The organism is Streptomyces sp. NPDC054834 (assembly GCF_053611185.1).
Window position 1 is genome coordinate 1 of the sequence record NZ_JBSGZV010000049.1, and the last position, 55,359, is coordinate 55,359.

Below are 55,359 nucleotides of genomic sequence, written 5' to 3' on the forward strand. Positions count from 1 at the left end.
CAGGTGAAGCCGTTGCCGGCGGCGACGATCGGCACAACAGGTGCGCCGGTCAGGAAGATCAGGGAGCGGGGACGGGGCCGCCGGGCCGGAACCGCTCCACGCCGACGATGTGCCGCACCTTGACAGGGGTGGCCTCGGGCGGCGGAGAGGGATGCACCGGAACTGCGCATGGCTTCGAGACGGGGGAACCGGCATTGCGCCGTGGGTACAAGTGGGTGGACCGGCCCGGACGTTCGCAGCCGATACGCGGCCTCGGCGAGGGAGGTGGCGAGTCGAGGTCTTCAGGATGCGTACGCGGACGAGACGGCGTCTGCCGGCTTCGGGAGCGTTGGCGGCAGGCCTCTCGTCCGTGGCCGCCGCACCCGCAACAGCAGCGGCTCACCCTGCTGCACACCGCGACTACTCCCATCTGACCATCCAGCAGACCGCCCATGATCGCCACCGCGTCGTCAGCAGTACGGCCACGCCGCGGCAGCACGAAGACCCCAGGCCCGGACGCCGGCACCGGCGAGTTGTACGCGTGGCTGGACGACGTAGACCGCGGTGCCACCATCACCACCCTCACCCGCTGGGTTGGCGGTGCACCTGAATGTCCAGGTCCGGCCACATCATGGCCAGGCGCTTCAACTGGCCCTCCAGCGGCATTCCCATCGAACGCAGTGGGTCGTCCGGTCTGAAGTGGACGAGCGTCCCGGTGCTGCCGTCGGCCTCGGCGGGCTCAAGGTCAGTAACCGGGATGCCGCGCTCATAGCGTTGGGTCCAGGCTCCATTGAGGCGACGGTTGGTGTGGACGAGCCATTCGCTCAGCGCTGCTACCACGGACATACCCCGCCGCGGATGGCCGTCCGGAAGCAGTTCCGCGTCCGGAGAGTCGAAGAAGCGAAGATCCTTGGTCGCCATGACGGGCTTCTTGACGATCTGGCCGTGCTCGTCCGTACGGGTATCAGTGCCCCGCCCGTCATCCGCCACGGACAAGGAGCCATCCGGATGGAGAGTGACGAGGCAGCGTCCACCGCCCCTGCTGGATGCTTCGTCAGCGGCGTACGCAAGCACCTCAAGGAGCAGATGCCACGGGCCACCTGGCGCGAACTCCTCCGGAGCATGCCGGATGGATGCCAGGTGGTCCAGATCGACGACGCTGGACCAATCGTGCGTGGTGTTGACCCAGGAACTCCTGGAGACCTTCATCAGGCAAGTATCCGGTCAGCTCGTGCACGGCCGCTGTCGGGGTGCTGAGGCGTTGAGCCAGTCGTCGACGGTGACGACGTCCGCCCACTGCGGCAACAGCTTCTCGATGAGCATCCGGTGGACCTCGGGGTCGGTGTCGAGGCAGGCGTCCGCCAGGACGGTGAGGCGGAAGTCCAAGTCCCCGGCCTGGCACAGCGTGTACAGCACTACACCGCTGGTGGCGATGCCGGCGAGAACGAGGCTGTCGATACCGCGAGCCCTGAGCACCACGTCGAGGTCGCTGCCCGAGAACGCGCTCCCCCGCCTCTTGGTGATCACGACCTCGCCCTCGCGGGGCGCGATCTCGGGGTGGATCTCGGTGCCGGGGTCTCCCTCGATGAAGAGGCCGGCCCGCACGGCCGCGGTGAGCACCCTGTTGCGCGTGCTGACTTCTGGATGGCCCGGGCGTAACCCGATGACCACGTAGATCACAGGGATGTTCACCGCCCGGGCGCCGTTGATCGCCCTGCGCAGGCGCGGCAGATAGCCGGAGCCGTCGTCGGCGATGTCCACGATGTCCCGTTGTACGTCCATCACGAGGAGGGCACTGGTGGCCATGTCCGTCGTCCCTTCTTCACTGGCCGGCTACAGCCGGCGGAACACAGAGCTCAGCGTTTCGATCTCCTGGGCGGAGAGCTTGTCGGTGAAGTGCCGGCGTACCGCGGCGTCCAGGCCAGGACCCACGGTGGTGACGGCCTGGCGTCCGGTGTCGGTGAGGGTGACGGTGACACCGCCGACGCGTTCACGGATGACGAGTCCGCGCTTGCCCATGCGGGTGAGCTGGTGGGAGATACGCGTGCGGTCCCAGCCGAGCGACGCGGCGAGCTCACTCTGCCGCAGGGCGCCCCCCGCCTTGTCGAGGTTGACGAGGATCGTCAGGTCCGGCTCGGACAGCCCCGCCGCCTCGGCGGTGTCCGCGATCACGCGGGCCCGGACGATCTCGTGGGCGCGCTTGAAGGCGGACCAGAAGTCGACGGGCTCCGGCGCGGCGTCGCCCATGGGCTCGTCCGGCTCGGCAGCGCCGCCCCTTGATGTTGACATATCAACGCGCCTCTTCCTAGTGTTGAAATATCAACGCTAACAGTACTGACAGGTGGCTGCGCCTCAGGGCGGCCACCTGTCGGCCGCGCCCACCTCTCCCGCCCCACAGAAGGATCCATGCAGACCCGACTCCTAGGAACCGGCGGCCCGCGGGTCGCCCCTCTCGCGCTGGGCTGCGCCGGGATGTCCGACCACACCACCCCCGCCGACGAAGCGGACGCCATCGCCACCATCCACGCGGCCCTCGACGCCGGCGTCACCCTCCTCGACACCGCTGACTTCTACGGCATGGGCCACAACGAGGACCTCATCCGCCGCGCCCTGCGCAACGGCGAGCGTGACAAGGCGCTCCTGAGCGTCAAGTTCGGCGGTCTGCGCGGCCCCGACGGTACCTTCGTCGGCATCGAGAGCCGTCCGGCTCACGTCAAGAACGCGCTCGCCTACTCGCTGCGCCGCCTCGGTACCGACCACGTCGACATCTACCGCCCCTCCCGTCTCGCCCCCGACACCCCGATCGAGGACACGATCGGCGCCGTCGCCGAGCTGGTCCAGGCCGGGTACGTGCGCCACGTCGGGCTCTCCGAGGTGGGGCCGCAGACCATCCGCCGCGCCCACGCCGTGCATCCGATCTGTGATGTACAGATCGAATATTCCCTGTTCAGCCGGGGTCCCGAGGCCAACGGCATCCTGGACACCTGCCGCGAGCTGGGGATCGGCGTCACCGCCTACGGGATCCTCGCACACGGCCTGCTCACCGGCACGTACCGACAACCCGCCGAAGGTGACCCGCGCGCCCACTGGCTGCCCCGCTTCCACCCCGACAACCTCGCCACGAACCTCACCCTCGCCGACCGGCTGCGGCCGCTCGCCGACGCGCGCGGCATCAGCGTCGCGCAACTCGCCACCGCCTGGGTCATCGCCCAGAGCCGCGAGCGCGGCACCATCGTGGCCATCCTGGGCGCCCGCCGACCGCACCGCGTCGAAGAGGCCCTGGCCGCAGCCGACCTCGGCCTGACCGACACGGACCTCCGCACGATCGAGGAGACCATCCCGGCCGACGCGGTGGCCGGAACCCGGTACGCCGCACCCCTCATGGCCCTGCTGGACAGCGAGCCATCCGTACAAGGAAAGTCTTCGAATCATGAACACATCTGAGTCACTGCTTGCCGAGCCGGCCCGGTCCGGGAAGCCGATCGGAGTAGGGATCATCGGACTCGGGGCGCACGGGAGCTGGGCCGAGCGCTCTCACCTGCCGGCCCTGCGCGCCGTACCGGGTTATGAGCTGAGGGCCCTGAGCGCGAGCTCGCAGCAGTCGGCGAAGCGCTCCGGCCAACTGCACGGTGTGTCCCGCACCTTCGGGACGGCGGCCGAACTGGCCGCCTGCGACGAGGTGGAGCTCGTGGTCGTGGCGGTGAAGGTGCCGCACCACCGGGAACTGGTGCGGACGGCGCTGAGGGCCGGCAAGAGCGTGCTGTGCGAGTGGCCCCTGGGCAACGGGCTCGCGGAAGCCGAGGACATGGCCCGGGAAGCACACAGCCGCGCCGTGCCGACCGTCGTCGGACTGCAGGCGCGGTCGCACCCGGCCCTCGCCTACGCACGCCATCTCGTGGGCGACGGCTACGTCGGGGAGGTGCTGTCCACGACGGTCGTCGGCTCCGGTGGCGCCTGGGGCGCCACCGTCGGCCCGCGCGATCACTACGTGCTCGACGCCGCCAACGGCGCGACACTGCTGACCATTCCCTTCAGCCACACCCTCGACGGCCTCGCGTCCGTCCTGGGAGAGCCCGAAGAACTGCGGATCCAACTGGCGTCGCGGCGTACGTCGGCCCTGGACACCGAGAGCGGACAACCCGTGCCCATGACCGCCGCGGACCAGGTGACGGCCTCGGGACGGCTGCCGGGCGGCGCGGTAGCCACCTTCCACTACCGCGGGGGCATGTGTCGCGGCACCAACTTCCGCTGGGAGATCAACGGTACCGAGGGCGACCTCGTCCTCACCGCCCCGACCGGCCATCTCCAGCTCAGCCCGGTCACCCTCGAAGGCGGCCGCGGAACGTCCACCGGACTCGCTCCCCTGACGGTGCCGGAATCGTACGTTCGCGTCCCCGCGCTGGACCACCGAGCCGACGCGCCCGCCTACGCAGTTGCTCACGCCTACCAGCAGTTCCTGGACGACCTGCGCCAGAGCACGTCAACGGTACCCGACTTCGCGCACGGCGCCGCCCGGCACCGCAGCATCGAATCCGCCATTACGACTGCTTGACCGCGTGTCAGCCGCAGGACAGCAGGCCCGCCTGCTGCTTGGCGGTCAGGATGCGATGGACACTCTGGTCCACCTGCGTACGGAAGGCCGCGCTCTGCGCCATCCGGGTCTGTACGGCTTTGGCCATGGCCGGGACCAGGTTCGGTTCGACGGTCAGGACCAGGTCTCCGCCGGCCGACAGGAAGTTCACGGCCCGGCCGGCCGGGGGCACGGCCTTCACCGCCACCGCGTTCCCGAGGTCGTCCGAGATCACCACGCCCTTGAAGCCGAGGGTCTTGCGGAGCAGGCCCTGGATCACGGTTGAGGAGAAAACGGCCTGATGCTTCGGGTCGATCTTGCTGTACGTGGCCAGAGAGACCATCACGAAGGGCGCGCCCGCCTTGATCCCCGAGCTGAACGGGCTGATGCTCGAACTCTTGCTGGTCGTCACGGAGTCCACCACGTTCGCCGTGGTGTCGGTGTTGCCGCGGACGTAGCCGAGTCCCGGGAAGTGCTTGAGCGTGGCCAGTACGTCGGACTGGGCGAAACCCGCCGCGAACGCGTTGCTGTGGGGGGTCACCGTCGCGGCCGTATGGCCGAACTCGCGGTCGAACCGGCCGATCGGCCCGTTGTTCCTGCCCAGACTGGCCGGGACGACATCGGCGACGGGCGCGAGGTTCAGATTCACACCGGCCGCCTTGAGCTGATTCGCCCACACGGAGGCCTCGGTACGCAGCTTCGAGGTCGACCAGCTTCCCTGCACCAGCGCACTCGGCATGGTCGAGAACCCGGGACCGGACAGCACTTGTACCTTGCCGCCCTCCTGGTCGGTGGACACCAGCAGGCCCACGCGACGCCCCGACACGGTGTCGGCCTTCGCCTGAAGACCGTCGACCAGGGTCTTGGTCGCCTTCGTACCCGACGTGCTCCGTCCCGCGAGGAAGACCGACCCGACGTGGTACTGGCGCAGAACCTGGATGCGCGCCTGGTCCGGCTTCGAGGCGGCGACGGCGCCCATGAAGAGCTGACCCACTCGTTGCGGGCCTGTCATTGCTCCGAAGACCTTGTCGACGCAGGTCGCGGTCGCGCTCCCGTTCGCCGAAGCGGGTGCTTGAGGTACGACCGCAGCGTGCGAGGTGCAGGCGCCGCCCAGGCTTGCGGCCGCCAGCGAAAGCGTCAGCAGCGGGACGGGCCAGACTGCCCGCTTCCCCCTCGGGCCATGGGATGGTGCCTGCCGCGACGTCATGCGGAGCCCCTTCCGGTACGCCGACCACGGACCGGGCGCCCCTTGCCCGGCGGTCGACGGCGGTCACACAGCCAGTACCACCAAACGTACATCCATCTGACGGCGTTCGCCTCCGCAGTCGCGGACCTGTCGTGCGCGACACCGATGACCTCGACGCCGCCATGTGCGACGCCGCCCGCAAAGCCCACTTCACCGCCCGACTCCGGGCCCCCGCGCTCCGTGCGAGATCGCGCGAGCGCATGAGGACGGCAGCACGCACGCAGGAAGCCGAGAGCGAGCAAGAACTGACGCCGCGTCGAGAAGGTGACGCGACCCCGGTGTGCCGGGCAGGCCCTGCGTTCCTTGCCGCGGACCGTCCGCCTCACCACGCCGGCCCCGACTGACTAAGGTTGCCCAGTGACGAGTAGCAACGCGACGCGCTCCCCCGTCCTGGACGGCACCCGTCCGACAACGGCGCCCGAAGACTGGCAGGAACGCCTTCGCCGATTCGGATACGCCGCACGCCCGGGGACCGACATCCGCGAGCGTCTTGTTCCGCCCTTTCCGAAGCCGCCGGCCCGTCTGTGGGAGCGCACAGGTCTCGATCCGGCACGGGCTCACCGCGTCGCGAAGGCGATGGAATGGGTGGGGCCGGTGCTCGTCGCCGTCCTGGCCGGAGCAATCCGCTTCTGGCACCTTGGCCGGCCGCGGGGCGTCGTCTTCGACGAGACCTACTACGCCAAGGACGCCTGGTCCCTGCTGCATCTCGGCTACGAGGGCACCTGGCCGGACCGCAAGATCGCCGACCCGCAGATACTCGCCCACCCTCAGGTGATCCCGCTCTCCGACGCCGGGGCCTTCGTCGCGCACCCGCCGACGGGCAAGTGGGTGATCGCCCTCGGTGAGTGGATGTTCGGCCTGACCCCGTTCGGCTGGCGCCTCATGACGGCAGTGCTGGGCACCCTTTCGGTGCTGATGCTGTGCCGAACAGGACGCCGCCTGTTCCGTTCGACACTGCTGGGCTGCCTGGCCGGCGCGCTGATGGCGGTGGACGGTCTGCACGTGGTGATGAGCCGTACCGCGCTGCTGGACCTCGTCGTCATGTTCTTCGTCCTGGCGGCGTTCGGATGCCTGCTGATCGACCGGGACCACGCACGAGCCAGGCTCGCGGCGGCCTTGCCGGTCGGCGTGGACGGCCGTGCGCGCCCGGACACGCGCACCGGTGACCGTGCCGGGACGGGGGTGCGTCCCTGGCGGCTCGCGGCCGGCCTCTTCCTGGGACTGGCGGCTTCCACCAAATGGAACGGCCTGTATGTCCTGGCCTTCTTCGTGCTCCTGACGGTGCTGTGGGATGTCGGCGCCCGCCGCGTCGCCGGGGCGAGTCGCCCGTACCGGGCGGTGCTGCGCAAGGACCTCGGCTGGTCGTTCCTGTCCCTGGTTCCGGTCGCCGGGATGACCTATCTGGCGACATGGACCGGCTGGTTCCTGTCCGACGACGGCTACGGACGCCACTGGGCCGACGGCCGCGGCGGCACCTGGTCATGGATTCCCGCCCCGCTCCGCAGCCTGTGGCACTACGAGTACGGGGTCTACCAGTTCAACGTGGGGCTGCACTCCCCGCACAAGTACCAGTCGAACCCCTGGAGTTGGCTGGTCCTGGGCCGCCCGGTGCTGTTCCACTACCAGTCACCGGAACCCGGTCAGGACGGCTGCCACACCGCAACCAACTGCTCGCAGACGGTCCTTGCCCTCGGCACACCGATCCTTTGGTGGTCGGCATGCTGCGCCCTCGTGTACCTGCTCTACCGATGGGCGCTGCGCCGTGACTGGCGCGCCGGCGCCATCCTGTGCGCGGTGGGCGCCGGTTATCTGCCCTGGTTCCTCTACCAGGACCGCACGATCTTCGCCTTCTACGCGGTCGTCTTCCTGCCGTACCTGTGCCTGGCTGTGACGATGATGCTGGGAGCCTTGTCGGGTCCGCCGGGCGCGTCCGGCAAACGCCGCACTGGGGGTGCGGCGGCCGCAGGCGTTCTTGTTCTGCTCATCGTCTGGAACTTCGTCTATTTCTTTCCGATCTACACCGGGCAGACGGTCCCGTACGCCGACTGGCACACCAGAATGTGGCTCGACACCTGGATCTGAGACCGGAGCAGCCACCTGGCGCACCTGGTCAGTGGGCTCTGTCGCCCGGGGCTGGGTTGCTGCCAGGCTGGCCAGGAGCTTGAGCCGCTCCTCGTAGGTGGTGCCCGGTTCGGCAGTCGTGGAACGCCAGGTTCGAATCCACCTGGTGGGCGACGTGCGCCGCCACTTGCGTGCGCAGTCTCCGTTCCGCACCGGCACACGACGAGCTCATTGGGTCCGCTCGTGTCCGGTGAGCATGTCGACCAAGCTGTGGGGTGCGTTGTCGCCGAAGAGGCGCTCGTGGAGGCGGGCACCTTCGGCCGCCTCTGCGGCGCTGCGGGGGAACAGCGCCTGCTCGTATTCGGTGAGCGCGGCCTCGACGTCGTCGGGTTGCTTGGCAAGGGCCTTGCCGAGTTCGGCGCCGTCGTACATGGCCAGGTTGGCGCCTTCGCCGTTCGGGGCCGAGAGGTGGGCGGCGTCGCCGAGCAGGGTCACCCCCGGCACCCGATCCCACTGGTGCCCGGTCGGCAGGGCGTTGAGCGGGCGCAGGACCGGCGCGGTGTCACTGTCGGTGATCAGCGCGGTGAGCTCCGGCGCCCAGCCGTCGAACTCCTGCGCGATCCGCGCGGTCGCCGCGGCGGAATCGGTGAAGTCGATGTCGGCGAACCAGTCCTGCGGCTTGGAGAGCGCCACGTAGGTGTGGAGGGTCCCGCCGCTCTCCCGGTGAGCCTGGATCCCCTTCCCCGGTGCGAGCGCGAAGAGCGACCCGCCACCGACCGCTTTCGCGCCGACAGGGTGCCGGGTGTCGCCGTCGAACAGATAGGTCTCGACGTACGACCTGCCGATGTACTCGGGTACCGCGTCGGAGAGCAGCGGCCGCACCCGTGACCAGGCGCCGTCCGCGCCGACCAGCAAGTCCGTGACGACGGTGGTGCCCTCGGTGAAGGTCACCTCGTGGCGGCCCTCGCCGAGGGCACGGGCAATGCTGACCTTGTGCCCCCACCGGACGGTGCCGGCCGGGAGCGAGTCGAGCAGGATCCGTCGCAGCTCGCCGCGCTGCACCTCGGGGCGTCCACCCGTGCCGTCGTCGGGTTCGTCGAACAGGACGGACCCGTCCCGGTCCAGGACCCGCGTCGCCTGGCGGCCCTCCAGGATGAGGTCACGGAACTCGTCGATCAGGCCTGCCGCCCGGAGCGCCGGCTGCCCGTTGTGGTCGTGGATGTCGAGCATCCCGCCCTGCGGGCGTGCCGTCGGGGAGGGCTCCGCCTCGTAGACCGTGGCCGGGATTCCGTGGACGTACAGGACGCGGGCGAGCGTGAGGCCGCCGAGTGCGGCGCCGATGATCGTGACCGGGGTGGTCATGGTGCTTCCCTCCTGATCGCGGACCGCTGGGCGGACGCCCGGCAGGACACGCATGGAACGTCGTTCCAGCGACCCCAGGTTGGAACGACGTTCCATGCATTGTCAAGCTGGAACATCATTCCAATGTGTCTAGAATGGAAGCATGGCACCCAGGACGCGCCGTCCGGAACGACGGCAGGAACCGCTCACCCGGGAGCGCATCGTCGGCGCTGCCGTCGAACTCCTCGACACGGTGGGCGAGGACGGTCTCACTTTCCGCGCACTCGCCGAACGCCTCGCGACCGGCCCAGGGGCGATCTACTGGCACATCGCGGGCAAGACCGAACTGCTGGCTGCCGCCACCGAGGCTGTCGTCGCCACGACCATCGCCGGCGACGACACCGACGCGACGCCGCAGGAAGTGATCCGCGCCCTCGCGCTCGGCGTGTTCGACGCGATCGACGCCCACCCATGGGTCGGCACGCAGCTCGCCCACGCGCCCGGGCAGTCGCCGATGCTGCGGGTCTTCGAACGCATCGGACGCCAGGTCCAGGCGCTCCGAGTGCCCCGAGCGGCCCAGTTCACCGCAGCGTCCGCGCTGCTGAACTACATCCTCGGAGTGGCGGGCCAGAACGCTGCCAACGCCCGGACGCTCCAGCCGGACACGGACCGGGCCGAGTTCCTCGACGCGGTGGCGACCGCATGGGAAGAGCTCGACCCCGACCAGTACGCGTTCACCCGAAACGTCGCCGGACAACTGCGCCGGCACGACGACCGAGCGGAGTTCCTCGCCGGCATCGACCTCATCCTCACCGGAATCACCACTCGCCGGTAGCCGACCGTCCGCCCCGCATCGTCACAGCCGGCGCCCCAGTGCGACCCTGCTCGCATGAGCCTCGACGACAACGATTACTGGCAGCGCTGGATAGCGAGGTTGCTGGCCATCCTTGCCGCTGATCCTGCTGATCAGCTGGCCTGGGCCGGCGAGCACCAGGTGAGGACTGCCGCCGTCGCCGACGACGTCGAATTCATCGTGCAACTGGCCGAAGGCATGGCGGAGCGGGGAACTCTCGAACCGGAAGCCCTCCAGGACCTCAAGACCATAGACCGGTTCATCGGCGAGATGGACGTCCGCGGTCGCGCCGGACTGTGGGCCGACGCACTGACTGCCGATGTGACCTGGAGCGAGGTACGAACACCGGCCCGCCGGATCCTCGTCGCCCGGCTGGGCGAGTGGCGTCTGCCACTGCCCCGCCGCGTGCCGCCTCAGCACATCCATGACTGAGTACGTTCGTCCATATCCCACAACGCCATAGCCCGCGGGCTTGAGTTGGGACCACGAGGTCAGCGTTCTGTACACCCCGGCCAGGCCCGAGGAGGCTCACTCTTCAGCCGACTTGGGCTGTTGTGGGTTTGGTGCGCCGCCAGCTGAGGATCCACGCCGCGGTCAGCAACGCGCCCAGCCCCGCCAGGGCCATCGCGCCGCCGGTACCGCTCACAGCGGCGAATGCGCCGACGCACACCGGGCCGAGGCCCTGAAGAGTCATGTTGCCGGAGCCCAGCAGGCCGAATGCCTGGCCCTGGCCCCGTTCGGGAAGGGCGGCCAGGAACTCACGTTGCAGACCGAGGCCGTTGGCGAAGCCGCAGCCGGCGAGCAGCAGCAGTACGACGGAGAGCGGGCGGCCCGGATCGCCGGCGAAGCCGACCAGCGGCAAGCCCATCAGCACGATCAGCGGAACCACCATTCGTTCCCGAGTGGCCGGCCGCAGCCACCGTCCCACCACGAGGTCGCCCAGCAGCATGCCGACGGGCAGGCAGGCCATCAGTACCGCGTAGGAACCGGAGGGAAAGTCATGACTGCCCGCGTAGGCGACGATCACCCCCTCCGCTCCGGCGACGAACGCACTCGGAAGCCACTGCGCGAACAGCAGTCGTCGGACCGAGCGGTGGCCCAGCAGTGCGCCCGTGCCACGCAGGCTGCTCCGCATCGCGCCGCCACCCGCAGGGTCCCCCTCCGTCGGCTTTGCCGCGAGCCCTGGCAACCGCAGCCGGACCGCCGCCGCGCAGAGCAGGTGCAGCGCGGCCCCCACCGCCAGTGCCGCGTGTGGGCCCACCGCCGCGACGGCGGCGCCGCCGAGCGTCAGGCCGAAGAGCTGCGCACCTCCGGATGCCATGTTGTTGAGCGAGCGTCCCAGCACGTACGCGTCGCCCTTCAGCCAGCGGGCGACGAGCTGTCCGGAGGCTCCGCTGAACACCGGCGTCACCAGGGCGACCACGGAGACGATGACGAGGCCCGCCACGATCGGCATCCGCACCAGGGCGAGCAGGGCCGCCGCCACGCCCTCCAGCAGGTAGCCGCCGGCGATCAGCGCCCGGGGCGGGAGCCGGCCGGCCAGCGAGCCGAGCAGCAACGAGCCGAAGAGCTGCGGCAGGAATCCTGCACCGAAGGCCAGCGCGCTGAGCAGCGCGGAGCCGGTGCCGGCGAAGACCAGCGCCGAGAAGGTGGTGATGCGGAGCGAGTCGGCGGTCACGCCGAGCATCCGGGTCAGGAAGAGCAGCCGGAAACGCGGCTCGGCGAGCACCTGGCGGTAGGTCGTGCGCGGCGTCGAGGCCGTGTGCGCAGGAGATGCGGTGGTCATGGGCAGCAGCGTCGTGGAGGACTCCACCGTGAAGCGAAAGATTCGCCGGAGGACGTAAGGTCACGTCTGACGCGGTCTACGCTGGAGAGGTGCTCCGCTTCACCGCCACCGCAGAGGACCTGCTGCGCAGCCGGTTCGCGCTCTCGCCGGCCTTCGAACTCTGCGGACTGCTGCGCCGTCTGAGCGGCCGGGACGCGGCGCTGCCCACCGACTGGGCGGTGCGACTCGCCCCGGGCTTCACGCGGCTGCGCGGCGAGACGTCGCTGGACGCGGTACTGGCTCTGCAGACCAGCAGGGCGGGTGTCAACTTCGTCGCCCCGCCGCCGCGCGGTCTCACCCAGAGCTGGGCCGATGATCTCGCGGCGATCCGGGCCACGCCGATCGCCGTGGCGCGGGCGGAGATCGACGCTGTGCTGCGCGAGCAACCGGTTCGTGATCCACGGGTCCGTGAGCTGCTGGAGTCAGACCGGGTGGTGGAGGCGGTCGCCGACACACTGGACCGCGCCTGGAACGAGTTGCTCGCCCCGGACTGGTCGCAGCTTCGGGCGGTCTGCGAACGCGACATCGTGCACCGGGTGGGCGTGATCGGCGAGCGCGGCTGGAAGGAGGCGGTCGAAGGCCTCGATGGAGCTCTGGTCTGGCAGGGACAGCACCTGTCGGTGCATGTGCGCGCCGCGCACGAGGACGTGAGTCTCGCAGGGGAGGGGCTGCTGCTGGTGCCCTCGGTGCTGGTCTGGCCCGCCGTGGCGGCCTTCCACGAGGAGCCCTGGCCGAAGGCCCTGATCTACCGGGCGCGCGGCACCTCCGCCCTGTGGGAGCGGGCGACATCCGATCCGGACGCACTGACGTCGCTCGCGGCACTGCTCGGACGGTCCCGGGCGCGCCTGCTGGCGGAGTTGGGCGTGCCGGCCAGCACCAGCCAGCTCGCCCGCAGCCTCGCGATGGCTCCCGGCGCGGTCGGCGACCACCTCACTGTGCTTCGCACGGCCGGTCTGCTGGTACGCGCCCGATCCGGCCGCTCGGTGCTGTACCGGCGCACCGCGCTCGGGGACGCGCTGGTCGCCGGCGCGGCACCGGTTGGGCCGGGCACTGGAACACCGAGCTGAGTCCGGGACGGCACACCTTCCCCCTGCTCAAGGCCCCCGCCAGCCGCCTTGTCCGTCGCGCACGTGTCAGGCGGTGAGTCGGCGGACCGCGTTCACCAGGCCGTCGACGTCCTCTGACGTGGTCGTGAAAGAGGTGACGAAGCGGACGACTCCCGGCTCCCAGCGGTCGTGGTAGAAGGCGTAGCCCTCGGAGAGGAGTCCGTCGACGACGCGCTGGGGCAGGCGGCAGAAGACGATGTTGGCCTCGACCGCGCCGGGGAAGCCGATGTCCGGCAGGGCCTTGAGTCCCTCTTGGAGCCGGGCGGCCATGGTGTTGGCAGTGGGTCGCGTTGTGCAGCCACAGGTCGTCGGCGAGGTAGGCGTCGAACTGGGCGGCGTGGAAGCGCATCTTGGAGGCGAGCTGGCGGCGCGCTTGGCGCGGAAGGAGAGTTCGGGGGTGAGGGAACGGTCGAAGACGACGATGGCGTCGGCGGTCATGGTGCCGTTCTTGGTGGCCCCGAAGGACAGCAGGTCGACGCCGGCCTGCCAGGTCATCTCGGCGGGGGTGCAGCCCAGCGCGGCGACGGCGCCGGCGAAGCGCGCACCGTCCATGTGAAGGCGCAGGCCCGCCTCCTTGACGACGGGTCCGAGGGTGTGGAGTTCGTCGAGGGTGTAGACCGCACCGGTCTCGCTCTTCGCGTCGTCGCCGGGGAGCGGGACGAGCTTGGCGCCCGCGGTGTAGAACTCGGGCGCGCCGCACTCGTCGTTGTTGATGTGGCTGTCGCGGTGGCACAGGACGCTGCCCCAGGGCGGTGTCAGGGCGGCCAGGCTCAGGGCGTTGGCCGCGGAGCCGGTGGAGACGAGCAGCACGTCGACGTCGTGGTCGAATATCTCGCTCAGGCGGCGCCGGACGTCGGCGGTGCTGCTGTCGGCGCCGTAGGGTGCGGCCGGCCCGGACGCGGCACGGCTGACGGCGTCGATGATCCGCGGGGCGGCCCCGGCGACGTTGTCGCTGGCGAAGGCGTGGGCGTAAGGCGTGGCGGCGGTGATGCTCATGATGTGTGGGCCTGGGCTTTCGGTGACTTTCAGAGCGGCCCGTCGTCCAGGCCCGTACCTGCTGTCAGCCCGTCGGGTGGGAGCCGGGGGTGTGGCCGAAGGTGCGGCGGAAGACGTCGATGAACGTGCTGGCGGACGACCAGCCGCATCGATGCGCCACCGTGGTCACCGGCGTCCTGTCGGCCAGTAGGACCAAGGCGTGGTGGAGACGCAGTTGTGTGCGCCACTGCGGGAAGGTCATACCGAGATCCCTGCGAAACAACCGGGACAGGGTACGGTCGCTCGCCCCGACCTCACGGCCGAGTTCGGCCAGCGTGCGGTCGTCACCCGGATCGGCTCGCAGGATGTCGCACAGGGCGCGCAGCAGAGGCACGGTGGGGGCGGGCAGGTGCAGTGGCTGCTGGGGGGAGGCCCTCAGCTGGTCCAACAGCACCGCGCGCAAACGGGCTCGTTCCGGGCTGCCGTCGTCCTCGGTGCGCGTGTGGGCGACGATCAGCTCACGCAGCAGCGGGCCGACCGCCAGCACGGTCGGCGCGTCGAGGCCGAGCGGGTTCTCGGTGGCGGGCAGCCCCAACAGGTGCAGTTCGAGTTCGCCGTGGGCCCGGTGTGCGTGCACGGTGCCGGCAGGCACCCAAATGGCACGAGTACCCGGGGCGACCCAGGATCCCTCGCTGGTCGTGACGCCCAGCACCCCCCGGCCGGCGTAGACGATCTGGTGGTCGTCATGCCGGTGGGCGTCGATCGCGCCACCGGAGGCCAGCCACTGGGTGCGGGTCGGGGCGACCGGCACATGGCGGAATTCCATCATCGGTTGGCAGTTTACCGGAAGCACGACACGGTGCCGGGCTCGGAGCATGGCCAGGTGCGAAGGAACACAACGATCACTCTGCTCTCCGTCGGCCACGCCTGCGTCGACATCTACCAAGGCGCCGTGGCGGCCCTGGTGCCGTTCTTCGTCGCCGAACGCGGATACACCTACGCCGTTGCCTCAGGCATCGTGCTGGCCGCCTCCGTGCTGTCATCGGTGGCACAGCCGGTGTTCGGCGCGCTCACCGACCGCTGGGCGATGCCCTGGCTGCTGCCGGTCAGCACACTGCTGGGCGGTGCCGGCATCGCGCTGAGCGGACTGAGCGGCTCCTATCCGCTCACCCTCGTGTTCGTCGCGGTATCGGGGCTCGGCGTGGCCGCCTACCACCCCGAATCCGCCCGTGTCGCCCGCATCGCCGGTCGGGGCGGACACAGCGCCATGGGCGTGTTCTCCATGGGCGGCAATATCGGCTTCGCGCTGGCCCCGCTCATGGTGGCCGCCGTCGTGGCCACCGGAGGACTGCGCTGGACACCACTGCTGATACTGCCTTCCCTCACCGGTGCCGTGATGTGCCTGCCCGTGCTGCGCGCCCTGCGGCAGAGGCAGGCCGCCGGAGCCGGTACGCCGGTGCCGGCCGGCAGCGACGACACCGCCTCCTTCGTGAAGCTGTCGCTGGCCGTGGTGTTCCGGTCGATCGCGTACATCGGTCTGAGCACCTTCATCTCGCTGTACGCCCAGCAGCGCACGGGCGGCAGCACGGCCTCGGGCACCGCGGCATTGTTCGTGCTCTACCTCGGCGGTGGGATCGGCTCGGTGCTGGGCGGGTTGCTGGCGGGCCGCTGGGACCGGGTGACGGTGTCCAGTTGGTCGTACGTGATCGCGGCCGCGGCCATCGCTGGCGTGGTGTGGGTGCCGGGCCCCGCCATCTACCTGTTCGTGGTGCTGACTTCCGCCAGCCTGTACGTGCCCTTCTCCCTACAGGTCACGCTCGGCCAGGACTACCTGCCCTCGCGGACAGGCACCGCCAGCGGGATCACGCTCGGCCTGACCGTCAGCATCGGAGGCCTGGCCAGTGCCGCCATCGGCAGCCTCGCCGACGCCACGTCCCTGCACACCGCCCTGGCGCCTCTCGTTCTGATGCCGGTGCTGAGCTGGCTGCTGTTCCGCACCCTGCCCGAACCCAGCGTGCCGCAGCCTGAGGCTGCCGCGTCTGCGACGTCTGCGAAGGGAGACCGCCCCTGACCCGGTCGGCGTCGTCAAGCCCTTCGGGAACCACGGCTCGTCCCGGCGGAGCTGCGCGGTCTCGAGCCGGAGGTCTCCCGTGATCGTGAGGTCCACGGCCCTGACGCTCGACGTGACAAGCGCGGGCTTGCTGACGTTCTCCGGATGTCGGCTCACGTACAAGCGCGGCCGGATTCGCGCCGGCGCAGTGCGCGAGCAGGCTCATCCGGTCCAGTGCGAGGCGGAATCCGTCGGGCCTCCGGGCAGGCAAGTACGGGCTTCCGCGACCGGGTCCAAGCCGTCATCATATGGCGTACGCAGTGGCCTGGTCGTCCCACGCGGAGGCCGCTGACCACCGGATGTCGGGCTGGCCCGCGTCGTAGGTTGGGTATGTGACGACTACTGCATCTACTGCATCGCAAGAGGCATTCCTACAGGCTTTCCACGCTGAGCGCCCGGCGGTGACCGCTGAAGCGTTCGGCCGTGGTCGCGCTCCGGACGGCCGGTCCAGCTACGAGCTCCTGTCCGACCGGGTGGCCGGCCGCAGGCGTGTGCTGGACCTCGGCTGCGGTGACGGCCTCCTGCTTGAGGTTCTGGCCCGAGGAGGCGGAAGACAGCTCGCGGGTCTGGACCTGTCTCCGCAGTCTCTTGCGCTGGCACGACGTCGACCGGCGCTCTCCGGGGCCCGGCTGGAAGAAGGGCGTGCTCAGGAACTCCCCTTCGCCGACGACAGCTTCGACGCCTGCGTATCCCACATGGCGCTGATGCTGATGGGTGAGATCGAGCAGGTCGCGGCAGAAATCGCCCGAGTCCTGTCTCCCGGAGGGGTTCTGGCATGCGTGGTGGGAGGCGGGGCCGTCGGCGGCGAGGCATACGACCGGTTCCTCGGGCTGTTGCGGAACACGATCGAGGAGGTGCCCGCCTCGCGGCGCATCCCGGCGTTGGGCGACAGAAGGACACGCAGTCGCGACGGGCTCGATGAAGTACTCGCCCCAGCGGGCTTCGCCGCGGTGGACTGGGAGACCGTTCCTATCGACTTGAGCGGTCCGGTGGAACAGGTATGGGCTGGCGTCGCCGGCCTTTATGATCTCGGCCCGCTCGACGGGCCGGCTGTGGAGCGCCTGCGTGATGCCTTCTTTGCCGAGGTGCGCGATATGACGACGTCGGAGGGGACCGTCCCCTGCGCTTTCAGAATCCACATCGCAACAGCACGGCTCCTCCCGTAGGCACGAACTGGCGGCCGTGGCGGGGCAGTCACTGGTGTTGTTCGCGGCGGCCGTGATTTTGCTGGCCTCATGACCGTGCTCGTGACCCGCCGCCACGTCGACTACGTGCGCGTCACGACCACGGCGTGTTCCGCCGGACGGTGACACCGCGCTCCAGGCGCCCCGCCGCAAACTCGCGGCTCCGTTCGTGCCGTTGCACCCTCAACCGCCCATGACGGCCGTCCCGACCAAGGGCACGCACCGCGCCGGCCCTGGTCCACAAACGCCTGACCGCCGATTGAGAGGAACACCGCATGCGTGCATACGGTTTTGCCTACGGTCCTCCGACCGTCGTCCCGTCGGCGGAGGCCGCCGAGGTCCACCGACGCTTCGAGGCCGGAGGCACCCGCGGCAAGACGGTGCTCGAGATCGGCGGACCAGGCGCCGCGTGACGCGTCGCCCCTGCCTCGCGGTACCGCCGCACCTCGGCGTCCGGCCTTCGTCGGCTACCCCGTGAGTGACGATGTTTGGTCTGCACCATTGACATGCACGCGTCCCGGACCTTCAATGCGGCACACCCGCATACGTCCCGACGGTCACGCACGAGGAAGGTCCCTCGCATGATCACCCCCCGCCCGGACATCGCCTGGCCCCGCACCCTGTTAAGGATCCTCGCCCTGGTCGCCGTGGTGCTCGGCGTCCAGGCCGGACCCGCACACGGCGCCCACGCCGCCACCCCCGTCAACGTGATCGCCTTCTACGACGGCACGTACGACGCGGCACACATCAGCTTCGACCACGAGGCCAACACCTGGTTCCCGCAGGCCGGCGCGCAGAACGGCTTCACCTACACCGCGACCACGGACTGGAGCCGGCTCAACTCCACGACGCTCGCCAACTACCAGGTGGTCATGTTCCTCGACGACTACCCCCACACCGCGTCTCAGCAGGCCGCCTTCCAGACCTACATGGCAAACGGCGGCGGCTTCATCGGCTTCCACGTCTCGGCGTACAACGACAACACCAGCGACTGGCCCTGGTACCACAACACGTTCCTCGGCACCGGCACCTTCCGGAGCAATTCCTGGGGCCCGACCTCGGAAACCCTGGAGATCGACGACGCCGGCCACCCGGCGACCGCGAATCTGCCGGCCACCATCACGTCCTCGGTCAGCGAGTGGTACAGCTGGCAGAACGACCTGCGGCAGAACCCGGACATCGACATCCTCGCCTCGATGGCCCCGTCCACGTTCCCGATCGGCACCGACCCCAACCAGACCTGGTACAGCGGCTATTACCCGATCGTCTGGTCCAACCGCGACTACAAGATGGTCTACAACAACTTCGGCCACAACGCGATGGACTACTCGACCAACACCACCCTCTCCTCGACGTTCGCGAGCGCCCAGCAGAACCAGCTCCTGCTCCAGGAGATCAAGTGGGCGGCCGGGCAGTCCGGTCCGGTCACCCCGCCCGCGAACACCACTGGCCCCATCCACGGATACGGCGGCAAGTGCGTGGACGTCGCGGGTGCCGCCTCCGCCAACGGCACCGCGGTGCAGCTCTACGACTGCAACGGCAGCGATGCGCAGAACTGGACGGTCGGCAGCGCCGGTACGCTCACCGCGCTCGGCAAGTGCATGGACGTGGCCTCGGCCGGCACCGCCAACGGCACCAAGGTGCAGCTGTACGACTGCAACGGCACCGGATCACAGGTCTGGCAGCCAGGCGCGAACGGGTCCCTGATCAACCCGCAGTCGGGCAAGTGCCTCGACGCCACCGGCTCCAGCTCGGCCAACGGCACCCGATTGCAGATCTGGTCGTGCACGGCAGCCGCCAACCAGAGCTGGACGCTGCCGTCCTGAGGGCAGTCGTTGACGTTGCCGCCGTCCCGCCCCTACGGCAACATCCGGCTGAAGACGGCTCACGTTCGCCCTTGAACCCACCTGAGCGCTAAACCGGGCCCTACCCTGGAACGGAGGAGGTTCCACGTCGGACCCGGTGACGGCGTTGGCCATGACGGGCGCGACGACCCTCGTGGCCGCCATGGCCACCAGCGCGTGGCGGACGGCCCGCGTCCGAACCGCGGCCCTGTTCCACCGCCGCGGCGATTCCCAGCAGGACGTGGAAGCCCAACTGGGCGTACGGAACCTGACGGCGGCTCAGCCTGAAGGGCGCATGGCCGCCCAGGAGGCCGTCACGATCCGACGCCGATTGACGAAGGCCGACTCGGCGCGTTGTGAACCGGGTCTGGCGGCATTGTTGTCCACCCTCGGTTTCGACCTCACGAGGGCGGAACGCTACGCAGACGCTTTGCCGGTCACCCAGAATGCCGTGCCCGCCGCTGAGGAGGCTGTCACGACCGCCGACCACTGGCCGCGGCCGACCCCGCTGCTCAGCAGGACCACAGCCGTGAACCACCCGCGAACGAGGAAGAACCGCCGACCGCCCTTGGCTGATCCCGGCACGCCGGACGTCCTCGGCTGCCCACATTTTTGTTGCGTCCGATGGAAGGGGCGTGTGCAACAACCAGCCGCTCCCAAAACTCAGTTGGGCGGCCAGCCATTCAGGTGCCGTTCCACGAGCGAAAGAGGAAACGAATGCGACCCGGTTTTCTGACGAGGACGCTCGTCGGCGCCACTGCCGCCGTCGGGATCGCCGCCGGGAGCCTGGCGGGCGCGGCCACCAGTTTCGCGGCGTCCGCGCCGGCCTCGGAGCCGACGGTGAGTTCCAGGGCCGTCGTCCCGCCGGCGGTGGTCAACCTCGGCCTGAGCACCAAGCAGGCCAAGGGACTTCAGTGCTGGCTGTGGGACAACGACTGGGGCTACACCGGCCCGATCGACGGGCTGCTGGGAACTGAGAGTTGGAAGGCGCTACAGCGCTACCTGAACTACTTCGATCTCTACCACGGGCATATCGACGGGATCGTCGGAAACGCCACGGTGGAGGGGCTGCAAATCCTGCTGCGCGGCTATGGCTACACCGGTCCGATCGACGGAATCGCCGGATCGGGGACCGAAGCCGCGTTCGGGCGGTTCGCTGACGACATGTGGGAAGAGTGCGTCTCTTCCCATGTCTGAGCGCATGTGGCACCCGCATCAGCTGCCGTGACACGGCGGAGCGTACGGGAGTTCCGGTATGTAGCCCGGCCATTGCGCCGGGGTGAGCAGGCCGGTTGTGCTTGAGCAGATACGGCGAATCGCCTGGTCGAGTCCGAGAGGGGTGAACTCGATCGTGCCGTCCGGACCCGCTGTCGCCAGCAGCCGTCCGTCCGGGCGGTACGCGGCCGTCGCGATCGCATCGGTGTGTCCGGCGGTGAGCCCCTTGCCCCACGGGGCCGGACGAGCCGGGTCGGCCACATCCCACATCAGGACACTCCGGTCAACGCCGGCGGTGGCCAGCGTGCGGCCGTCCGCGCTGAAACCCACCCAGGTCACCGGGCCGGTGTGCCCGGTCAGCGAGGTGCCGAGCGGTGTGGTGTGCGCCGGTGCGGAGATGTTCCACAGGCGCACGTCGTGACCCATGCCGGCGGTGGCCAGTAACCGCCCGTCGGGGCTGAACGCGCCCCACAGGGTGCCACCGGTGTCGCCCGTGCGGACGTCCGGGAGGGCCCGGGGGCGGACCGGATCGGCGATGTCCCACAGCCGGACCTTGTCGTCCTCGCTGGCGCTGGCCAGGGTGCGGCCGTCCGGGCTGACGCCCGCCCAGTGGACGAAGCTGATGTGGCCGGTCAGCGGTGAACCGAGGGCGGCGGGGCGTGCGGGATCGGTGATGTTCCACAGCCGCAGGCTGTGCTCCGGGCCGCCGGTGACCAGTACGCGCCCGCCGGGCGTGAAAGCCAGCACGTCGCCCTGGTCGGCGCCGCCGGTGCGGACCAGGCCGGCCCGCCGGGGACGGCGGGGGTCGGAGACGTCCCACAGCCCCACCGTGCCGTCACTGTCGGCGCTCGCCAGCAGTCGGCCCTTCGGCTGGAACACCACCCGGGAGGCGGAGTGCTCGGCCGGCAGCTCGCTCAACTGCCTGCCCCGCCCCGGATCGCGCACGTCCCACAGCCGTACCGTCCCGCCGGCCGCGCCGGCCAGGCTCCGGCCGTCCGGGCTGAACGCGATACTCGTGACGGCACCGAAGTGGCCGGCCAGAACGGTGCGCGGCAGGTGCCACAGCCGTACGGTGTGGTCGTCGCTCGCACTGGCCAGCGACCGCCCGTCGGGGCTGAACGCCAGCCAGTTGACGAATCCGGCGTGGCCGATCAGCGGCTGCCCGAGGGGAGCCGGACGCAGCGGGTCGGAGACGTCCCACAGCCGGATGGTGTGGTCCGCGCCGCCGGTTGCGAGTGTGCGGCCGTCCGGTGAGAACGCCACCGCGAGCAGGGTGTCGCTGTGCCCGGTCAAGGGCTCGCCCAGTGCCTTGGCGTGGGCCGGGTGGGAGACGTCCCACAGCCGTACCTTGTGGTCGTCGCCCACGCTGGCCATGACCCGGCTGTCCCGGCGGAACGCGACCGCGTAGACGACGTCCGGGCAGTTCAGCGGCTTCCGCCACAGCTTCGGATGCGTCCGGTCGGTGACATTCCACAGCCGGATCTTGTGATCGTGGCCGGGGGCCGCCACCGTCCGGCCGTCCGGGCTGAAAGCGGCCGAGGCGACGGAGTCGCTCGCCCCGGTGAGTGGGTGGCCCAGTGCCTTGGCACGCGCGGGGTCATGTACGTCCCACAGCTGTACGGTGCGGTCGTGGCTCGCGGTGGCCAGCGTACGCCCGTCACCGCTGAACGACACGGAGAAGACGTAGTCGCTGTGCCCGGTCAGTGGCTTGCCCAGGGCCTTGGCGTGGGCCGGGTCGCGGACGTCCCACAGCCGAGCCGTGTGGTCCCGGCTCGCGCTGGCCAGCGTGTGGCCGTCCGGCGAGAACTGGAGCCAGTACACCCAGCTGGTGTGCCCGGTGAGCGGTCTGCCCAGCGGGACGGGGTGCGCGGGGTCGGCCAGGCTCCACAGCCTGATGGTGTCGTCACCGGCCCCGGTCGCGAGGGTGCGGCCGTCCGGTGAGAACGCCACCGCGTACACCGCCTGGGTGGGTCCGGACAGTACGGAGGACAGCGCGATGTTCTGCGTGTCGAGGAGACCCGCGGCGGCCTCCGGATCCGACCGCAGCCGGTGCGCCGCCACATACATCCGCGCCGCCAGCGACGGATCGGTCGCGTCGAGCTGGCCGGCCCGCGCCACCACCTGCTCGGCGACCGCCCGGTCGCGGCCGGCCCGGGCCAGCGAGCGCTGCTGGAAGGCGATGACGGCGGCCGTCGACGCGACCAGCAACAGGCCGGACACCGCGGCCAGCAGCGTCCGGAATCGCCGGGCAGTGCGGGCCGCCGACCGCCGTTCCTGCTCGCGGGCGGCGATACTGGCGTCGAGGAACGCACACTCCACCGGGGTGAGGTCCGCCCGGTACCCGGCGAAGCACTCCTCGGCGGTGGCCAGGCGGGTACCCCGGTACAAGGCCCCCGGGTCCCGGTCGAGTTCCTGCCAGACGCGGGCGGCCTCGGTGATCTGACGGTGGACACGCAGCCGGTCACGGGCGCCGTCGATCCAGGCCTGGAGCCGGGGCCAGGCGGTGATCAGTGCCTCGTGGGCGAGGTGCACCGTGTCGCCGTCCAGCGTGATCAGCCGTGCCCGGGCCAGCAATTCCAGTGCCGCGGCGCTGTCGGCTGCCTGGTCGGTGGCGCTCCCCGCCCGCAGTTCGGTGCGGTCGGCGGGGCGACTGGTGTCCTGGGCTCCCTCACCGGGCGTGATCAGCCGCAGCAGGATACGCCGGGCGGCCTCGGCCTGCTCCGGGGCAAGCTGTGCGTACAGTTCCTCGGCGGTGCGGGTCAGGGCGCCGTGGACACCGCCTGCCGCCTGGTAGGCGGTCAGCGTGAGAGTGCGGCCCCTGCGGCGACGCCAGGTCTCCAGCAGGGCATGGGACATCAACGGCAGTCCGCCGGGTTCTTCGGCGACATCCTCGACGACCTTCGCGGTCAAGGTGCGCTCGACGATCAAGCCCGCGGCCACGGCGGGCTTGACGATCGCCTCGCGCAGTTCGGCCGGCCCCATGGGGCCGAGGAGCAGGGTTGCGTCGCGGAGGGCCGCGGCGAGCGGACGATGCTCGGCGCAGCGCCCGAAGAAGTCCGCCCGCACCGCGAGCACCACCCGCAGCCTGCTGTCCGGTACCGCCGCGGTCACCAGCAGATCGAGGAAGGCCGCGCGCTCGGCCGGGTCCACACAAAGGGTGAAAAGCTCCTCGAACTGGTCGACCACCACCACCGTGTCACCCGGTTCCCGGCTCGGCACCGTCGCATCGGCGTGCGTGGCCAACGGGTGCCGTCCCGGGGTGAGGATCCGGATGGCCGCGGGCCGGCACCCCGGTGAACCATCGCTCCTCAACACGGGGATGAGGCCCGCGCGCAGCAGGGAGGACTTGCCGCTTCCGGACGCGCCCACCACAGCGACCACCCGGCGGGTGCGCACGCATTCGGCCAGTTGAGCCACGAGCTGGTCGCGCCCGAAGAACAGGTCCCGATCACCGGGTTCGAAGCGGGCCAGCCCCCGATAGGGGGCCGCCGAACCGTCATCCGGCTCCGGCTCGGCGGCCACTTCCTGAGCCACCGACCGCCAGCGCCGCTCCCACTCCCCGACGTCTGCCCCGCATGCCCGCACATAGCCCCGTACAACCGCCAGGGACGGCAACTGCTCACCCGCGGCCGCTCTCGACAACGTTGCCACCGAGTAACCCGCGCGCTGCGCCATGGCCCGGTAGGTCAGGCCTCCCGTGTCCCGGCGCAACTTCCGTAACTCGAACGCGAAGCGCTGCACCGGCCCGGCCGCCGGATCCAGCGGGCCTTCCCGACGCCCCATCCCAGTCCCCCATGGTCAGCACGAGCAACAAAGGACAACCTTCGCACCGTCCCATGGGGGTCGCATCTCTGAACAGCACGATCCAGCCGATCGGCTCCCAAGTCCGGCCGCCGGGACGTTTGTTTCACCGCACGGTCCGAGGGTGCGCAACAACGAGCCGGTCCAGAACCCTGTGACGTGGTCGGCGGCGGGCACCACTTCGGCGGTGAGCGCTGCCGCGCGGCGTGGCCGGGTCGTGGCCGCGGCCGGCGGCGACGGGGGTGCCGCCGGAGCGTGAACGGCCCACCACCGTTACGGGCGGACGATGGAAAGGACATTCACGGATGGCGCATGACCTGAGAACTCCCCAGCAATCCCGGGGGACTTCGCCCCGAGCCGTACGCGGCCTGCGGGCAGCGGCCCTGGGCGCGCTGGCAGCGGTGACCGCAACCGCCGCTCTGCTCGCCACTCCGGGCTCGGCATCGGCGGCGGCCCTCGGTACGGATGCCGCCGTGCGAGGACTCGACGTCAGCGCCTACCAGGAGAGCGTGGACTGGCCCTCGGTGGCCGCCGACGGTGCCTCCTTCGCCTACGTCAAGGCGACCGAGGGCACCTCCTACATCAGTTCTCGCTTCTCCCAGCAGTACGAGGGAGCAGCGCAAGTCGGCCTGATACGCGGCGCGTACCACTTCGCCAGGCCGGACAAGTCCTCCGGCGGCGCCCAGGCCGACTACTTCATCGACCACGGAGGTGCCTGGCAGCCCGACGGCAAGACCTTGCCCGGCGTCCTGGACGTCGAGCCCTCCCCGGACGTGCCCACCTGCTACGGGGTCGACCCCGGTGCGATGGTCCGCTGGATCGCCTCGTTCGACGACGAGTACCGCAGCCGCACCGGCCGCCACGCGGTGATCAACACCAACGCGTCCTGGTGGTCGCAGTGCACCGGCAACTCCTCGGCCTTCGCCGCCACCAACCTGCTCTGGATCGGCAGTTACACCGGCACCCCGCACCCGCTGCCCAACGGCTGGTCCACCTACGCCATCTGGCAGACCTCCGACTCCGGAACCTTTCCCGGTGACCAGGACCTGTTCAACGGCACGCAACAGGACCTGCGGAACTTCGCGACGAACGGCACCTACACGCCGTCACCGCCGCCACCGGCCGGCGCCTGGCCTGTCGTCCAGCAGGGCTACGTCGGCCGCCAGGTGACCACCGTCCAGTATCTGCTCAACGCCCACGGCGCGTCGCTGTCGGTCGACGGCTCCTTCGGCACGGCCACCCATGACGCCGTGGTGGCCTTCCAGACCCGGAACCAGCTGACCGCCGACGGCATCGTCGGCCCCAAGACCTGGCAAGCGCTCATCACCACCGTGAAGAAGGGCGACCGCAACGCGGCCGTCAATGCGGTACAGGCCGAACTGAACGCCCACGGCGCGTCGCTGTCGGTCGACGGCTCCTTCGGCACGGCGACCCGCGACGCCGTCGTCGCCTTCCAGACCCGCAACCAGCTCACGCCTGACGGCATCGTCGGACCCAACACCTGGCTACAGCTCGTGAACTGATCTCCCGTCACGACAGAGTCCGTGCGGCCGGTTCCTCACCCATCCCGAAAGGTCCGTCTTGGAGAGCACTTTTTGGAGCAGACGGCGTGTTCTCGGCGCCCTCGCAGCTTCCGCAACCGTCGCAGCCACAAACCTCGTCCTCATCCCCTCGGCCGCAAGAGCCGACACCGCGCCGGGCGATGTGGACGACGGCGACCCCTTCGACCTGCCCGACACCGACCGGGCGAAGATCGTCAAAGCGTGGCTGCTGGGCGGCAAAGCCGTCCGCGCAGCCGCGGAAACGGCACTGACCGGCACCGACGCCGACGTTCAGACCTTTCTGACCGTCGACCTGTCCAAGGTCACGGCCGATGACAACCGCGTCGCCCTCGTCACCTCCCTCGCCGGAGGCGGTAAAGGCACCCGGCGCGAGGCCGGCGCGGCGCTCGACAGCGGCGACGCCGCCGTCGCCGACTACCTCAACGGCGGTTTCAAGGCCGCCATCCTCGAGGACATGCAGGTGGCCACCACGACCGTGATGGCCGCGGGCGCCAAAGCGGTACGCCGGGACGGCAGCGCCGCGCTGGACGCGGGAACCCAGGAAGCCCTGGAGCAGTTCCTCACCGACGGTCAGTACACCGCCCGTTTCGAGGACATGCGTGTCGAGGTCTCCACCCTCATGGTGCAGGCGGGCCCGGAGGTGCGGAAGTACGCCTCCCGGGCTCTGTCCGGCACCGACGACGACGTCGAATGGTTCCTCGACACCGGCCAGCACATCGCCCGCGCCCGCGACCAGGAGGCCTCGACGATCGAGGAGCTCGTCGCGGTCGTCGAACGCGAGGGCAAGAAGGCCGACGCGAACACGAAGGAAGCCGAGGAGGCCGCCGCCCGCGCCGTCGAGGCCGCCGACAAGGCCAAGGAAGCGGCGGAGAAGGCCGCTGCCGAGGCGCAGGCGGCCCAGGACGACGTGGTCAAGTCCGGTAGGGCGGCCCGCAAGGCGGCCGAGGCGGCGAAGGGCGCGGCCGACTCGGCCCGGGTCGCCATCCGCGCCTCGCACGCCGCCGTCCAGGCCTCCCGCCGCGCCGCCTACGCCGCGACCGCCGCGAGCCAGGCAGCGGCCGGCGCCGGATCCGCCGCCGCCAGGGCGTACGGCGCCGCCATCGCCGCCTCGAAGGACGCGACCAAGGCGTCCGCCGCGAAGGACGCCGCCGTGGCCGCCCGTAACGCCGCGGCCAAGGCCCGTAGCGCGGCCTCCGCCGCCGACTACGCCGCCACCGCCTCGGCCCAGGCCGCGAGCGCCGGGTCCGCCGCCGCCTCGGCGGCCCGGAACGCCGCCGCGGCCGCGAACGCTTCCGCCTCCGCCGCCTCCGCCGCGGGCAGGGCCCAGGCCGAGGCCGCGGAGGCCAGGCGGCAGGCGCAGATCGCGAGCAGCAACGCCCAGCTCGCCACCAACGCCGCCGGAACCGCGCAGGCGTTGGCGAACAACGCGGCGGCGGCCGCCCGTACCGCACGCGATGCCGCGAACAGCGCGGCCGACCACGCGGACAAGGCCGCGGACGCCGCCGAATGGGCGGCCAAGTACGCAGGCCAGGCCCTGGAATACGCCAAGAAGTCCACCGAGTTCGCCAACGAGGCCACCAAGGCGGCGAACACCGCCACCGACGCCGTCGCCCAGGCGGTCGATGTGGAGAAGAAGGCGCGGGACGCCGAGTCGCAGCGCCTGGACGAGGACATGAAGCAGGCGGTGGAAGAGGCCGCCCTGCTGGCCCGGATCGAGGATCAGGAGCGGGCGGAGCTCGCCGAGAAACGTACCCAGGCCGAGCAGGAGGAGCAGGCCACCAAGGACATCGTCTCCCAGGCCGAGTCGGCGTTGGCCTCAGGAGACCTGGACCGTGCCGCCACGCTCGGGCGCACGGCGGCCGTCGCCCTGATGAACTCCCACGGCACCTGGTCGCGGGAGGCCGCACGGTTCGCCCTGTCGGGCGCGGACGCCGACATCCACGCATGGATCGACAGCGACCGGCAACTCGCGCAGAAGCAGGACGACCGGGAGACCGCCCTCTACCTGGCCCAGATCACCACCCCGGACGTGGCCGACGCCGCGACCACGGCGCTGGCGAGCCAGGACCCGGACGCCGCCACGAAGTTCCTGACCGACGGTGCCATCGAGGCGGCCGCGACGGACAACCGCGTCGCAGTCTCCCGCGTCCTGGCCAACGACCCCGGCAGCGCCGTCAAGAAGGCGGCGAACGACGCGCTGGACAGCGGCACCGCCGAAGCCCTGTACGCATTCCTCAGCGTGACGTACGAGGCGGCGCAGCGGGAGGACGACGCGGTCGCCACCGCGGCCCTCATCAGCACCGGCGGCCCGTACACCAAGGCCCACGCCCAGGCCGCGATGGAAGGCCCGGCCTGGATGCGCCGCAACTTCGTCGCCTCGGTGCAGTACAAGACCGCGCGACTCGACTACGACTTCGCTGCCCACGTCGCCGCCATGCAGGGCGCGATCGCCGCCGCCGCCAAGATCGCGCACAAGGCGCAGGAAGACGCCGCCAATGCGCAGCAGGCCGCGGCGAAGGCCCGCAACGCGGCCGACGAGGCCCAGCAGTGGGCGGACAAGGCCAAGGAATCGGCTGCGAAGGCCGCCGGCTACGCCAAGCAGGCGGACGCCAACGCGGACGCCGCCGAACAGTCGGCCAAGGACGCGCAGGCCTCGGCCGACCGGGCACAGCAGGCGGCCAGTGTCGCGCGCCGGGCCTCGCGGTCGGCGAACTATTCCGCCAACCGTGCCGTGGACGCGGCCCACCGGGCGATGGTCTCGGCCACCTCGGCACAGGTTTCCGCCACCTCGGCCCGTACCTCGGCCGTCCAGGCAGGCAAGGACGCCCGTACGGCGGCGGCCGCCGCGAGCCAGGCCCATCAGATCGCGGTGAACAAGCGGCAGGCCGAACTCGCGGAGGCGGCCAGGCAGGCGGCCGAGGCAGCGCGCAAGGCCAAGGAGGCCGGGAAGAATCCGGCTGATTCGCCGGACAACGACGACCCCGATGTTCCTCAGTGGCAGCTGGACGCACGGTGGTTTGCGTACCAGTTCAACAAGTTGAGTATCGCAACCGGGCTCACCGCTGCCGGGATCGGTATCGTCGGACTGGGCGTCGGCATCTTCGCTCCACCCGCCGTGCCGTTCATTGAAGACGTCGCGTCCGGCTTCGGGGACGCCTCCCTCGCGTTCACCGCGCTCAACGTCATCTTCACGGGAGTCGGCTACGGAGTGAACAGCGGTCAGTTCCGCTCTTCCGTGGCAAGTGGCTTTCTGTCCTTGATCACCTATGGCCAGTCGAAGTGGATCGGTGAACTCGGCGCCGGTGAAGTCGCCACTAAGATCACGCAATTCGGTCATGATCTCGTTTCGCCGATCATCGGCATGCTGGGGCTCTGAAGCCCTGACGCCGCGGTAAGGGGCCTTGTATGAATCTCACACGGCGGATCACCGCCATCGGTGCGGCCACGCTGGCGTGTGCCGCCGCAGTCCTCGCCGCCGGCCCTGCCTCCCGTGCCGATGACTCCGGCATCCCGGTGGCGGCGGCCGACAGCCAGCCCGGCTACGCGGTCGAGGACTTCGGCTACCCGGACGCCGACAAGATCAAGGCAGAGAAGGGGATCGTCCTCAAGCGCGGCGACGGCCACATCATCCTCGCCGACTGTTCGTCCGCCACCGGGCTGATGGAGGTGTGGTCACGGAAGAACGGCAAGACCTGCTTCCGCACCACCGGCACCTCCGGCTGGCTCACCCTGGAGATCCCCATGGTCTTCGCGGTCAAGGGCTCGGCCGACCACGCCGCCGACGTCACTCTGACCGCACCGGATGCCACACCGCAGGAGGTCGCGGTCGCCAAGGGCGAGTGGACGCCGGTCGGCGAGTCCGCCGACCCGCAGGCCCGCGATTTCGCTCTCGTGGAGATCCGTACGAGCAAGTGAACGGGCGCATCTTTCCCCCGGCCGACCCCGCACCAAGGACAGTCATGACTGGAAAGCGTTCATGTGTCGCGTGGACCGCAGGCCTTCTCGCAGCCGCCACGGCTGCGAGCGGCCTGGTCACCAACTCGCCCGCCGCCGCTCTTCCCGGCGCCGACGTCCAGGACACCGCCCTCGCGTTCACCGCGAAGATCAACGTCGCTGAGCAGCAGGCCTGTTCGGGCGTGCTGGTGGATCCTCAGTGGGTGCTCACCGCCGCCAGTTGCTTCGCCGACGGCGGCAAGCCCGCCCCGCCAGGAAAGCCCGCGCTCAAGACCACCGTCACGGTGGGTCGTACCGACCTGTCCCAGACGGGTGGGAAAGTCGTGGACGCGGTCGGACTCGTGCCGCACGCCGACCGGGACGTGGTGATGGTCAAGCTGGCGCGCCGTGTCCTCGGCATCACCCCGGCCGAGCTCGCCGCCAACGGCCTGGTCTCGGGCGAGCAGCTCACGGTTCTGGGCTTCGGCCGCACCACGACCGAATGGGCCCCCGACACGTTGCACTCGGCCCCCTTCACCGTCGCCTCGGTGGCCGGAAGCGACGTCAGTCTCACCGGCTCCGGTCAAGCGGTGATCTGCCAGGGCGACGCCGGGGGCCCCGCGCTCCGCGTCACCAACGGCACACCCGAACTCGTCGCCGTCAACAGCCGTTCCTGGCAGGGGGGCTGTCTCGGCGTGGACCCCAACGAGACGCGCACCGGCGCGGTCGACGTGCGTGTCGACGACCTCGCGGACTGGATCCACCAGACGGCCTTCCGTGTCCAGGACGACGTCACCGCCGACGGCATCGCCGACCTCGCGGGCATCTGGGACGACGGAACCCTGCACCTCTACCCGGGCGATGCGGCCAAGGGGCTGAGCGGCCAGAACATCGCCCAGCTCGGCGGCACAAGTTGGAAGACGATGAAGCAGCTCGCCAAGGGCGACTTCACCGACGACGGCATCACCGACCTCATGGCCGTCTGGAGCGATGGCACCCTCCACCTCTACAAAGGCGACGGCAAGGGCAAGTTCGCCGAGGGCATCACCGTGGCCGAGGGCGGCAGCACCTGGGGCACGGTGAAGCAGCTCACCTCCGGCGACTACGACGGTGACGGGATCGCGGACCTGATGGCGATCTGGTCCGACGGCACCCTGCATCTCTACACGGGCAAGGGCGACGGGCAGACAGCGCCGAACTCCAAGGTGAACACGGGCGGCAGCACCTGGGGCACGGTGAAGCAGCTCACCTCCGGCGACTTCAACGGCGACGGGATCGCGGACCTGATGGCGATCTGGTCCGACGGCACCCTGCATGCCTATACGGGTGACGGCACCGGCCAGGTCGGTGCTCAGGTCCCGGTGCCGGTCGGCAGCAACACCTGGGGTACGGTCCGGCAGCTGACGGCCGGCGACTACACCGGGGACGGCATCGCCGATCTGACGGCCATCTGGAGCGACGGCACCCTCCACCTCTACAAGGGCGACGGCAAGGGTGGCATCGGCGCTGCCACCACCGTGGCCTACGGTGGCAGCACCTGGAAGACCATGCTGCACCTCGCCTGACCCTCATCAGTACTTGTCCCGGGCACAGTTCGTCGGTTCAGCGATCCGTCCAGATCGGCCTGTAACAGGTCCGGCCCGGAGACCCCGTACTGGATGCCAGCACGATGATGCCGGCGGCATGGGACCGTCGTCGGCCGGGCGCAGCAGGAAGGAGACCACGTCCGCCGTCTCCTCCCGCCGCTCCACCACGGTCAACTGCCGCCAGGGGCTGCGGGGGTCGACCTGCGCCTGCTGGTGGAGACGGGCCTCCTGGGCGATGAACGCGCCGGCCATCAGCCAGTACACCTCGTCCCAGGCCGCGGCCACCTCGAGGGTGACCGCCTCCCCCAGCACGTCGGCGATGGCACGGAACAGGTTCGCCGCCGGCCTGGTTGCCTCGGTTGAACAGCCCGTCCAGTAGTTCGGGCTGTTCGGCGAACATGGTGCCGTAGAAGCGTGCCGTGATCTCGTCCAGGGCGCCGCCCACTGCGGGCAGGGCGGCACGGACGACGGCGGCCGACTCTGGCGAAAGCATGGGTCTCCCTTTGCCGGTGCGGGCGTGCAGCGACAGGAGGTGCCGGTCGGCCGCCTGGCGGATCCGGCCGACTCATCGATCATCGCGGTGGCCTCGTTGGGTCCGACAGGGCCGAACATCGCGAAGGACGGGGACTATCGGCCCAGCCTTGGGGCTGCCTGGCCTCGCCTCGCACGGCTCGCCCACCCGTCCGGCCCAGATCCCCGGTGCCCGGCTTCCGGTTGCGACGAGGCGAGGAGTGTCATTTCCTCCTCCGAGAGCCGCAGCGCGCCGGCCGCAATGTTCTGCGCAAGGTGGCCAGGATGGCCGGTCCCCGGTATGCCCAGCACATGTGGTCCCTGGTGCAGGGTCCAGGCCAGACGGACCTGTGCGGCGGAAACCCCGTGTGCGCGGGCGACGGCGCGCACTTCCTCGCTGTCCGGGGCGGCCGGCCCTGCCTCGCGCCCGGAACCGGCGATCGCGAAGAACGGAACGAAGGCGATGCCGAGTTCGCCGCAGCGGCGAAGCAGAGCCCGATCCTCGCTCGATGCGCCGATTCCGTACGGGTTCTGCACGCAGACGACAGGGGCGATGGCGAGGGCCTCGGTCAATTGCCCGGACGTCACGTTGGAGATGCCCAGGTGCCGGATCAGTCCCGCGTCGCGCAGTTCGGCCAACGCGCCGAAGTGCTCGCCGACCGAGCCCGTCCGCCGACTCGGTGGCACGCGCAGGTTCACCACGTCCAGGTGGTCCCGGCCGAGTTGCCGCAGGTTCTCCTCCACCTGGCCACGCAGCTGGGCGGGTGTGGCCCACCACCATGCGCCCGAGGAGTCGCGTCCCGGCCAGACCTTGGTCGTGATGACCAGATCCTCCGGGTACGGTGCCAGTGCTCGGTTGATCAGCTCGTTCGCGGAACGCGTCGCCGAGAAGTAGAACGCGGCGGTGTCGATGTGGTTCACGCCGAGCTCAACGGCCCTCCGCAGCAGGCCGATCGACTGCTCGCGGGCACGCGGTGCGCCGCGGTCGAAGGGCGCGGTACCGGTCAGACGCATCGCGCCGAACCCGAGACGGTTGACGATCAGATCACCGAGTCGCCACGTACCGGCGGCTGCGGCAGTGTTCGTTCGTCGGCTCATGAGAAGGGTCTCCTCCTGCGGGGTGAGGTGGGGAAGCGGTGGTTGGGTACGCGACGAGTCCAGGTCCCTCGGCGGGCAGTCAGCTTCGAAGCGGGTCCACCAGTGCCGGGGCGCGCTGGCCCGGGCATGAAAAAAACCTCCCCGGCGGACCGCAGTCCGCACCGAGAAGGCTCGCGTGTGTCGTCAACTTAGCAGGCTGGGCGAGGTGTTTGCCAGCAGGTGCCCAGCCCTGGAAACGGCCATGGCACTGCCTCGCACCAGTCACGAGCACCCCACGATCCTCCTGATCCATGGAGGGCTATGGCAGGGCGACATGGACGCCGACCGCTTCTGGGCGGTGACAGGGATTGTGGCGGGCATCGAACGCGCAGGGTTCAAGGTGCTGGCCCCGAACCGTCTGCCTCAGCCATGGAGCTGGGATGCCGAGGTCGAGCACCTGGCCCCTTGCCTGCCCGAGCGCCCGGTTTCCGTCGTGGCCGGATCGAACCTGGACGGGCAGACCGTGCGCGGCGTCTCGGACAGCGAGTTGTCGGCACTGACCATGCCGATCGGAGTGCTTCCCGCGGTTCCGGAGAACCCATCCCATCAAAGGCACACCGTCGATACGCTCCGTCAGCTCCTCCCCCACAGCGAGGAGCTCGAGGGTTGTCCGGAGCCACCCCTGCCGGCGTTCGCTGCCCACCTGGACCGCTTCCCCCGCGATTGACACAGGGGTGAAGCGGACGATGGTGTGGTGCCCGCCCGCCCGATCACCGTCCTGGCAAGATGGCGGCATGGAACGTGTGCTTGGAATCGGTGGATATTTCATGCGGGCGGCCGACCCGGCGGCCCTGAGCGCGTGGTATCGCGATTGCCTGGGCCTGGACGCCGACGAGAACGGCCTGTGGCGTCAGGAAGCCGGGGTGACGGTGTTCGCGACGTTCGAGTCCGAGACCGACTACTTCGGGGCCCGTGCCCAGCAGACCATGCTCAACTTCCGGGTCCGCGACCTGGATGCGATGCTCGCGCAACTGCGCGCCAAGGGAGCGGACGTGGCCGAAGAAACGCAGGACATGGACGGTGTCGGCCGATTCGGCTGGGTCACCGACCCCGAGGGCAATCGGGTCGAGCTGTGGCAGCCCGCCTGACCGCGTCTTCACGCAGGCGGTGACGTGCCAGGGGACCGAGCTATGTGCCGTTCAAGGTTTTCGCCTCCGAAGCCTCCCACCAGCTGAAAACCCCGCTGACCGCACTGCGCCTGCGCCTCGAGAACTTCGAGCCCTACCTCGATCCCGCGCCCGCCCCAGCCTGGACGACGCCTTCGGGGAGGTCGGACGCCTCGGCCGCATGATCCAGGGCCTGCTCGCCCCGGCCCGCCTGGAGAACACCGCCACCACCCCCGAGCCCGTCGACCTCGACGCCGTCCTCACCGACCGCGTGGCGATGTGGGAGCCCCTGGCGGCCGAGCAGTACGTCGCACTCGACATCACCGGTCCACCCGCCGCCCAGGTGTGGCCGATGCCGGGTACGAGCCCCAGGCGACCTGGGTGGCCGAAGGTTGCCTACAGGACCTCGCACACAAAGGCCTCATCTCACTGCGTTCCTTTGCCGGACGCAGCCTGGGAGGCGGTGGCGGCAGTGGGGTGGTCGGCGAGGGCAGCGGTCAGGAGGGCGGTGGTGTGGCCAGCCTCCGGGAGCAGAGTTGCGGTGATCTCGTCGTTGGTGTGGCCGGCCAGGGTCAGTTCTTGGATGCGTCGGAACAGCAGGCGGTCGGCTCCGGCGATCAGGGCGGCGGCGGCCTGGGGTGCGATGGCGGCGGCGGAGGCGGGGGTGTCGATCGCCAGTGCCATGGCGAGTGCTTCCTCGCGCTGGTCGTGCAGTTCGCGCAGTCGGGCCGTGAGGGTGGGGCTGTCGGCGACCATGCGGGCGAACGTGAGGCCGGTGAAGCCGATGACCGGGTTGTGCTCCAGCAGGGCGGTGCGGCGAGCTCGTGACAGTGCGGCGAGTGGCGTCTCGTCGGGCCGGCGATCGGTGACAGCCAGGGCGAGGCCCTGGGTGAATGCCTCGTGATGGTCGAGGGCCAGGTCTTCCTTGCGGGGGAAGTAGTTGGTGACGGTCTTCTTGGCGACGCGGGCTGCGGCGGCGATCTCGGCGATGGTGGTCTGCTCGAAGCCCAGCTCGATGAAGAGCTTGGTGGCGCAGTCGGAGATCAGCTGTCTGGTCTCCTGCTTCTTGGACTCGCGGAGCCCCGGCTCGGTACCCATGCCCAGAATCTTACCCCCGACGTAAAAATCTCCTTGCCCCTCCTTGACTCTCAGGCTAAAATTACGTCGGTAGTAATTTTAGCCTCATGGAACGGAACATCGCTTGAACGTCACCGCCTCCACCCTGTCCCTCACCGTCGCCGACGTGGACGCCTCCCGCGACTTCCTCTGCACTCACCTCGGGTACCAGCAGGCCATGGCCGCCGACGGCTTCGTCTCCCTGACCCGCGACGACGCCGCCACCGATATCGTGCTGCTCCGCCAGGGCATCGAGGTGCTTCCGCCCGAGCAGCGTGACCGCCAGGCAACCGGCCTCATCCTCGCCCTCACCGTCACCGACATCGAGGCACAGGAGCGGCACCTGCGAGAAGCAGGCGCACCCATCACCATGCCGCTGCGTGAAGAACCCTGGGGCGAGCGGCTGTTCCAGCTGACCGACCCGAACGGCATCGTCGTCCAGCTCGTGGAGTGGACTGCCCCCGACACCGAAAACCCCGCCACACAGGGTGCGTAGGCGGGCGTACGCTGCCGACACCATGGAACAGCTGCCTGTGAGCGTCGAGTTCCGGCTCAGCCGCGAGGAGTACGGCCGGGGCTTCTCCTCCTGAGACGACACCGACGCTCGGCGAACGCTGACGCGCAGGCTGCCTGCGGGTGAGGGACGACGTCCCGCCGCTTCCGCAACTCTGAGCGGTCATCGCGGTACCGCCTTTAGCCTGTGCGAAAGGCGGTACCCACCGCCAGGGGGAGCCGAGATGCCAACGCTGGAGACACCCGTACGCCTGCGGCTGACCATGCCCACCGTCTTGTGCGCCGCTGTCAGCGCCGTTGTGTTGGCGTTCCTCAACTTCCTTACCGGCGTCTACACCTGGTTGGCCTTCGCGCGGCCCAAGATGTTTCCGTTCGACAACATCGTCTTTGGCTACATCGCCTGCCTCCTGGCCGCCATCACCGCTCTGCTGACGCTGATTCCGGTTGCCAAGCGATGGTTGGGCATCTGGCTCCTCAGCCCGCCCGCAGCGCTCTTCCTCGTAGCGCTTGGACGGCTCGTGTACATCTTCGCCAATCGGAAGTAGTACGACCTCGGACAGCAAGCCGCACGAGCCCGCGACGACGAAGCCGTGCGTCCCCTGATGCACGAGCAACTGGGTTTTGACCCTGGTCGGGACATCACTCCGGCCGACTGACTGAGCACCACCGCTCAGCGGCTCGCCGAGGCCACCGCCGGCGTATCGCACTCCACGGTGCAACGCCGGATCACCGAACTGCGCGACAGCGGCGTGCTCCACTTCGACATCGACACCGACCGCGCACGGCTCGGGCTGCCGATCCGCACCCAGCTGTGGCTGACGGTGCCGCCCGTGGACCTCGCCACCACCGGCCGGGCGCCGGCCCGGCATGCCGAGGTGGCCTTCGCCGCCGCCATCACCGGCACCCGCGATCTCTGCGCCTCCGTGTCCACTTCCGGCACAGAGCATCGAGGGCTCCTGTCCTGCACACCGTCAAGGCCCCGCAGGCACACGCACCCACCAAGGTGGGATCGGTGCGGGGTCAGGAGGCCGGCGTGACCAAGTAATCGCCGTGCTCCAGGTCCTCGAGCAGTGTGGGGTGGGTGGGCGACCAGCCGAGCAGTTCCTGCGTGTAAGCGCTGGAGACGGGCGCGTCGAAGCCGTAGACGGTGGCCATGAACGGGCTCGGGAAGTGGGCGGCAGCCTCGTCCGGGGTCAGCGAGACCGCCGGCAGATCGAGGCCTCTGGCGATCGTCTCCGCGATGCTCTTCAGGGTGACGCCGCTTTCGGCGACTCCGTGCAGCACACTGCCCGCAGGAGCCTTCTCCAGCGCCAGGCGGAAGAGGACCGCCGCGTCGAGCCGATGTACCGCGGGCCACCGGTTGCCGCCGTCGCCGATGCAGGCCGACATGCCGGTCTTTCGTGCGGTGGCGACGAGCATGCCGATGAAGCCGTAGTCCCCGGGGCCGTGGACGGTGGGAGCGAGCCGGACCACGCTCGCGCGTACTCCCTGGGCGGCGAAGTCCAGGCAAGCCCGCTCGCCCGGGATGCGGAAGCCGGCGATCCCGGCCGTGTCGGGCTCGTCCTGCTCGGTGCCCTCCCGGCCGGCGGGCATCACCAGCGTGCCCGAGGTGCTGACGAACGGCTTGCCCGAGTGTTCCAACGCTTGGCCGAGCGCCTCGATCGCGGTCCGGTCGCGCCTCATCATGTCGTCGGGGTCGGCGAAGTCGCCGCCGAAGGCCATGTGCAGGACGCCATCGGCGACTTCGGCCCCGCTGCGCAGACTGTCGAGGTCTTCCAGGGAGCCGCGGTGTGGTGTGGCACCCAGCGACTCCAGCCGAGCGGCGGCGGCATCCGAGCGCGCCAGACCGGTCACGCTGTGGCCGGCCGCGACCAGCTCGGCGACGACGGCGGGGCCGGTCAGGCCGGAACCACCAGTGACAAAGACATGCATGAAGGACTCCCGTTCAACGTCAGTGACTGGCACTACGTAGCGCCAGTCACTGACGTTACGGTAGCGCCAGTCGCTGGCGCAACGGGGCCTCGGTCGCCGGCCCATGCGGTAGCCTCGGGGGGTGCCACGGAGCGGAGCAGAAGCGCGCCGCCGCCTTCAGCAGGCGGCCCTGGAGCTGTACCGGGAACGCGGGTTCGACCAGACCACCACGGCTGAGATCGCCGCCCGGGCCGGCGTCAACGAGCGCACGTTCTTCCGGCACTTCCCGGACAAGCGCGAGGTGCTCTTCGACGGCGAAGCCGACCTGCGCGCCGCGCTGATCCAGGCGGTGACGGAAGCGCCCGATGATCTACAGCCAGTCGAGATACTGCTCTGGGCCTTCCGGAAGGTCGAAGGGATCCTTGAGGACAATCGCCCGTTCGCCGAACCACGACTGGAAGTCATCGCCGCGACACCGGCGCTCCGCGAACGCGACTTGGCCAAGGCCGCGTCGCTCACCGACGCCGTAGCGGAGGCGCTGCGGCAGCGCGATGTCGCCGACCGGCTGGCCGGCCTGGCCGCGCGGACCGGCTGGGCCGCCTTTCACCAAGCGGCCCAAGCCTGGATCGACGACCCCGCGCAGAGCTTGGACGCGCATCTCCTCCAAGCCTTCGACGATCTGCGCGCCCTCTACGCAACCGACCTAGTGACGAAGGCGCCGGTGCTTCACGAGCCGTAGTACAGCCGGAGGAACTCCTCCATCGCCGCGTCGACGCCGGCGCGGTCGCCGGTGGCGAGCAGGTCGAGCAGGAGACCGCGGACGGTGGCGAGCCCCAGCCTCGCGCGCTTCCGGGCCGCGGCGGGGTCCGCCCCCGCGGCGATCTCGGCGGCGACGAGCGGTTCCAGCCAGTCCGTCACAAGCCCTTCGAGGATCGGGACGGCCTCGGGGCGGCCCCGGAGCGCTTGCCCGCAGATCTCGAAGAAGAGCCGCTCCTGACCGGCCAGCCGAGGGTCCGTCAGCTGCTGCCACAGGAGCCGCGCGGCAGCCGCGGGCGAGAGACCGGGATCCGTGCGGAGCCGGGACAGCAGATCGCGCTGGCGTCGCTCCGACGTCCGGACGATCTCGACGAGCAACTGTTCCTTGGAGCCGAAGTAGTGGATCAGCATGCGGTGACTGACACCGATCGCGGCGCCCAGGCGGCGCAGGCTCAAGTCCGCGATGCCGTGGGCCGCGACATGGTCGACGGCCGCGTCCACCAGTTGTGCGCGCCGGTCCCCGTCCGTGACGTGCGCGGCCTCGGGCTCGGTCTCGGGTTGCGAGTCGTCCGTATTCACCACGTCGTGAGTGTACCAATTGGTACATGCCCTGTGTACCGTGTGGTACATGAGGTCTGTCACCGTGTCCATCGATGTTCCATACACGCCCGAGCAGGTCTTCGACTTCCTCGATGTCATGGCTCACCACGAGCGGTTCACGAACCACTATCTGACCGACTGGCGCTACAGCGGCCCCGGCAGCGGCATAGGATCGTGCGCCACGGTCACCGCCGCACTGGGTGGCACGAAGACCGACGTCACCATCGAGGTCGTCGAGGCCGACGCGCCGCGGCGCATCGTCGAACGGAACGTCAGCGCGGCCGGCCGGCGTCTGGCCCACGGCACCTACACCATCGAACCATTGCCAACCGGCGGGAGCCACCTCTCGTTCACGTACGCCTGGGTGCGCGCCCCTCTCGCCGACCGCCTGCTGGCGCCCGTCGTCCGGGTCACCCTGCGGCGCGCCAACCGGACCGTCATGCGACGCCTGGCCGCAGAGTTGGCCCGCCACGTGTCCGCCGCCGGAACCTGAGCGTACGCACCGGCCGGGGATGACCCACGGGTGCCGCACCCCGGACCTCCTGACCCGTCACCGCGGGGACGAAAGCGGGGTCGGCGCGGCGGATCTTGCCGCGCCCCACACCCAGCAGACGGGCCACGAGGCGGGTGTCCACCCGATGGGCGCCGCTGGTCAGGGCGAGCAGGGGCTCGCCGTCGACGGAGAAGACCAGGCTGTTGGCGACCGCCCCCACCGCACAGCCGAGTTGGGCTGCCGTCTCCGCGGCAGTCGGCGCCCGAGCCGGCAGCTCGACCACTTCTTCGGCGCTGCCGTTCTCGCGCAGGACGGCGCGCACCGGTCGTACTCTCTCATGCAAGAAGGACCCCTGTCCGCAAGGGTGTTTGAGGCGACCCCGTGCCGACCGGACGGCCGTCGCCGGTCAGTGACCCAGGGCTCGCCATTCGGGAGCGAGCACCGCCCAGAGCTGCTTGTCGTAGCGCACACCCTCGTACGGCCATGCCTCGCGTCGCAGGCCCTCCAGCGTCATGCCGAGCCGTTCGGCCACCGCCGAGCTGCGTTCGTTGTCGGCCCGGCAATGCCATTCGGCCCGGTGCAGCCCCCGGGACGTGAACGCCCAGTCCAACAACGCGCCGCACGCCTGCGTGACCAGACCGTGGCCCTCGGCGGCCGGCTCCAGCCAGCAGCCGATCTCGCACGAGCCGAAAGCGGCTTGGAAATCGGTGAACATCACACCGCCGACCAATCCTCCGCCCCGCCAGATGCCGTACAGGCGGGCCCCGTCGCCGGCCTGGCGTTCGGCATACCGCTGGAGCGTGGCCCGCGCCCCGTCCACATCGTCGGTGACGAACGTGGGCCCGACCCACGGACGAATGTGTTCGCGAGCCCGATCCATATGACCGGCGAACTCCTCGGCGTGCCAGACCTCCAGCGGACCGAGGTGAGCACCGTCGCGCAGCGGCAGCGAGAACATGAGAGCCTCCCCATTCACATAACAAGCGTTACGGCAATGTACCGTGGCGCCATGCCACGCACCAAGGGAGATCACGAGGCCCGCCGACGCGACGTCTCCGAAGCGGTCTGGCAGGTCATGGCCACACGCGGCTTCGCCGGCCTGACACTGCGCGCCGTCGCCGCCGAACTCGGCGCGACCACCGGCCTGCTCACGCACTACTTCCCGACCAAACGCGCCTTGCTGGAGCACGCCCTTGACCTGCTCGAACAGCGCACCGTCTCCAGGCCCCGCCGGGATATGGGCATAGGCCTGGCCGCTCTGAGGGACGCGCTGCTGGACATCCTTCCGCTGACCCCCGTGGCCACCGACAGCAACCGGATCTGGGTCTCCTCCTGGGACGCCGCGCTCTCCGACCCCGCCCTGAGCGCCGACTACGCCCGCAAGTACGCCCAAGGCCGCGACAGGCTGAGCGAGCGGGTGGCCGCGGCCCAGGAGCTCGGCGAACTGCCCCCTGGCGATCCCGCACACATCGCGGTCGGCGCTCAGTCCTTCATTCTCGGCCTGGTGGTCCAGGCCTTGTTCGACCCGGCGGCGTTCCCGCCGGAGCGCCAAGTCGAGCTCCTGGACGACTACCTCGCCGCCTTGACCGCCCGCACTGATCCGGCGACGGCCGCTCGACCCGATCCCGACGGCGCGCTCTGAGCGACCATGTTCCGGGCGCCCGAGGCGTGCGTACGGGCCGTCCGTTCCCCGGGCGCGCTGCCGACGGCCGAGGCGCCGTACGTCGAGTCCCGCCGCGATGTGCGCCGCACCGGGAGACGCACCCGCAGGGCCGCTGCTGCTGAAGCCGGCCCGCGCGGATGTCGCGTCCGGGACAGCGCCCGCTTCGGCCGGGCCGCTTGAGGTGGCCGGCAGCTCATCGAAAGCTGGGCACAGGACCTGGCCAGCGGCGACCGGCCCCTGTCACCATGCGGCGATGAGTAGGACAGGCCGGACGACCGGGATCCAAGACGCGGTCAGCCTGCACGCTTGTCGATGAGTGCGGCCAAGCCGTCCAGGATGCGCTGGAGGCCGAACTCCCATGCCTCATCCTGCCCGTCGGACTGGGCTGCCGAGGCGAGGGCCCCGGTGAGCGCGGGGAATCGCTCGCCGTGTGTCCGCATCAGATCGCCAAGGATGGTGCCGAACTGGGCCTCGGGGTTGCCTGCGGGGCCTGCTGCGCGGACTTGCTGGGTGATTCCACGTACGTGACCGACCAGCAGGACAGCCGCGTCCATCCGCTCGGTACCGCTCAGCCCCGTACCATCCAGGGCCTCGATGGCGTGCTCCAGCCAGGACAGCTCTCCAGGCCCCGGGATCCGTGGCCCGATGGTGGCGTCCAGCGCCCAGGGGTGCTGGCCGAAGACGGTGAGCAGTTGGCGGGCCCATTCCTCCAGCTGCTCCCGCCAGCCACCGCGCCGCGCCTTGGCCGCCGGGTATGGGCCGATCGCGGCGTCCACCATCAGAGCGACCAGCTCCGCCTTGCCCGGCACGTACCGGTACAGCGCCATCTTGGTCACGCCCAGTTGGGCGGCGACCCGCTGCATGGACACCTCGGCCAACCCCTCCGAATCGGCGATCTCGATCCCGGCCCGCGCGATGCGGTCCAGGTCGAGTTTCGGTCGGGGACCCCGCGCGGGCTTGGGGTGCGGACCCCACAGCAGCCGCACCACCTCGGCGTGCTCGCCACCCATATCTGCCACCCCTTCTCCCCTGGCCTTGCCGAACTAACTGTGTCTAAGGTACACAGTAATCATTAGTGTCCAATGGACACAGTTTCAGAGCGGAGGAACCCGTGAACAGGAACGTCCTCATCTCCGGCGCGAGTATCGCCGGCCCGACGCTGGCCTACTGGCTGGGACGCCACGGCTTCAAGCCCACCGTCGTCGAACTGGCCCCGGCCCTGCGTCCAGGCGGTCAGGCCGTCGACTTCCGTGGTGAAACGCACCTGACCGTGCTGGAGCGCATGGGCCTGATTCCCGAACTACGCCTTGTCCAGACCGGCGGCAGCCCGGTGCGTTTCGTCGACGAACTCGGTCGAACACTGCTGCATCTGCCGGCCGAGTTCGCCGGCGGTGAGATAGAGGTGCTCCGCGGAGACCTGGCTCAAGTGCTGTACGAACACAGCCTCCCCTACACCGAGTACATCTTCGGCGACTCGATCACCAGCCTCACCGAGACCTCCTCCGGCGTGCGGGTCGACTTCCAACGAGGAGCCTCGCGCGACTTCGACCTGGTTATCGGCGCGGACGGGTTGCACTCCAACGTCCGTCGCGTCGCATTCGGCCCGGAGCAGGACTATGTGAGCCACCTCGGCTACTACGCCGCCACCTGGCAGCTCCCCAACGGACTGGGACTGGGAAAGGGATCGATCGGCTACAACGCCCCGGGACGGTTCGCCTCCGTCGGCACCGATCACCGGGACCCGGCCCGGGCAGGGGCATTTTTTATCTTCTCTTCCCCTGAACTGTCGTACGACCGCCGCGATCCCGAACAGCAGAAGCGTCTGATCGACAACGCGTTCTCCGGCCTCGGCTGGGAGGTGCCCCGCCTGCTCGGCACGCTGCACCAGGCCCCCGACCTGTACTTCGACTCGATCAGCCGGGCGGATGTGGATACCTGGTCCACAGGGCGCGTATGCCTCGTCGGAGACGCCGCCTGCGGGGCCACCATCGGCGGCATGGGCACGGGAACCGCAGTGGTCGCCGCCTACGTGCTGGCCGGTGAGCTCGCGCGAGCCGGGGGCGATCACCGGGTGGCCTTCACTCGGTACGAAAGCAGGCTCCGGAAGTACGCCAGGGGTTGTCAGGCGGGCGGCGACCGCACCGGGAAGTTCCTCGCGCCCGGCACCGCCGCCGGAATACGGTTCCGCAACGCCCTGTTGTCCCGTCCCTTCTTCCTGAACGGAATGCTCAGACTGGGGGAGAAAGTGAGCAGCACCGTGGCCCTGCCCGACTATCCAGCCGACCCCAGCCGCGTCAGCCGGTGACTCGGCCACCTTGGCGATGCCCTGGGACGTGGCGCGTTGAGGCGGGCCAACAGTTCGCGGTTGGCCGCCCGGGAGGCGTCGAGGTCCTGGTCGCGTGCTTCTAGCCGGTCGGTCAGGTCCACCACCTCGGTGAGTCGGTCGAGCTCGCCGCGCATCCGGTCGACAAGGCGGCGGATGCGGCTGGAACAGCGAGCGCCACGACCTCCTCGTCCGAGTCCCGATCAACTGCCTTCTCAGGCTCGTGAAGCCGGTACATCACCCGAAGCCGGTACCTCACGGTGGCGTCCTCGCCCTGCACCTCGACAGGCAGGTCCCGTGAGTCGGCCAGCTCGTAGATCACACCCAGGACTCATCGCGGCGCCTCTCCGCCGACCACCGCGAACGACAGAAGTCCCGCACCGCTGCAAGCACGCCGTTGATCCACCGCGCGCCCCGCGCGGGTGTTCCCGTTCGCGTACGCCATCGTCGTCGACTCCGCCCGGTCCAACCCGAACGAACCGCGCGTTCCTCAAGTACGACGCCCTGGTCCTGCTGGGCATGCTCGGCTCCCAGCCGTCAGCGGCCCACACGGCCCAGTCCGGCCGCCGCCGGCCGCCGTCGGCCACCGCCCAGGAAAATCACGGCCTGGGCCCGGCGCTCACCAGGCCGGACCGGTATGCGATCACCACCAGCTGAGCACGGTCCCGGGCATCCAGTTTGGACATGGCTCGCTGGATGTGGCTGCGCACCGTCAGGGGGCTGCGTACGAGCATCTCGGCGATCTCGGCGTTGGACTTCCCGTGGGCGGCCAAGGCCATGACCTCGCGTTCGCGCTGGGTGAGGGCGGCGAGGCCGTCCACGGGAACAGGCGCGCTGTCCGGGTCGGGAGCGGCGAGGAATCGGGTGATGAGCGCGCGGGTGGCCGTGGGTGACAGCAGTGCCTCGCCGGCGGCCACCGTGTGGATCCCCGCGAGGAGCGCTTCGGCGCTGACGTCCTTGCCGAGGAAGCCGCTCGCGCCGGCCCGCAACGCCCGGGCGACGTACTCGTCGTTCTCGAAGGTCGTCAGGACGAGCACCCGGACGTCCGACAGAGCGGGCTCCGCGCAGATCGCGGCGGTCGCGGCCAGACCGTCGGTGTCCGGCATGCGGATGTCCATCAGGACGACGTCCGGGTGATGGGCGCGGGTGAGGTCGATCGCCTCACGGCCGTCGGCGGCCTCGTCGACGACGGTCATGTCCGGGGTCGAGTCGATGAGGATGCGGAAGGTGGCCCGGAGCAGGGCCTGGTCGTCGGCGAGGAGGACGCGAATCGTCATGGCGTGGGGTCTTCTGGTGAGTCGGTGCGGTCCAGGGGCAGTACGCAGGTGACGTCGAAACCGCCGTCCGGGCGGGGCCCCGCGGTGAGGGTGCCGTCGAGCGAGTGAGCGCGTTCCCGCATGCCGATGAGGCCGAAGCCGTTGGCAGACGCGGGGGCCCCTGCGACGGCGGGGCCGTCGTTGTTGACCCTGAGCGTCAGACGGTCCGGAGCGTGGGTCAGGCGCACCTGCGCGGTCCGCGTGCTTCGTGACGTTGGTGAGCGCTTCCTGAAGGATGCGGAAGGCGGTCAGGTCTGTGCACGGGAGAAGCCTGTGCGGGGTGCCCTCCACCGTGACATCGACATGGAGGCCGGCCGAGGCCAGGGCATCCGTCAACTCCCGCAGCCGGTCGAGACCGGGGGCCGGTCCCAGGGGGGAGTCCGGATCGGCGTCCTGGCGCAGGAGCCCGACCGTGGCCTTCAGTTCCCGCAGGGCGGAGGCGGTGGTGGACGCCAGGTTGTCCAGCATCTGAACCGTCCGCTCCGGGTGCGTCCGTGCGAGGTGTGCGGCGGTGCCGGCCTGTGCGTTGGCGAGCGCCAGATGGTGCGCGACGACGTCGTGCAGTTCCCGGGCGATGCGCATGCGTTCCTGGGCCACCCGGTAACGGGCCTCCTCCTCACGCGTCCGCTCGGCGTACTCGGCTCGGGCGTGGACCTCCGCGATGTACGCCCGGCGCATCTGCACATAACTGCCGAGAGCAGCGGGCAGGAGGGCCCAGGCCGCGGGGTTCACCGTGGAGAGGACGAGATGTCCGCCCCAACTCACCAACAGGCCCGTGGCCATGAGGGAGAGGGCGGCACCGACGGACCAGTTGCGCACGCTCCGCCGCTCGGCTCGGGTGCCCATGGAGTAGAGGGCCGCGATCAGCGGGGCCATGACCAGCGCGCGATCGCCTCACGGCGCTGATGCCGCAGGAGTTCGCCTCCATGCTGGCCGCCATGGACCGTGCCATCGCCGAGGGGGCGGAGGACCGCGTCACCGACACCGTGCGGCTCCTCACCGGCCGGCCCCCGCGCACCTTCCGCGCCCATCTCGAAAGGGAGACCTGACCGCGTCCTGGCCACGGTCACCGGGTCAGGCGCCCTGCCAGCCGTCGTGGTGCAGGACCTGCTCCAGCGGCAGCCGCGGCCCCGGCCCGAATGTGCCGCGCAGCGGGTATGCCGTCGGCAGCAGTGCGCCCTGGCGGACGGTGGGCGGCAGGCCCAGCAGGTCGGCGACCTCCTGCTCACGGTCCAGGTGGACCGCCGTCCAGGCGGTGACCAGACCGCGGCTGCGGGCGGCGAGCGCGTAGCTCCAGGCGGCCGGCAGCAGGGACGCCCACAGACCCGCCTGGTTCCCCGTCGGCAGCCGCCCGTCGCCCAGTTCGAGGCACGGGATGACCAGGACGGGCACCCGGTGCAGCCGGTCGGCCAGCGCGCGGGCGGCGGTGAGCACGGAGCGCGTCGCCTCGGGCAGATCCGCAAGCCGGTCCAGCGCGGCGGCGTTGCGGTCGTGGAACGCGCGGCGGTACACCTCGGCGACGTCCGCGCGGATGCGCGGGTCGGTGAGCAGGATCCAGCGCCAGTTCTGCCGGTTGTTGCCGTTGGGGGCCTGGAGGGCGATGCGCAGGCAGTCCTTGACGAGTTCCGGGTCCACCGCCCGGTCCAGGTCCAGGCCCCGCCGCACGCACCGCGTGGTCGTCAGCAAATCGTCGGAGGCCAGGGAGAGTTCATCGGTCACGACAGCAGCACCGCCCTGAGGACCAGCGAGAGGTACGTGGCCACGACGAAGCCCGTCGCGGCGGGCAACGGCCAGGCGCCGCGGCCGGTGGACAGGAACCGTCGGGTGCCCCAGGCGGGCAGAGCCACCGCCAGGCAGGGCAGCAGTCCGAGCGGACCGTCCGGCGCGAACAGCAGCACCTGACAACCGACCGCCCCGGCCGCGCAGCCCGCGGTGACCGCCGCACTGCGGCGCGGACCGAGACCGGCCGAGTACAGGCGGGCGCCGGGCGGCGCCGCCCAGGAGGTCTTGCGGGCGAACTCGAAGTGCAGGAAGACGCAGGCGCACAGAGCGAGCAGCGCCGCGCCGCGCCAGTCGGCGGTGACGCTCCCGGCGGCGACGAGGGACCCGTACACGTAGGCGCCGAGCAGCACCTGCACCGGATAGGTGACGGCCAGGTTGAGCAGTTGCCGGTCGCGTACCGCGGGCGACAGCCGTTCCAGTGCGGTGAGCAGCAGCCCGTAACCGAGGGCCGCGAGGAGCAGCAGGGCGGCCGTGGCGGAGCAGGCGGTGTTGAGAGCCGTCACCGCCATGGTGATCGCCGCCATCGCGCCGCGCAGTTCGGCCACGGTGATCGCACCGGTGACGAGCGGCCGGTCCGGGTGGTGCACACGGTCGTACGCGAGGTCCTTCCGCTCGTCGAGCATCCGCAGGAACAGCAGCGCGAGTACGACGCTCACGACCCGCACCCAGGTCGCGCCGGACGGCTGCCAGGCCGTGCCGGTCGCGGCCACCGCCGAGCTCTCCAGAGCGAGGACCCAGAGCAGTCCGTAGGTGACGTAGATGTGCGGCCGGAACCTCAGCAGCACGAAGCTGCACAGTCTGGCGGGTGCGGCCCGGCTCATACGGCTCCGTGCGCCGCCGGGACGGCGAGGGCACCCGCACGGCCGGCCGGGTCCGCGTCGGCCAGCCTGATCCGGGCCTCGGCGGCGACGACGCCGGCCTGGTGCAGGGTGCAGTCGATGTCGGCGTCGGGCCGGACAGGAGCGGTACGGCACTGAAGCGGCAGATCCATCTCGGCGAAGCAGCGGAATCGCGCCTCCAGGGCGACCGGCAGCGGCGCGGGCGTGCGGACGGTACCGGCGTCGACAGCCGCCGTCAGGGCGAGTTGGCGGAAGGCTTCCAGTTCCAGCATGCCGGGCACGTGGTCGACCCAGTGGTCGTACAGGGCCGGGTGGGTGGTCTCGGCGATCAGGCGGGCGGTGCGGGTGCCGTCGGCGGCCGTGTGCGGCGGTGAGATGACCGTGTTGGCCGGGTCGCGCCGGCCGACCAGCGCGGGGTCGACGCGTGGTCCGGACAGGGCGACGGGAGCATCGGGCAGGCCGAGCCCGCCACGCTGTCCGGCCCGCAGGCGCGTCCAGGCCTGCGGGGGCATCCAGGAGTAGTCGATGCGGGCCAGCAGAGCCGTGTGCGCACCGATGGTCAGGGTGAAGCGCAGCCGCAGGCCGGTCAGTGCGGCCCGGTGGCGGAACCGGTGTTCGATACGGGCGGTGATGACGGCCTCGGTGGGCCGGTCGCCACAGATGAGCTCTGCCGGGTCCGGCACCTCGAACTCGACCGAGCGCAACAGGAACTTGTGCCCCAAGGGGACATCGAGGTAGCGGTGGGCCACCACGAAGATGCCCTGCCGGCACGCCTCCAGCAGCAACAGGGGGTCGTGGTGGGTGCGCGGGCCGAAGGTGTCGTGGTAGAAGGCGTGGCGGCGGGGAAGCTGCGCGGCCAGCAGTATCTCGTCCTCGCTGGGGCGCTCCGCATCGGTCAGGAAGACCTCGGCGACCGCGGCGCGGTGCACCAGCTCCCTGGTGAGCGTCCGGGTGAACTGCATGGGCCGCTCCTCACCTCGGAGTGCCGCGGACGGTGTCCAGGTGGCGGCGCCAGCTGTCGGCGTCGGCCCCGTCGAGCACGGGGGCTCGGCCGGGCTGCCGCATGGGGAGCACCTTGGAGCCGACGATGACGGTGTCCCACGCGTCGAGGTCGATCCCGTGCTCCCACGCGGTCTCCAGCAGCAGCCGCGGACCGGCCGTCGGGTCGGTGGTGGCACGGTGCCGGGCAAGAGCGTCACGCAGCCGTTCGACGGCCGGTTCGAAGTCGAGGTTCCGGGGCTTGGTGGCGGCGTAGAGCCGGCCGGCCAGCTCCAGGGCCTCGGCGGTGCGGTCCTCGCCCGCGAGGGCGGAACGGAAGAGACGGCCGCGTGCGGTGTCGTCGAAGTGCACGGCCAGCTCTCGCAGGACGTCGGCGGGTTCGTCGGGGGTGTGCACCAGGTTCAGCAGGTAGCTGTAGCGACCCAGGAGGTGGCGCAACTGGCCCGGCCGCCGGGCGTCGGGGTCGGTGGGCCCCTTGAGCCGGGTGAGTTCGACCGAGGCGGGAACGTCCAGGTCGTGCCCGGGGCGGACGAGCAGCACGAGGGCGTCGGCGTCCTCCAGGAAGAGGGCGGCGAGCCTGCGGCGGTGGGGGGTGGCGAGGTTCCACTGGAAGTACCACAGGGAGCGGATCATGGTGCGGGTCAGCCGGGTGACCGCCGCTCCGACGATCCTGAAGCCTCTTCCGCTCAGCCAGTCCACCGCCGCTTCCAGCCTGCGGGCCACCACGGCATCCGGTTTCAGCAGCAGCGCGGCGTGCTGGTGGGCGAAGCCGGTCACGTCGTCCGTGAGGGCGGCCAGTTGTTCGTGGCTCTCCTGGAAGTAGGTGTCCGCACCGTACAGGCGTTGCTTGGCAGGGTGGCAGGTCATGAGCGGGGAGACGGGTATGCCGTGCGGGGGTTCGGCGAGCTGCGCGAGGGTCATCGGTGGGTGCTCCCGTCGTACAGGGCAGCGGCCGGCTCCTTGCGCGGGGCCGGGCCGAGATAGCCGGTGGTGAGGCAGTGGTCGAGGAGGCGGCGCAGGTAGGGCCGTCCGCGCGTGGGCGCCGGACGGCGGCTGAAGGCCGCGGCCTGCGTGTCGTCGAAGCGGACGCGCCGCCGGAAGTAGGTGTCGTGCAGGGAGACGACGCGGTCGTAGTAGGGGCGTTCGCGGTCGGGCAGGGCCGAGGCGGAGAACGCGGACGGCGGTACGAACCTCGGTACGTGCAAGGACGGGTACTCGGCGAGGACGTCGGAGAAGTCCCGCAGGGTCAGCTCGTGACCGACGGCGTGCAGAGTGCGGCCCTCGGCGTCCTGGAAGCGGGTGGCGGCCTCGGTCACCAGATCGGCGACGCGGTCCACCGGGACCAGGTCGAGGACGGCGTCGTGGTGGCCCGGCACGGTGCGCACCAGGCCCCTGGTCAGGACCCGGAGCACGGGGTAGATGGTCTTGAATTCGCGGACGCGGCCGGTGCGGGTGGCGCCGGTGACGATGCTCGGGCGCACCACTGTCACGGGCAGGCCGTCCAGCGCGGCCTTGCGGATCATGGTCTCGGCGGTGAGCTTGCTCTTCTCGTAGCCGTTGCCGGGGCGTTGGCCGACGTCGAGTTCGTCCTCGCGGGCGGTGCCGTCGCGTTCCCCGCACACGTACGCGGTACTGACGTGCACCAGCGGGATACGGCAGGCGAGGGCGAGGTCCAGGACGTTCCGGGTGCCGGTGACGTTGACGCGGTCGTACCGTTCGTCGGGCAGTCCGAAGTCGGTGACGGCGGCGCAGTGCACGATCCGGTCGGCGGTGGCGGCGAGCCTGCGGTCGTCGTCGGTCAGCCCGAGGCCGGGGCGGGTGATGTCGCCGGCGATCCGGGTCAGGGCGCCCGGGCCGGGACTGAGTCTTCTGCCGTTGTTGCGGACGAGTTCGCCGTTGCGGTGCAGCAGTGCCAGCACGGTGTGGCCCGCGGCGCTGAGCCGGGCGGTCGTCTCCGCGCCCAGGAATCCGCTGGCGCCGGTCACCAGCACCGTCATCGGGTCGGACATCGGTGGCTCCGGGGTGGCAGGTCGGCGGGGTGCTGTCATGGGTCCTGGTGCCGTCACGAGCCCTGGCGCCGTGACAGGGCACGGTGGGGCTGGGCACCGTTGCCGGCCAGCAGGTCGCGGGCCTCTTCGATGGGCAGTTCCGCGTCGAGGTGGGCGCCGATGCGCAGCCAGTCGTAGCCGATCTGGAGGGTGGCCCGCCAGGTGTCCGCGGAGTCGAAGGAGAGCGGGAAGGAGTCGGCGCCCACGGTGTCGCGGACCTGGCCGATGTAGGCGCGCAGTTCCGCGAGCAGGGTGTCGCCGTGCTGTGCCGAGTCGACGGTGCGCCGCAGCAGTTCGCCGGCGCGCGCCCCGATCGGCCCGGTGGCGGGCGGCAGCAGGTCGAGGCGGCGTACGAGGTCGGTGTCGGCGGGCAGCGGATTGACCCCGTGGGCGCTGAACAGCCCGCGCAGAGCGGCGTGTACGGCGCGACGCGCGGTGAGTTCGGCGACGCGCCACTGGCCGCGTCGCAGGGCGCCGGTCAGATCCTCGACGGCGTTCTCGACGACCACGTTGGACCACACCAGAGCCATGGCCGCGGCGGCGAACCGGTCGGCGGGCAGCGGCATGAGGTCGACGGCGCCGGGTCCGCCGACGGCCGCACCGCGCACCGACAGCAGCGGCTGTGCGGTGGAGGGCGGTGGGGTGACGGGTCCGGGTGGGGCGGCGAGCGGCAGCGAGGGGGTGACGGTGCCACCGCCCTTCCAGACGAGGCGGATCAGCCCGTAGCGCAGGAAAGCGGCCAGCGGCGGGCCGGGGTCGGCGACACCGGTGTCCGCGGCCGCGGCCAGCACCTGGGGCAGCGGCCGGCCCAGGACGAGGGAGCGCCAGACGGCGCCGGCGTCCTCGCCGAGGGCGAACACCTCGCGCCGCCCGCGGATGACGTGGACGCGGTCGCCGGTCTGCCAGGTGGTCACCCCGGCCACGCGTTCGACGGTGAGCCGCTCGGCCCGCCGGGGGACGCCGGTGAGGCCGACTTCCCCGGCGAAGGCGAGGCAGGCGGTCAGGTGGGCGTGTGCGGCCTCGGCGTCGCCGGGAGAGGGTTCGGCGGCCGCCAGCTCCCAGTAGCGGTCGCGTACCTCCGCCCGGCCGGCCCGGTCCAGTTGCAGGGACAGCCACTTGGGTTCGAGGTAGGTTTCGCCCAGGCCGGCCGCCCAGGACTTGACGGTCTGGACGAGCCCGGCGCGGCTCCAGTCGACCGCCTCGTCGCTCTCGCCGAGGCACAGCAGCGCCATCGCGTGCCGCAGGGACTGGCGGGCCCGGTGCGCCCACCAGTCGGCGGTGATCCGGCGGAACCGCTCCACGGGCAGCAGTGCCTTCACCTCCTCGATCAGGGCGTGGCCGCGCAGCGGGTGGCTGTGCAGCAGCCGCTGGCAGCGGTTGAGGAGGTCCTCGGAGAGCCGGCCGGGCCGGCTGGCCCTCTTCTCCACCGCGCGTAAACGGTCGGCGAGTTGGCGCACCGTCTGGGTGCGGATCTCCACCCGTCGGCCGTCCACGAAGAGCAGCGACGGCATGACCGGCAGGTCGTCCTCGCGGCGGGCGACGAGCAGGAAGTCGATGTCGGAGGAGGGGTTGCCGAATCCCTCCGCGATGGAGCCTTCGAGGGTCACGGCCCACTCGGTGCCGTGGGGTAGTTCGGTGAGGGACTTGTCGAGCAGGTCTTGAAGTCGATCCTCGGTGAGGATCACGGGTGTGTCTCCGTTTGAGGGGTGTGCCGGGCGGTGTCGGTGCCGTCGTCGGACGGGTCGGCCAGTACGGTCACCGTCCCGGCGGCACCGTCGACGCGCAGCCGGGTGCCGCTGCGGATCTCGGTGGTGACGTCCCTGACCTGGACCACGGTCGGGATGCCCAGTTCCCGTGCCACGACGGCGACATGGGTGAGCGGGCTGCCGCGTTCGATGACGAGGGCGGCGGCCGAGGGCAGTGCGGCGACCCAGCCGGGGTCGGTGCGGTAGGTGACCAGGATGCCGCCGCTGATGTCGTGCGGGTTGTCGGTGACCACGGCGGGGCCTTCGACGACGCCGGGGCAGCAGGGGGTGCCGCGCAGCTCGCGGGCTCCGCTGGGCGTGGCCGGACCGTTCGTCCAGCCGGCCCTCTCCAGGTTGCCCGACCAGTACGGGGCGCCGCGGGTGGTGAAGCGGGACGGGGCGTGCAGTGCGGTGTCGGCGGCCAGTCGTCCGCGGCGCAGCGCGACCAGTTCCCGCAGTTCGGTGTGGGCGATCATGCCCTCGTAGGCGCCTGTGATCTCTTCCAGGCGCAGCATGAAGACGTCGTCCCGGGAGTCGATGGCGCCGGCCCGCGCCAGATCGCGGCCCAGGGCGCGCAGCATGCGTTTGGCCGCCCCGAAGGCGCGGGTGCGGCAGAACCTCAGCCGTTCCCGGTCGGCGAGGGCCGCCTGGGCCTTGCCCCGCACCCGCTCGTACAGCAGTCGGCGCGGGCCGCGCAGATGCTCGTCGAGGTAGGCGTCGGCCTCGCCACCGCGGTCCGGTTCGCCGGCGTCCGCGGTGGCCGGCAGCGCGTCGCGCAGCAGGGTGAACAGTCCGGCCGGGTCCTCGTGCAGGTCGGGGACCTCGAGCTTGAGTTCGTCGGGGCTGCGGTAGCCGTAGTCGGCGATGTACGCGTCGACCGCGGCCAGGAAGCGGGTGTGGTCGGCGTCGCGGAGCGCCTGGTAGGCCTCGGAGTCGGGGGTGCGTTCCAGCAGTCGCAGGACCTCGCTGTCGGCGCGTGCCCTGGCTGCCAGTTCGCGCAGCGCCCACACCGGTTCCACGGACTCCACGGCGCCGCCGGGTGCGGCCGCGGCCCAGGTGAACCACTCCGGTGCGGCCGGGAGCCATCTGCGGGTGAGCAGGGCCAGCAGTCCCAGGGAGAGCAGGACCGTCGCGTCCAGGACCTGCATCGGGCCCCATTTCTCGATGAGTTCACGCTGTAGCCGACGAAAGCGGCGGTAGGTTTCGTCACCGGGCAGCGCGTCGTAATCGACATTGTTGAAGATCGCGTACGCCCGGTAGAAATCCCTGTGGAAGGTCTCCACGGATTTCCGCGTGGTGAGGAATCTCCTGACGAAGACCGTCGTTCGGGCCAGGCGCGAGAATCGGCCGCGCAGCCCGGATTGTGGCGTGAACGGATGGAGTGTGTCGGCGATCTCGTCGGAGACGCTTTCCGCGACTCCGAGGGACTTCTCGAGAACGCGCCGGTTGAGCCGGTACAGCGGGGCCAGGCGCACCATCCGGTACCAGTGGAAAAGGTTGTAGTAGACCCGCCCGTGGACGTGCCCGAGCATGTACGGGGTCCATTCCCGCACCTCGCGCAGTTGCTCGCCGCGGACGCCCAGGGCGCGGGCGTAGCTGTCGTACACCTTGGCGTAGGTGTCGGCGGCGAAGCTGTAGGTCAGCGGGGACACGACCCCGCTGAAGCTCTCGACGATGTTGGAGTTGTCCCAGACGCGCAGCTCACCCTCGGACTCCGACGCGGGGGCGAGGGCGGTGACCGGGCGGCTCTGGAGGATCCACAGGGTACCCTCGGCGACGGCCCACTCGATGTCCTGCGGAGCGCCGTAGTGCGCGGTGATGCGGACCCCGGTCTCGTGCAGCCGGGCCAGATCGGCGGCGGCCAGGGACAGCCTGGCGCGATCCTCGCCGGCGACGGCCGACACCTGGCAGCCGGGTCCGGATCCGGCGTCGTAACGCTCCCGCTTGTCCCCGATCACCGTGGTCAGCGGCTCGCCGGTGGTGGCGTCCAGGACGATGGTGTCCGCGTCGACCGCGCCCGAGACCAGCCCCTCCCCCAGCCCGTGGACGGCACTGACCACATGGCGGTCGGTACGGCCGGTCGTCGGGTCGGCGGTGAACAGCACACCGCTGTGCTCGGCGGGCACCATGCGCTGCACGATCACGGCGATGCCACCGGCGTCGACGGGCAGCCGGTGCCGCGCCCGGTAGCGGAGGGAGCGCTCGGAGAATCCGGAGGCCCAGCAGCGGCGGACATGGGAGGTGACCTCGTCGAGGCCCCGGACGTTGAGGAAGGTGTCGAACTGGCCGGCGAAGGAGTGCCGCACGCCGTCCTCCTCCGCGCCGGACGAACGGACGGCGACCGGACCGCCGCCGGCCTGCCGGTAGGCCAGGGCGATGGCCTCCGTGACGAGCTCGCCGAGGGGCGCGGACTCGATCAGACAGGCGATCTCGTCGGCGGCCTGCCGGGCATTCGACGGCCGGCCGTCGGCGAGCAGCCGTGCCAGGTGCTCGTCCAGTCCGCTGCCGCGGCAGAATTCACCGAAGACATTCAGGCCGAGGATCGACCAGCTCGGTATGTGAAAGCCGGACGCGCTCAGGGCGTGGAGGTTCTTCCCTTTTCCACCGGCCCATTCGGTGATCTTGGATTTCCCACTGGCCGGTGTGAGGACATGCAAGGACCGGTGTCCTGATCCCGTGGTGAGCGACAACTCGTTTCCTTTTCAAGGGAGTTACTCAACCGGTGTTGCTCGATCTCGCCCGAATGTTTCACAGTGGGGCCGGTCGAAACACCCTGCGCCCCCGCGGGGGGTGTTTTTCGGCCGTCGTGATGTTTTCAATTACCCCCAGAGGGCGCTCGGCTGCGGCGTCGACATCACCGCCCTCGACGGCGACCCCAAAGTTTGCTGCGCGACGCAGTAAACCCCTGTACTCTTCTGCGTCACACAGTCAATGTGCCACACAGTGTCACGATCCGAGGAGAACCCATGCTCACCGTCGCCGTCACCGGAGCCACCGGAGCCCAGGGCTGGGCCACCGCCCATGCCTTGCTGACAGCCGGTCACCGGGTGCGCGCGCTCACCCGCCGTCCCGACTCACCCGCCGCCGACGCCCTGCGCGACCTCGGCGCCGAGGTGCGCCAGGCCGACTTCGACGACCGCCCCTCCCTGGCGGCCGCCCTGACCGGAGCGGACTCCCTCTTCGCGGTCACCACCCCGTTCGGCACCGACACCGCCACCGAAGTCCGGCACGGCAGGACCCTCGTCGACACCGCGGCAGATGCCCGCCTCGGGCACATCGTGTTCACCTCCGCCGCCCACGCCGACCGGGGC

52 protein-coding genes and 3 pseudogenes (1 of these 55 only partly in view) are annotated in these 55,359 nt (G+C 70.4%); 28 read left to right on the forward strand and 27 right to left on the reverse strand.

The features are described from left to right. Nucleotides 1-561 precede the first annotated feature (561 nt). From ACWGJM_RS40235 to ACWGJM_RS40245, 3 genes are read right to left on the reverse strand one after another with little or no spacing between them, the layout of a single operon-like run. Nucleotides 562-1,188: an ATP-binding protein gene (locus tag ACWGJM_RS40235; RefSeq protein WP_453416714.1), complete on the reverse strand. Its 627-nt coding sequence runs from the start codon at nt 1,186-1,188 to the stop codon at nt 562-564. Between the two features lie 15 nt (nt 1,189-1,203). Further along, the gene (locus ACWGJM_RS40240; protein WP_453416715.1) at nt 1,204-1,785 is read right to left on the reverse strand and encodes a cysteine hydrolase family protein; all 582 of its coding nucleotides are present in this window, start codon (nt 1,783-1,785) and stop codon (nt 1,204-1,206) included. Between the two features lie 27 nt (nt 1,786-1,812). Beyond that, entirely contained in the window at nt 1,813-2,268 is a 456-nt protein-coding gene (locus tag ACWGJM_RS40245; RefSeq protein WP_453416716.1) for a MarR family winged helix-turn-helix transcriptional regulator, read from the reverse strand. Nucleotides 2,269-2,385: 117 nt separating this feature from the next. On the opposite strand from ACWGJM_RS40245, the gene ACWGJM_RS40250 reads away from it, so the two are divergent. Together ACWGJM_RS40250 and ACWGJM_RS40255 are read left to right on the forward strand one after the other, a co-directional pair. Continuing rightward, complete coding sequence (locus ACWGJM_RS40250; protein ID WP_453416717.1) at nt 2,386-3,423, forward strand: aldo/keto reductase; 1,038 nt, start codon at nt 2,386-2,388, stop codon at nt 3,421-3,423. After that, nucleotides 3,410-4,531: a Gfo/Idh/MocA family protein gene (locus tag ACWGJM_RS40255; protein WP_453416718.1), complete on the forward strand. Its 1,122-nt coding sequence runs from the start codon at nt 3,410-3,412 to the stop codon at nt 4,529-4,531. The genes ACWGJM_RS40250 and ACWGJM_RS40255 overlap by 14 nt, the downstream gene beginning before the upstream one ends. 7 nt (nt 4,532-4,538) lie before the next feature. On the opposite strand, the gene ACWGJM_RS40260 is transcribed toward ACWGJM_RS40255, so the two are convergent. Next, entirely contained in the window at nt 4,539-5,561 is a 1,023-nt protein-coding gene (locus ACWGJM_RS40260) for a glycoside hydrolase family 3 N-terminal domain-containing protein (protein WP_453416719.1), read from the reverse strand. A gap of 591 nt (nt 5,562-6,152) precedes the next feature. Here ACWGJM_RS40260 and ACWGJM_RS40265 point away from each other — a divergent pair. After that, a complete protein-coding gene (locus tag ACWGJM_RS40265; RefSeq protein ID WP_453416720.1) occupies nt 6,153-7,877 on the forward strand; it encodes a dolichyl-phosphate-mannose--protein mannosyltransferase in 1,725 nt (574 codons plus the stop codon). Between the two features lie 207 nt (nt 7,878-8,084). On the opposite strand, the gene ACWGJM_RS40270 is transcribed toward ACWGJM_RS40265, so the two are convergent. Continuing rightward, nucleotides 8,085-9,218: an FAD-dependent oxidoreductase gene (locus ACWGJM_RS40270; RefSeq protein WP_453416721.1), complete on the reverse strand. Its 1,134-nt coding sequence runs from the start codon at nt 9,216-9,218 to the stop codon at nt 8,085-8,087. Nucleotides 9,219-9,360: 142 nt separating this feature from the next. Here ACWGJM_RS40270 and ACWGJM_RS40275 point away from each other — a divergent pair, with 142 nt between their 5' ends. Continuing rightward, nucleotides 9,361-10,032, forward strand: coding sequence for a TetR/AcrR family transcriptional regulator (locus ACWGJM_RS40275; protein ID WP_453416722.1), 672 nt, complete (start codon nt 9,361-9,363; stop codon nt 10,030-10,032). A 54-nt stretch (nt 10,033-10,086) separates the two neighbouring features. Continuing rightward, a complete protein-coding gene (locus ACWGJM_RS40280) occupies nt 10,087-10,482 on the forward strand; it encodes a hypothetical protein (RefSeq protein ID WP_453416723.1) in 396 nt (131 codons plus the stop codon). Nucleotides 10,483-10,585: 103 nt separating this feature from the next. Here ACWGJM_RS40280 and ACWGJM_RS40285 read toward each other — a convergent pair whose 3' ends face one another. Further along, a complete protein-coding gene (locus ACWGJM_RS40285) occupies nt 10,586-11,836 on the reverse strand; it encodes an MFS transporter (RefSeq protein ID WP_453416724.1) in 1,251 nt (416 codons plus the stop codon). Nucleotides 11,837-11,925: 89 nt separating this feature from the next. Between ACWGJM_RS40285 and ACWGJM_RS40290 the strand changes: the two genes are divergently transcribed. After that, entirely contained in the window at nt 11,926-12,942 is a 1,017-nt protein-coding gene (locus ACWGJM_RS40290) for a DUF5937 family protein (protein WP_453416725.1), read from the forward strand. Nucleotides 12,943-13,008: 66 nt separating this feature from the next. Here the strand turns inward: ACWGJM_RS40290 and ACWGJM_RS40295 are convergent, their stop codons facing one another. Together ACWGJM_RS40295 and ACWGJM_RS40300 are read right to left on the reverse strand one after the other, a co-directional pair. Next, complete coding sequence (locus ACWGJM_RS40295; protein WP_453416726.1) at nt 13,009-13,977, reverse strand: threonine aldolase family protein; 969 nt, start codon at nt 13,975-13,977, stop codon at nt 13,009-13,011. 64 nt (nt 13,978-14,041) lie between these two features. Further along, a complete protein-coding gene (locus tag ACWGJM_RS40300) occupies nt 14,042-14,785 on the reverse strand; it encodes an AraC family transcriptional regulator (protein ID WP_453416727.1) in 744 nt (247 codons plus the stop codon). 54 nt (nt 14,786-14,839) lie between these two features. On the opposite strand from ACWGJM_RS40300, the gene ACWGJM_RS40305 reads away from it, so the two are divergent. The 5 genes from ACWGJM_RS40305 (at nt 14,840) to ACWGJM_RS40325 (ending at nt 20,291) form a co-directional block, all read left to right on the forward strand. Beyond that, nucleotides 14,840-16,027 carry an MFS transporter gene (locus ACWGJM_RS40305; protein WP_453416728.1) on the forward strand — a complete coding sequence of 396 codons (1,188 nt, stop codon included), beginning with the start codon at nt 14,840-14,842 and terminating at the stop codon, nt 16,025-16,027. 440 nt (nt 16,028-16,467) lie between these two features. Further along, the gene (locus ACWGJM_RS40310) at nt 16,468-17,232 is read left to right on the forward strand and encodes a class I SAM-dependent methyltransferase (protein WP_453416729.1); all 765 of its coding nucleotides are present in this window, start codon (nt 16,468-16,470) and stop codon (nt 17,230-17,232) included. Between the two features lie 293 nt (nt 17,233-17,525). Next, on the forward strand, nt 17,526-17,663 hold the full coding sequence (locus tag ACWGJM_RS40315) for a hypothetical protein (RefSeq protein ID WP_453416730.1): 138 nt from the start codon (nt 17,526-17,528) through the stop codon (nt 17,661-17,663). A 168-nt stretch (nt 17,664-17,831) separates the two neighbouring features. Next, a complete protein-coding gene (locus tag ACWGJM_RS40320; protein WP_453416731.1) occupies nt 17,832-19,076 on the forward strand; it encodes a ThuA domain-containing protein in 1,245 nt (414 codons plus the stop codon). A 735-nt stretch (nt 19,077-19,811) separates the two neighbouring features. Further along, the gene (locus ACWGJM_RS40325) at nt 19,812-20,291 is read left to right on the forward strand and encodes a peptidoglycan-binding domain-containing protein (protein ID WP_453416772.1); all 480 of its coding nucleotides are present in this window, start codon (nt 19,812-19,814) and stop codon (nt 20,289-20,291) included. Nucleotides 20,292-20,309: 18 nt separating this feature from the next. Here the strand turns inward: ACWGJM_RS40325 and ACWGJM_RS40330 are convergent, their stop codons facing one another. Beyond that, nucleotides 20,310-24,092, reverse strand: coding sequence for an nSTAND1 domain-containing NTPase (locus tag ACWGJM_RS40330; RefSeq protein ID WP_453416732.1), 3,783 nt, complete (start codon nt 24,090-24,092; stop codon nt 20,310-20,312). 142 nt (nt 24,093-24,234) lie between these two features. Between ACWGJM_RS40330 and ACWGJM_RS40335 the strand changes: the two genes are divergently transcribed. The 5 genes from ACWGJM_RS40335 (at nt 24,235) to ACWGJM_RS40355 (ending at nt 31,170) form a co-directional block, all read left to right on the forward strand. Further along, nucleotides 24,235-24,369: a hypothetical protein gene (locus tag ACWGJM_RS40335; RefSeq protein ID WP_453416733.1), complete on the forward strand. Its 135-nt coding sequence runs from the start codon at nt 24,235-24,237 to the stop codon at nt 24,367-24,369. A 142-nt stretch (nt 24,370-24,511) separates the two neighbouring features. Continuing rightward, a complete protein-coding gene (locus ACWGJM_RS40340) occupies nt 24,512-25,633 on the forward strand; it encodes a GH25 family lysozyme (RefSeq protein WP_453416734.1) in 1,122 nt (373 codons plus the stop codon). A 181-nt stretch (nt 25,634-25,814) separates the two neighbouring features. Then, nucleotides 25,815-29,048: a hypothetical protein gene (locus ACWGJM_RS40345; RefSeq protein WP_453416735.1), complete on the forward strand. Its 3,234-nt coding sequence runs from the start codon at nt 25,815-25,817 to the stop codon at nt 29,046-29,048. Nucleotides 29,049-29,077: 29 nt separating this feature from the next. After that, nucleotides 29,078-29,587 carry a hypothetical protein gene (locus ACWGJM_RS40350; protein WP_453416736.1) on the forward strand — a complete coding sequence of 170 codons (510 nt, stop codon included), beginning with the start codon at nt 29,078-29,080 and terminating at the stop codon, nt 29,585-29,587. Between the two features lie 44 nt (nt 29,588-29,631). Further along, the gene (locus tag ACWGJM_RS40355; protein ID WP_453416737.1) at nt 29,632-31,170 is read left to right on the forward strand and encodes an FG-GAP-like repeat-containing protein; all 1,539 of its coding nucleotides are present in this window, start codon (nt 29,632-29,634) and stop codon (nt 31,168-31,170) included. Nucleotides 31,171-31,278: 108 nt separating this feature from the next. On the opposite strand, the pseudogene ACWGJM_RS40360 reads toward ACWGJM_RS40355, so the two are convergent. Together ACWGJM_RS40360 and ACWGJM_RS40365 are read right to left on the reverse strand one after the other, a co-directional pair. Beyond that, nucleotides 31,279-31,684, reverse strand: a pseudogene (locus ACWGJM_RS40360) (hemin transporter); the annotation flags it as partial. Nucleotides 31,685-31,818: 134 nt separating this feature from the next. Next, a complete protein-coding gene (locus ACWGJM_RS40365) occupies nt 31,819-32,799 on the reverse strand; it encodes an aldo/keto reductase (protein ID WP_453416738.1) in 981 nt (326 codons plus the stop codon). 313 nt (nt 32,800-33,112) lie between these two features. Between ACWGJM_RS40365 and ACWGJM_RS40370 the strand changes: the two genes are divergently transcribed. The 3 genes from ACWGJM_RS40370 (at nt 33,113) to ACWGJM_RS40380 (ending at nt 34,129) form a co-directional block, all read left to right on the forward strand. Continuing rightward, the gene (locus ACWGJM_RS40370; protein WP_453416739.1) at nt 33,113-33,505 is read left to right on the forward strand and encodes a hypothetical protein; all 393 of its coding nucleotides are present in this window, start codon (nt 33,113-33,115) and stop codon (nt 33,503-33,505) included. A gap of 67 nt (nt 33,506-33,572) precedes the next feature. Next, a complete protein-coding gene (locus tag ACWGJM_RS40375; protein WP_453416740.1) occupies nt 33,573-33,926 on the forward strand; it encodes a VOC family protein in 354 nt (117 codons plus the stop codon). 44 nt (nt 33,927-33,970) lie between these two features. Then, nucleotides 33,971-34,129 carry a hypothetical protein gene (locus tag ACWGJM_RS40380; RefSeq protein WP_453416741.1) on the forward strand — a complete coding sequence of 53 codons (159 nt, stop codon included), beginning with the start codon at nt 33,971-33,973 and terminating at the stop codon, nt 34,127-34,129. Between the two features lie 241 nt (nt 34,130-34,370). Here the strand turns inward: ACWGJM_RS40380 and ACWGJM_RS40385 are convergent, their stop codons facing one another. Continuing rightward, on the reverse strand, nt 34,371-35,042 hold the full coding sequence (locus ACWGJM_RS40385) for a TetR/AcrR family transcriptional regulator (protein ID WP_453416742.1): 672 nt from the start codon (nt 35,040-35,042) through the stop codon (nt 34,371-34,373). 103 nt (nt 35,043-35,145) lie between these two features. Between ACWGJM_RS40385 and ACWGJM_RS40390 the strand changes: the two genes are divergently transcribed. From ACWGJM_RS40390 to ACWGJM_RS40400, 3 genes are all read left to right on the forward strand, one after another. Further along, nucleotides 35,146-35,556, forward strand: coding sequence for a VOC family protein (locus ACWGJM_RS40390; protein WP_453416743.1), 411 nt, complete (start codon nt 35,146-35,148; stop codon nt 35,554-35,556). 241 nt (nt 35,557-35,797) lie between these two features. Further along, entirely contained in the window at nt 35,798-36,118 is a 321-nt protein-coding gene (locus ACWGJM_RS40395; RefSeq protein ID WP_453416744.1) for a hypothetical protein, read from the forward strand. Between the two features lie 168 nt (nt 36,119-36,286). After that, nucleotides 36,287-36,610 (forward strand): hypothetical protein, encoded by a 324-nt coding sequence (locus tag ACWGJM_RS40400; RefSeq protein WP_453416745.1) that lies wholly within the window; start codon nt 36,287-36,289, stop codon nt 36,608-36,610. Here the strand turns inward: ACWGJM_RS40400 and ACWGJM_RS40405 are convergent. Further along, nucleotides 36,594-37,505, reverse strand: a complete 912-nt coding sequence (locus tag ACWGJM_RS40405; protein WP_453416746.1) for an SDR family oxidoreductase — start codon at nt 37,503-37,505, stop codon at nt 36,594-36,596. The genes ACWGJM_RS40400 and ACWGJM_RS40405 overlap by 17 nt on opposite strands. 121 nt (nt 37,506-37,626) lie before the next feature. Between ACWGJM_RS40405 and ACWGJM_RS40410 the strand changes: the two genes are divergently transcribed. After that, nucleotides 37,627-38,223 (forward strand): TetR family transcriptional regulator, encoded by a 597-nt coding sequence (locus tag ACWGJM_RS40410; RefSeq protein WP_453416747.1) that lies wholly within the window; start codon nt 37,627-37,629, stop codon nt 38,221-38,223. Here the strand turns inward: ACWGJM_RS40410 and ACWGJM_RS40415 are convergent. Then, a complete protein-coding gene (locus ACWGJM_RS40415; protein WP_453416748.1) occupies nt 38,211-38,822 on the reverse strand; it encodes a TetR/AcrR family transcriptional regulator in 612 nt (203 codons plus the stop codon). The two genes, ACWGJM_RS40410 and ACWGJM_RS40415, sit on opposite strands and share 13 nt — an antisense overlap. Before the next feature lie 46 nt (nt 38,823-38,868). Between ACWGJM_RS40415 and ACWGJM_RS40420 the strand changes: the two genes are divergently transcribed. After that, nucleotides 38,869-39,333 (forward strand): SRPBCC family protein, encoded by a 465-nt coding sequence (locus ACWGJM_RS40420; protein WP_453416749.1) that lies wholly within the window; start codon nt 38,869-38,871, stop codon nt 39,331-39,333. Here ACWGJM_RS40420 and ACWGJM_RS40425 read toward each other — a convergent pair. Together ACWGJM_RS40425 and ACWGJM_RS40430 are read right to left on the reverse strand one after the other, a co-directional pair. Then, nucleotides 39,278-39,655 (reverse strand): YbaK/EbsC family protein, encoded by a 378-nt coding sequence (locus ACWGJM_RS40425; RefSeq protein WP_453416750.1) that lies wholly within the window; start codon nt 39,653-39,655, stop codon nt 39,278-39,280. The two genes, ACWGJM_RS40420 and ACWGJM_RS40425, sit on opposite strands and share 56 nt — an antisense overlap. An 84-nt stretch (nt 39,656-39,739) precedes the next feature. After that, nucleotides 39,740-40,291, reverse strand: coding sequence for a GNAT family N-acetyltransferase (locus ACWGJM_RS40430; protein ID WP_453416751.1), 552 nt, complete (start codon nt 40,289-40,291; stop codon nt 39,740-39,742). Between the two features lie 51 nt (nt 40,292-40,342). Between ACWGJM_RS40430 and ACWGJM_RS40435 the strand changes: the two genes are divergently transcribed. Beyond that, on the forward strand, nt 40,343-40,975 hold the full coding sequence (locus ACWGJM_RS40435; RefSeq protein WP_453416752.1) for a TetR/AcrR family transcriptional regulator: 633 nt from the start codon (nt 40,343-40,345) through the stop codon (nt 40,973-40,975). Nucleotides 40,976-41,289: 314 nt separating this feature from the next. Here ACWGJM_RS40435 and ACWGJM_RS40440 read toward each other — a convergent pair whose 3' ends face one another. Next, nucleotides 41,290-42,006, reverse strand: a complete 717-nt coding sequence (locus tag ACWGJM_RS40440) for a TetR/AcrR family transcriptional regulator (RefSeq protein WP_453416773.1) — start codon at nt 42,004-42,006, stop codon at nt 41,290-41,292. A 101-nt stretch (nt 42,007-42,107) separates the two neighbouring features. Here ACWGJM_RS40440 and ACWGJM_RS40445 point away from each other — a divergent pair, with 101 nt between their 5' ends. Then, nucleotides 42,108-43,301: an FAD-dependent monooxygenase gene (locus ACWGJM_RS40445; RefSeq protein ID WP_453416753.1), complete on the forward strand. Its 1,194-nt coding sequence runs from the start codon at nt 42,108-42,110 to the stop codon at nt 43,299-43,301. Between the two features lie 112 nt (nt 43,302-43,413). Here ACWGJM_RS40445 and ACWGJM_RS40450 read toward each other — a convergent pair whose 3' ends face one another. The 3 genes and pseudogenes from ACWGJM_RS40450 to ACWGJM_RS40460 all read right to left on the reverse strand — a co-directional run. Then, entirely contained in the window at nt 43,414-43,641 is a 228-nt protein-coding gene (locus tag ACWGJM_RS40450; RefSeq protein WP_453416754.1) for a hypothetical protein, read from the reverse strand. 277 nt (nt 43,642-43,918) lie between these two features. After that, entirely contained in the window at nt 43,919-44,596 is a 678-nt protein-coding gene (locus ACWGJM_RS40455; RefSeq protein WP_453416774.1) for a response regulator transcription factor, read from the reverse strand. 486 nt (nt 44,597-45,082) lie between these two features. Further along, a pseudogene (locus ACWGJM_RS40460) lies at nt 45,083-45,511 on the reverse strand (histidine kinase); the annotation flags it as partial. An 8-nt stretch (nt 45,512-45,519) separates the two neighbouring features. Between ACWGJM_RS40460 and ACWGJM_RS40465 the strand changes: the two are divergent. Beyond that, a pseudogene (locus ACWGJM_RS40465) lies at nt 45,520-45,684 on the forward strand (ergot alkaloid biosynthesis protein); the annotation flags it as partial. A gap of 25 nt (nt 45,685-45,709) precedes the next feature. Here the strand turns inward: ACWGJM_RS40465 and ACWGJM_RS40470 are convergent. From ACWGJM_RS40470 to ACWGJM_RS40500, 7 genes are read right to left on the reverse strand one after another with little or no spacing between them, the layout of a single operon-like run. Further along, a complete protein-coding gene (locus ACWGJM_RS40470; RefSeq protein WP_453416755.1) occupies nt 45,710-46,354 on the reverse strand; it encodes a nitroreductase family protein in 645 nt (214 codons plus the stop codon). Further along, nucleotides 46,351-47,238, reverse strand: coding sequence for a hypothetical protein (locus ACWGJM_RS40475; protein ID WP_453416756.1), 888 nt, complete (start codon nt 47,236-47,238; stop codon nt 46,351-46,353). Before ACWGJM_RS40475 ends, ACWGJM_RS40470 begins: the two co-directional genes overlap by 4 nt. Further along, nucleotides 47,235-48,218, reverse strand: a complete 984-nt coding sequence (locus ACWGJM_RS40480; RefSeq protein WP_453416757.1) for a ScbA/BarX family gamma-butyrolactone biosynthesis protein — start codon at nt 48,216-48,218, stop codon at nt 47,235-47,237. The genes ACWGJM_RS40475 and ACWGJM_RS40480 overlap by 4 nt, the downstream gene beginning before the upstream one ends. A gap of 10 nt (nt 48,219-48,228) precedes the next feature. After that, complete coding sequence (locus ACWGJM_RS40485) at nt 48,229-49,176, reverse strand: nucleoside-diphosphate kinase (RefSeq protein WP_453416758.1); 948 nt, start codon at nt 49,174-49,176, stop codon at nt 48,229-48,231. Next, nucleotides 49,173-50,264 (reverse strand): SDR family oxidoreductase, encoded by a 1,092-nt coding sequence (locus tag ACWGJM_RS40490; protein ID WP_453416759.1) that lies wholly within the window; start codon nt 50,262-50,264, stop codon nt 49,173-49,175. The genes ACWGJM_RS40485 and ACWGJM_RS40490 overlap by 4 nt, the downstream gene beginning before the upstream one ends. Before the next feature lie 53 nt (nt 50,265-50,317). Beyond that, nucleotides 50,318-51,988, reverse strand: a complete 1,671-nt coding sequence (locus ACWGJM_RS40495; RefSeq protein WP_453416760.1) for a hypothetical protein — start codon at nt 51,986-51,988, stop codon at nt 50,318-50,320. Next, complete coding sequence (locus ACWGJM_RS40500; RefSeq protein ID WP_453416761.1) at nt 51,985-54,705, reverse strand: phosphoenolpyruvate synthase; 2,721 nt, start codon at nt 54,703-54,705, stop codon at nt 51,985-51,987. The genes ACWGJM_RS40495 and ACWGJM_RS40500 overlap by 4 nt, the downstream gene beginning before the upstream one ends. A gap of 309 nt (nt 54,706-55,014) precedes the next feature. Here ACWGJM_RS40500 and ACWGJM_RS40505 point away from each other — a divergent pair, with 309 nt between their 5' ends. Beyond that, nucleotides 55,015-55,359: the 5' end (the start) of an NmrA/HSCARG family protein gene (locus ACWGJM_RS40505; protein ID WP_453416762.1), read on the forward strand. 516 nt of this gene lie beyond the right edge of the window; only the first 345 of its 861 coding nucleotides appear in the window; its start codon is at nt 55,015-55,017; its stop codon lies beyond the right edge, outside the window.

Bases quoted from the DNA above. Each gene is read 5' to 3' on its own strand.
- ACWGJM_RS40235 (WP_453416714.1), bottom strand. From the start codon at position 1,188: ATGAAGGTCTCCAGGAGTTCCTGGGTCAACACCACGCACGATTGGTCC.
- ACWGJM_RS40240 (WP_453416715.1), bottom strand. From the start codon at position 1,785: ATGGCCACCAGTGCCCTCCTCGTGATGGACGTACAACGGGACATCGTG.
- ACWGJM_RS40245 (WP_453416716.1), bottom strand. From the start codon at position 2,268: ATGTCAACATCAAGGGGCGGCGCTGCCGAGCCGGACGAGCCCATGGGC.
- ACWGJM_RS40250 (WP_453416717.1), top strand. From the start codon at position 2,386: ATGCAGACCCGACTCCTAGGAACCGGCGGCCCGCGGGTCGCCCCTCTC.
- ACWGJM_RS40255 (WP_453416718.1), top strand. From the start codon at position 3,410: ATGAACACATCTGAGTCACTGCTTGCCGAGCCGGCCCGGTCCGGGAAG.
- ACWGJM_RS40260 (WP_453416719.1), bottom strand. From the start codon at position 5,561: ATGACAGGCCCGCAACGAGTGGGTCAGCTCTTCATGGGCGCCGTCGCC.
- ACWGJM_RS40270 (WP_453416721.1), bottom strand. From the start codon at position 9,218: ATGACCACCCCGGTCACGATCATCGGCGCCGCACTCGGCGGCCTCACG.
- ACWGJM_RS40275 (WP_453416722.1), top strand. From the start codon at position 9,361: ATGGCACCCAGGACGCGCCGTCCGGAACGACGGCAGGAACCGCTCACC.
- ACWGJM_RS40280 (WP_453416723.1), top strand. From the start codon at position 10,087: ATGAGCCTCGACGACAACGATTACTGGCAGCGCTGGATAGCGAGGTTG.
- ACWGJM_RS40285 (WP_453416724.1), bottom strand. From the start codon at position 11,836: ATGACCACCGCATCTCCTGCGCACACGGCCTCGACGCCGCGCACGACC.
- ACWGJM_RS40295 (WP_453416726.1), bottom strand. From the start codon at position 13,977: ATGAGCATCACCGCCGCCACGCCTTACGCCCACGCCTTCGCCAGCGAC.
- ACWGJM_RS40300 (WP_453416727.1), bottom strand. From the start codon at position 14,785: ATGATGGAATTCCGCCATGTGCCGGTCGCCCCGACCCGCACCCAGTGG.
- ACWGJM_RS40315 (WP_453416730.1), top strand. From the start codon at position 17,526: ATGCGTGCATACGGTTTTGCCTACGGTCCTCCGACCGTCGTCCCGTCG.
- ACWGJM_RS40320 (WP_453416731.1), top strand. From the start codon at position 17,832: ATGATCACCCCCCGCCCGGACATCGCCTGGCCCCGCACCCTGTTAAGG.
- ACWGJM_RS40325 (WP_453416772.1), top strand. From the start codon at position 19,812: ATGCGACCCGGTTTTCTGACGAGGACGCTCGTCGGCGCCACTGCCGCC.
- ACWGJM_RS40330 (WP_453416732.1), bottom strand. From the start codon at position 24,092: ATGGGGCGTCGGGAAGGCCCGCTGGATCCGGCGGCCGGGCCGGTGCAG.
- ACWGJM_RS40350 (WP_453416736.1), top strand. From the start codon at position 29,078: ATGAATCTCACACGGCGGATCACCGCCATCGGTGCGGCCACGCTGGCG.
- ACWGJM_RS40355 (WP_453416737.1), top strand. From the start codon at position 29,632: ATGACTGGAAAGCGTTCATGTGTCGCGTGGACCGCAGGCCTTCTCGCA.
- ACWGJM_RS40365 (WP_453416738.1), bottom strand. From the start codon at position 32,799: ATGAGCCGACGAACGAACACTGCCGCAGCCGCCGGTACGTGGCGACTC.
- ACWGJM_RS40370 (WP_453416739.1), top strand. From the start codon at position 33,113: ATGGACGCCGACCGCTTCTGGGCGGTGACAGGGATTGTGGCGGGCATC.
- ACWGJM_RS40375 (WP_453416740.1), top strand. From the start codon at position 33,573: ATGGAACGTGTGCTTGGAATCGGTGGATATTTCATGCGGGCGGCCGAC.
- ACWGJM_RS40385 (WP_453416742.1), bottom strand. From the start codon at position 35,042: ATGGGTACCGAGCCGGGGCTCCGCGAGTCCAAGAAGCAGGAGACCAGA.
- ACWGJM_RS40395 (WP_453416744.1), top strand. From the start codon at position 35,798: ATGCCAACGCTGGAGACACCCGTACGCCTGCGGCTGACCATGCCCACC.
- ACWGJM_RS40405 (WP_453416746.1), bottom strand. From the start codon at position 37,505: ATGCATGTCTTTGTCACTGGTGGTTCCGGCCTGACCGGCCCCGCCGTC.
- ACWGJM_RS40420 (WP_453416749.1), top strand. From the start codon at position 38,869: ATGAGGTCTGTCACCGTGTCCATCGATGTTCCATACACGCCCGAGCAG.
- ACWGJM_RS40430 (WP_453416751.1), bottom strand. From the start codon at position 40,291: ATGTTCTCGCTGCCGCTGCGCGACGGTGCTCACCTCGGTCCGCTGGAG.
- ACWGJM_RS40435 (WP_453416752.1), top strand. From the start codon at position 40,343: ATGCCACGCACCAAGGGAGATCACGAGGCCCGCCGACGCGACGTCTCC.
- ACWGJM_RS40440 (WP_453416773.1), bottom strand. From the start codon at position 42,006: ATGGGTGGCGAGCACGCCGAGGTGGTGCGGCTGCTGTGGGGTCCGCAC.
- ACWGJM_RS40455 (WP_453416774.1), bottom strand. From the start codon at position 44,596: ATGACGATTCGCGTCCTCCTCGCCGACGACCAGGCCCTGCTCCGGGCC.
- ACWGJM_RS40475 (WP_453416756.1), bottom strand. From the start codon at position 47,238: ATGAGCCGGGCCGCACCCGCCAGACTGTGCAGCTTCGTGCTGCTGAGG.
- ACWGJM_RS40480 (WP_453416757.1), bottom strand. From the start codon at position 48,218: ATGCAGTTCACCCGGACGCTCACCAGGGAGCTGGTGCACCGCGCCGCG.
- ACWGJM_RS40485 (WP_453416758.1), bottom strand. From the start codon at position 49,176: ATGACCCTCGCGCAGCTCGCCGAACCCCCGCACGGCATACCCGTCTCC.
- ACWGJM_RS40490 (WP_453416759.1), bottom strand. From the start codon at position 50,264: ATGTCCGACCCGATGACGGTGCTGGTGACCGGCGCCAGCGGATTCCTG.